At 50.1% G+C, this 55,908-nt stretch carries 64 protein-coding genes and 4 tRNA genes (2 of these 68 running past the window's edge); 34 read left to right on the plus strand and 34 right to left on the minus strand.

What is annotated here, in order from left to right; all coding sequences use genetic code 11:
• The 8 genes from J2T58_RS01930 to J2T58_RS01965 form a co-directional block, all read right to left on the minus strand.
• Window positions 1–7, minus strand: the 5' end (the start) of a protein-coding gene (locus tag J2T58_RS01930) for a hypothetical protein (protein WP_253487019.1). 581 nt of this gene lie to the left of the window's left edge; only the first 7 of its 588 coding nucleotides appear in the window; it begins with the start codon at window positions 5–7; its stop codon lies off the left edge, out of view.
• A 133-nt stretch (window positions 8–140) separates the two neighbouring features.
• Window positions 141–212, minus strand: a tRNA-Arg gene (locus J2T58_RS01935).
• A 51-nt stretch (window positions 213–263) separates the two neighbouring features.
• Window positions 264–848, minus strand: coding sequence for a hypothetical protein (locus J2T58_RS01940; RefSeq protein WP_253487021.1), 585 nt, complete (start codon window positions 846–848; stop codon window positions 264–266).
• A 322-nt stretch (window positions 849–1,170) separates the two neighbouring features.
• Window positions 1,171–1,827 carry a hypothetical protein gene (locus J2T58_RS01945; protein ID WP_253487023.1) on the minus strand — a complete coding sequence of 219 codons (657 nt, stop codon included), beginning with the start codon at window positions 1,825–1,827 and terminating at the stop codon, window positions 1,171–1,173.
• A gap of 61 nt (window positions 1,828–1,888) precedes the next feature.
• Window positions 1,889–3,058 (minus strand): M20 family metallopeptidase, encoded by a 1,170-nt coding sequence (locus tag J2T58_RS01950; protein WP_253487025.1) that lies wholly within the window; start codon window positions 3,056–3,058, stop codon window positions 1,889–1,891.
• An 11-nt stretch (window positions 3,059–3,069) separates the two neighbouring features.
• The gene (locus J2T58_RS01955; protein ID WP_253487027.1) at window positions 3,070–3,579 is read right to left on the minus strand and encodes a hypothetical protein; all 510 of its coding nucleotides are present in this window, start codon (window positions 3,577–3,579) and stop codon (window positions 3,070–3,072) included.
• Window positions 3,580–3,630: 51 nt separating this feature from the next.
• Entirely contained in the window at window positions 3,631–4,512 is an 882-nt protein-coding gene (gene moaA / locus J2T58_RS01960) for a GTP 3',8-cyclase MoaA (RefSeq protein WP_253487279.1), read from the minus strand.
• Window positions 4,496–5,101, minus strand: a complete 606-nt coding sequence (locus J2T58_RS01965; RefSeq protein WP_253487280.1) for an RlmE family RNA methyltransferase — start codon at window positions 5,099–5,101, stop codon at window positions 4,496–4,498. The genes moaA and J2T58_RS01965 overlap by 17 nt, the downstream gene beginning before the upstream one ends.
• Before the next feature lie 107 nt (window positions 5,102–5,208).
• Here J2T58_RS01965 and J2T58_RS01970 point away from each other — a divergent pair, with 107 nt between their 5' ends.
• Entirely contained in the window at window positions 5,209–5,952 is a 744-nt protein-coding gene (locus J2T58_RS01970) for a DNA polymerase sliding clamp (RefSeq protein WP_253487029.1), read from the plus strand.
• Window positions 5,952–6,947 (plus strand): DNA primase large subunit PriL, encoded by a 996-nt coding sequence (locus tag J2T58_RS01975; RefSeq protein ID WP_253487030.1) that lies wholly within the window; start codon window positions 5,952–5,954, stop codon window positions 6,945–6,947. The genes J2T58_RS01970 and J2T58_RS01975 overlap by 1 nt, the downstream gene beginning before the upstream one ends.
• Here the strand turns inward: J2T58_RS01975 and J2T58_RS01980 are convergent, their stop codons facing one another.
• Window positions 6,948–7,124 carry a hypothetical protein gene (locus tag J2T58_RS01980; RefSeq protein WP_253487031.1) on the minus strand — a complete coding sequence of 59 codons (177 nt, stop codon included), beginning with the start codon at window positions 7,122–7,124 and terminating at the stop codon, window positions 6,948–6,950. It lies immediately after the preceding gene.
• Window positions 7,125–7,225: 101 nt separating this feature from the next.
• On the opposite strand from J2T58_RS01980, the gene J2T58_RS01985 reads away from it, so the two are divergent.
• The 9 genes from J2T58_RS01985 (at window position 7,226) to J2T58_RS02025 (ending at window position 12,327) form a co-directional block, all read left to right on the plus strand.
• The gene (locus J2T58_RS01985) at window positions 7,226–7,774 is read left to right on the plus strand and encodes an HDIG domain-containing metalloprotein (RefSeq protein WP_253487032.1); all 549 of its coding nucleotides are present in this window, start codon (window positions 7,226–7,228) and stop codon (window positions 7,772–7,774) included.
• Complete coding sequence (locus J2T58_RS01990; RefSeq protein WP_253487033.1) at window positions 7,767–8,330, plus strand: thiamine-phosphate synthase family protein; 564 nt, start codon at window positions 7,767–7,769, stop codon at window positions 8,328–8,330. Before J2T58_RS01985 ends, J2T58_RS01990 begins: the two co-directional genes overlap by 8 nt.
• 11 nt (window positions 8,331–8,341) lie before the next feature.
• Window positions 8,342–8,533, plus strand: a complete 192-nt coding sequence (locus J2T58_RS01995) for a 30S ribosomal protein S17e (protein WP_253487034.1) — start codon at window positions 8,342–8,344, stop codon at window positions 8,531–8,533.
• A 7-nt stretch (window positions 8,534–8,540) separates the two neighbouring features.
• Window positions 8,541–9,428, plus strand: coding sequence for a 4-hydroxy-tetrahydrodipicolinate synthase (dapA, locus tag J2T58_RS02000; RefSeq protein WP_253487036.1), 888 nt, complete (start codon window positions 8,541–8,543; stop codon window positions 9,426–9,428).
• The gene (gene dapB, locus J2T58_RS02005; RefSeq protein ID WP_253487038.1) at window positions 9,421–10,179 is read left to right on the plus strand and encodes a 4-hydroxy-tetrahydrodipicolinate reductase; all 759 of its coding nucleotides are present in this window, start codon (window positions 9,421–9,423) and stop codon (window positions 10,177–10,179) included. The genes dapA and dapB overlap by 8 nt, the downstream gene beginning before the upstream one ends.
• 66 nt (window positions 10,180–10,245) lie before the next feature.
• Window positions 10,246–10,419, plus strand: a complete 174-nt coding sequence (locus J2T58_RS02010; protein WP_253487041.1) for a ferredoxin family protein — start codon at window positions 10,246–10,248, stop codon at window positions 10,417–10,419.
• 73 nt (window positions 10,420–10,492) lie between these two features.
• The gene (asd, locus tag J2T58_RS02015) at window positions 10,493–11,509 is read left to right on the plus strand and encodes an aspartate-semialdehyde dehydrogenase (RefSeq protein WP_253487044.1); all 1,017 of its coding nucleotides are present in this window, start codon (window positions 10,493–10,495) and stop codon (window positions 11,507–11,509) included.
• A gap of 8 nt (window positions 11,510–11,517) precedes the next feature.
• A complete protein-coding gene (albA, locus tag J2T58_RS02020) occupies window positions 11,518–11,793 on the plus strand; it encodes a DNA-binding protein Alba (protein ID WP_253487046.1) in 276 nt (91 codons plus the stop codon).
• A 69-nt stretch (window positions 11,794–11,862) separates the two neighbouring features.
• The gene (locus J2T58_RS02025; RefSeq protein ID WP_253487049.1) at window positions 11,863–12,327 is read left to right on the plus strand and encodes a hypothetical protein; all 465 of its coding nucleotides are present in this window, start codon (window positions 11,863–11,865) and stop codon (window positions 12,325–12,327) included.
• Between the two features lie 25 nt (window positions 12,328–12,352).
• On the opposite strand, the gene J2T58_RS02030 is transcribed toward J2T58_RS02025, so the two are convergent.
• Window positions 12,353–13,723, minus strand: coding sequence for an RNB domain-containing ribonuclease (locus J2T58_RS02030; RefSeq protein ID WP_366518426.1), 1,371 nt, complete (start codon window positions 13,721–13,723; stop codon window positions 12,353–12,355).
• Between the two features lie 450 nt (window positions 13,724–14,173).
• Here J2T58_RS02030 and J2T58_RS02035 point away from each other — a divergent pair, with 450 nt between their 5' ends.
• Window positions 14,174–14,722: a FecR family protein gene (locus J2T58_RS02035; RefSeq protein ID WP_253487053.1), complete on the plus strand. Its 549-nt coding sequence runs from the start codon at window positions 14,174–14,176 to the stop codon at window positions 14,720–14,722.
• Window positions 14,723–14,766: 44 nt separating this feature from the next.
• Here the strand turns inward: J2T58_RS02035 and J2T58_RS02040 are convergent, their stop codons facing one another.
• Complete coding sequence (locus J2T58_RS02040; protein ID WP_253487054.1) at window positions 14,767–15,714, minus strand: DUF7544 domain-containing protein; 948 nt, start codon at window positions 15,712–15,714, stop codon at window positions 14,767–14,769.
• A 206-nt stretch (window positions 15,715–15,920) separates the two neighbouring features.
• Here J2T58_RS02040 and J2T58_RS02045 point away from each other — a divergent pair, with 206 nt between their 5' ends.
• Entirely contained in the window at window positions 15,921–16,469 is a 549-nt protein-coding gene (locus J2T58_RS02045; protein ID WP_253487055.1) for a hypothetical protein, read from the plus strand.
• Between the two features lie 161 nt (window positions 16,470–16,630).
• Here the strand turns inward: J2T58_RS02045 and J2T58_RS02050 are convergent, their stop codons facing one another.
• The gene (locus J2T58_RS02050) at window positions 16,631–16,828 is read right to left on the minus strand and encodes a hypothetical protein (RefSeq protein WP_253487056.1); all 198 of its coding nucleotides are present in this window, start codon (window positions 16,826–16,828) and stop codon (window positions 16,631–16,633) included.
• Between the two features lie 264 nt (window positions 16,829–17,092).
• Here J2T58_RS02050 and J2T58_RS02055 point away from each other — a divergent pair, with 264 nt between their 5' ends.
• The 6 genes from J2T58_RS02055 (at window position 17,093) to J2T58_RS02075 (ending at window position 18,884) form a co-directional block, all read left to right on the plus strand.
• Window positions 17,093–17,482, plus strand: coding sequence for a carboxymuconolactone decarboxylase family protein (locus tag J2T58_RS02055; RefSeq protein ID WP_253487057.1), 390 nt, complete (start codon window positions 17,093–17,095; stop codon window positions 17,480–17,482).
• A 153-nt stretch (window positions 17,483–17,635) separates the two neighbouring features.
• Entirely contained in the window at window positions 17,636–17,842 is a 207-nt protein-coding gene (locus tag J2T58_RS02060) for a hypothetical protein (protein ID WP_253487058.1), read from the plus strand.
• A complete protein-coding gene (locus J2T58_RS11190; protein WP_366518427.1) occupies window positions 17,843–18,097 on the plus strand; it encodes a type II toxin-antitoxin system RelE family toxin in 255 nt (84 codons plus the stop codon).
• Window positions 18,098–18,290: 193 nt separating this feature from the next.
• Window positions 18,291–18,500, plus strand: coding sequence for a type II toxin-antitoxin system HicA family toxin (locus tag J2T58_RS02065; protein ID WP_253487059.1), 210 nt, complete (start codon window positions 18,291–18,293; stop codon window positions 18,498–18,500).
• Window positions 18,485–18,688 (plus strand): type II toxin-antitoxin system HicB family antitoxin, encoded by a 204-nt coding sequence (locus tag J2T58_RS02070; RefSeq protein ID WP_253487060.1) that lies wholly within the window; start codon window positions 18,485–18,487, stop codon window positions 18,686–18,688. Before J2T58_RS02065 ends, J2T58_RS02070 begins: the two co-directional genes overlap by 16 nt.
• 67 nt (window positions 18,689–18,755) lie before the next feature.
• Window positions 18,756–18,884: a hypothetical protein gene (locus tag J2T58_RS02075; protein ID WP_253487063.1), complete on the plus strand. Its 129-nt coding sequence runs from the start codon at window positions 18,756–18,758 to the stop codon at window positions 18,882–18,884.
• Window positions 18,885–19,492: 608 nt separating this feature from the next.
• Here J2T58_RS02075 and J2T58_RS02080 read toward each other — a convergent pair.
• Window positions 19,493–19,564, minus strand: a tRNA-Thr gene (locus tag J2T58_RS02080).
• Window positions 19,565–19,785: 221 nt separating this feature from the next.
• On the minus strand, window positions 19,786–20,505 hold the full coding sequence (locus tag J2T58_RS02085; RefSeq protein ID WP_253487066.1) for a sugar phosphate isomerase/epimerase family protein: 720 nt from the start codon (window positions 20,503–20,505) through the stop codon (window positions 19,786–19,788).
• Window positions 20,506–20,596: 91 nt separating this feature from the next.
• Here J2T58_RS02085 and J2T58_RS02090 point away from each other — a divergent pair, with 91 nt between their 5' ends.
• From J2T58_RS02090 to carB, 8 genes are all read left to right on the plus strand, one after another.
• Window positions 20,597–21,322 (plus strand): radical SAM protein, encoded by a 726-nt coding sequence (locus J2T58_RS02090; RefSeq protein ID WP_253487068.1) that lies wholly within the window; start codon window positions 20,597–20,599, stop codon window positions 21,320–21,322.
• An 85-nt stretch (window positions 21,323–21,407) separates the two neighbouring features.
• The gene (hypD, locus tag J2T58_RS02095) at window positions 21,408–22,427 is read left to right on the plus strand and encodes a hydrogenase formation protein HypD (RefSeq protein WP_253487070.1); all 1,020 of its coding nucleotides are present in this window, start codon (window positions 21,408–21,410) and stop codon (window positions 22,425–22,427) included.
• A gap of 67 nt (window positions 22,428–22,494) precedes the next feature.
• A tRNA-Arg gene (locus J2T58_RS02100) sits at window positions 22,495–22,566 on the plus strand.
• A 221-nt stretch (window positions 22,567–22,787) separates the two neighbouring features.
• The gene (locus J2T58_RS02105; RefSeq protein ID WP_253487072.1) at window positions 22,788–23,876 is read left to right on the plus strand and encodes a carboxypeptidase-like regulatory domain-containing protein; all 1,089 of its coding nucleotides are present in this window, start codon (window positions 22,788–22,790) and stop codon (window positions 23,874–23,876) included.
• 324 nt (window positions 23,877–24,200) lie between these two features.
• Window positions 24,201–25,073 carry a protein translocase subunit SecF gene (locus J2T58_RS02110; protein ID WP_253487074.1) on the plus strand — a complete coding sequence of 291 codons (873 nt, stop codon included), beginning with the start codon at window positions 24,201–24,203 and terminating at the stop codon, window positions 25,071–25,073.
• Window positions 25,070–26,530 (plus strand): preprotein translocase subunit SecD, encoded by a 1,461-nt coding sequence (locus tag J2T58_RS02115; protein ID WP_253487076.1) that lies wholly within the window; start codon window positions 25,070–25,072, stop codon window positions 26,528–26,530. Before J2T58_RS02110 ends, J2T58_RS02115 begins: the two co-directional genes overlap by 4 nt.
• Window positions 26,531–26,697: 167 nt before the next feature.
• Entirely contained in the window at window positions 26,698–27,759 is a 1,062-nt protein-coding gene (gene carA / locus J2T58_RS02120) for a glutamine-hydrolyzing carbamoyl-phosphate synthase small subunit (RefSeq protein WP_253487078.1), read from the plus strand.
• Window positions 27,752–30,922, plus strand: a complete 3,171-nt coding sequence (gene carB, locus J2T58_RS02125; RefSeq protein ID WP_253487079.1) for a carbamoyl-phosphate synthase large subunit — start codon at window positions 27,752–27,754, stop codon at window positions 30,920–30,922. Before carA ends, carB begins: the two co-directional genes overlap by 8 nt.
• Here carB and J2T58_RS02130 read toward each other — a convergent pair.
• Complete coding sequence (locus J2T58_RS02130) at window positions 30,913–31,860, minus strand: hypothetical protein (protein WP_253487080.1); 948 nt, start codon at window positions 31,858–31,860, stop codon at window positions 30,913–30,915. The two genes, carB and J2T58_RS02130, sit on opposite strands and share 10 nt — an antisense overlap.
• A gap of 248 nt (window positions 31,861–32,108) precedes the next feature.
• The gene (locus tag J2T58_RS02135) at window positions 32,109–32,663 is read right to left on the minus strand and encodes a hypothetical protein (protein WP_253487081.1); all 555 of its coding nucleotides are present in this window, start codon (window positions 32,661–32,663) and stop codon (window positions 32,109–32,111) included.
• Window positions 32,664–32,835: 172 nt separating this feature from the next.
• Here J2T58_RS02135 and J2T58_RS02140 point away from each other — a divergent pair, with 172 nt between their 5' ends.
• Window positions 32,836–34,011, plus strand: coding sequence for an argininosuccinate synthase (locus J2T58_RS02140; protein WP_253487082.1), 1,176 nt, complete (start codon window positions 32,836–32,838; stop codon window positions 34,009–34,011).
• 8 nt (window positions 34,012–34,019) lie between these two features.
• Here the strand turns inward: J2T58_RS02140 and J2T58_RS02145 are convergent, their stop codons facing one another.
• The 3 genes from J2T58_RS02145 to J2T58_RS02155 all read right to left on the minus strand — a co-directional run bounded on the left by J2T58_RS02145 (window position 34,020) and on the right by J2T58_RS02155 (window position 36,619).
• Entirely contained in the window at window positions 34,020–34,424 is a 405-nt protein-coding gene (locus tag J2T58_RS02145) for a pyridoxamine 5'-phosphate oxidase family protein (RefSeq protein WP_253487083.1), read from the minus strand.
• Window positions 34,425–34,496: 72 nt separating this feature from the next.
• Entirely contained in the window at window positions 34,497–36,140 is a 1,644-nt protein-coding gene (ade, locus tag J2T58_RS02150) for an adenine deaminase (protein ID WP_253487085.1), read from the minus strand.
• On the minus strand, window positions 36,137–36,619 hold the full coding sequence (locus J2T58_RS02155; protein ID WP_253487086.1) for a hypothetical protein: 483 nt from the start codon (window positions 36,617–36,619) through the stop codon (window positions 36,137–36,139). Before J2T58_RS02155 ends, ade begins: the two co-directional genes overlap by 4 nt.
• A gap of 26 nt (window positions 36,620–36,645) precedes the next feature.
• Between J2T58_RS02155 and J2T58_RS02160 the strand changes: the two genes are divergently transcribed.
• Window positions 36,646–37,458 (plus strand): CheR family methyltransferase, encoded by an 813-nt coding sequence (locus tag J2T58_RS02160; protein ID WP_253487087.1) that lies wholly within the window; start codon window positions 36,646–36,648, stop codon window positions 37,456–37,458.
• Window positions 37,459–37,464: 6 nt separating this feature from the next.
• On the opposite strand, the gene J2T58_RS02165 is transcribed toward J2T58_RS02160, so the two are convergent.
• A complete protein-coding gene (locus J2T58_RS02165) occupies window positions 37,465–37,719 on the minus strand; it encodes a hypothetical protein (protein ID WP_253487088.1) in 255 nt (84 codons plus the stop codon).
• Window positions 37,720–37,818: 99 nt separating this feature from the next.
• Between J2T58_RS02165 and J2T58_RS02170 the strand changes: the two genes are divergently transcribed.
• Complete coding sequence (locus J2T58_RS02170; protein WP_253487089.1) at window positions 37,819–38,490, plus strand: DUF2937 family protein; 672 nt, start codon at window positions 37,819–37,821, stop codon at window positions 38,488–38,490.
• 13 nt (window positions 38,491–38,503) lie between these two features.
• Here the strand turns inward: J2T58_RS02170 and J2T58_RS02175 are convergent, their stop codons facing one another.
• From J2T58_RS02175 to J2T58_RS02215, 9 genes are all read right to left on the minus strand, one after another.
• Window positions 38,504–38,683 carry a hypothetical protein gene (locus J2T58_RS02175; protein ID WP_253487090.1) on the minus strand — a complete coding sequence of 60 codons (180 nt, stop codon included), beginning with the start codon at window positions 38,681–38,683 and terminating at the stop codon, window positions 38,504–38,506.
• Window positions 38,684–38,712: 29 nt separating this feature from the next.
• Window positions 38,713–38,964 (minus strand): DUF7123 family protein, encoded by a 252-nt coding sequence (locus J2T58_RS02180; RefSeq protein ID WP_211531132.1) that lies wholly within the window; start codon window positions 38,962–38,964, stop codon window positions 38,713–38,715.
• Window positions 38,965–39,041: 77 nt separating this feature from the next.
• Window positions 39,042–40,877: a DHH family phosphoesterase gene (locus J2T58_RS02185; RefSeq protein WP_253487091.1), complete on the minus strand. Its 1,836-nt coding sequence runs from the start codon at window positions 40,875–40,877 to the stop codon at window positions 39,042–39,044.
• Between the two features lie 26 nt (window positions 40,878–40,903).
• Window positions 40,904–42,115, minus strand: a complete 1,212-nt coding sequence (locus J2T58_RS02190; protein ID WP_366518428.1) for a potassium channel family protein — start codon at window positions 42,113–42,115, stop codon at window positions 40,904–40,906.
• 9 nt (window positions 42,116–42,124) lie between these two features.
• Window positions 42,125–43,330, minus strand: a complete 1,206-nt coding sequence (locus tag J2T58_RS02195) for a magnesium transporter (protein WP_253487093.1) — start codon at window positions 43,328–43,330, stop codon at window positions 42,125–42,127.
• A 21-nt stretch (window positions 43,331–43,351) separates the two neighbouring features.
• Window positions 43,352–44,284: a ribonuclease Z gene (rnz, locus tag J2T58_RS02200; protein ID WP_253487283.1), complete on the minus strand. Its 933-nt coding sequence runs from the start codon at window positions 44,282–44,284 to the stop codon at window positions 43,352–43,354.
• The gene (locus J2T58_RS02205) at window positions 44,281–45,054 is read right to left on the minus strand and encodes a sugar phosphate isomerase/epimerase family protein (protein ID WP_253487095.1); all 774 of its coding nucleotides are present in this window, start codon (window positions 45,052–45,054) and stop codon (window positions 44,281–44,283) included. Before J2T58_RS02205 ends, rnz begins: the two co-directional genes overlap by 4 nt.
• A complete protein-coding gene (locus tag J2T58_RS02210; RefSeq protein WP_253487097.1) occupies window positions 45,051–45,599 on the minus strand; it encodes an AAA family ATPase in 549 nt (182 codons plus the stop codon). Before J2T58_RS02210 ends, J2T58_RS02205 begins: the two co-directional genes overlap by 4 nt.
• Window positions 45,553–46,281, minus strand: a complete 729-nt coding sequence (locus J2T58_RS02215; protein ID WP_253487099.1) for an anaerobic ribonucleoside-triphosphate reductase activating protein — start codon at window positions 46,279–46,281, stop codon at window positions 45,553–45,555. Before J2T58_RS02215 ends, J2T58_RS02210 begins: the two co-directional genes overlap by 47 nt.
• A 176-nt stretch (window positions 46,282–46,457) precedes the next feature.
• Between J2T58_RS02215 and thiC the strand changes: the two genes are divergently transcribed.
• The 4 genes from thiC (at window position 46,458) to J2T58_RS02235 (ending at window position 51,706) form a co-directional block, all read left to right on the plus strand.
• A complete protein-coding gene (thiC, locus tag J2T58_RS02220) occupies window positions 46,458–47,735 on the plus strand; it encodes a phosphomethylpyrimidine synthase ThiC (RefSeq protein WP_253487101.1) in 1,278 nt (425 codons plus the stop codon).
• Window positions 47,736–47,890: 155 nt separating this feature from the next.
• A complete protein-coding gene (locus J2T58_RS02225) occupies window positions 47,891–50,284 on the plus strand; it encodes a CDC48 family AAA ATPase (RefSeq protein ID WP_253487103.1) in 2,394 nt (797 codons plus the stop codon).
• Window positions 50,285–50,301: 17 nt separating this feature from the next.
• A complete protein-coding gene (locus J2T58_RS02230; RefSeq protein ID WP_253487105.1) occupies window positions 50,302–50,730 on the plus strand; it encodes an Hsp20/alpha crystallin family protein in 429 nt (142 codons plus the stop codon).
• Window positions 50,731–50,788: 58 nt separating this feature from the next.
• Window positions 50,789–51,706 (plus strand): beta/alpha barrel domain-containing protein, encoded by a 918-nt coding sequence (locus tag J2T58_RS02235; protein ID WP_253487106.1) that lies wholly within the window; start codon window positions 50,789–50,791, stop codon window positions 51,704–51,706.
• A 63-nt stretch (window positions 51,707–51,769) separates the two neighbouring features.
• Here J2T58_RS02235 and J2T58_RS02240 read toward each other — a convergent pair whose 3' ends face one another.
• The 5 genes from J2T58_RS02240 to cfbD all read right to left on the minus strand — a co-directional run.
• On the minus strand, window positions 51,770–53,095 hold the full coding sequence (locus tag J2T58_RS02240) for an ATP-binding protein (RefSeq protein ID WP_253487107.1): 1,326 nt from the start codon (window positions 53,093–53,095) through the stop codon (window positions 51,770–51,772).
• Between the two features lie 152 nt (window positions 53,096–53,247).
• A tRNA-Glu gene (locus J2T58_RS02245) sits at window positions 53,248–53,320 on the minus strand.
• Between the two features lie 61 nt (window positions 53,321–53,381).
• A complete protein-coding gene (ilvE, locus tag J2T58_RS02250; RefSeq protein WP_253487108.1) occupies window positions 53,382–54,245 on the minus strand; it encodes a branched-chain-amino-acid transaminase in 864 nt (287 codons plus the stop codon).
• 29 nt (window positions 54,246–54,274) lie between these two features.
• Entirely contained in the window at window positions 54,275–55,660 is a 1,386-nt protein-coding gene (gene cfbB / locus J2T58_RS02255; protein WP_253487109.1) for a Ni-sirohydrochlorin a,c-diamide synthase, read from the minus strand.
• Window positions 55,660–55,908: the 3' portion of a Ni-sirohydrochlorin a,c-diamide reductive cyclase catalytic subunit gene (cfbD, locus tag J2T58_RS02260; protein ID WP_253487110.1), read on the minus strand. The gene runs 813 nt beyond the window's last position; the window shows 249 of its 1,062 coding nt (coding positions 814–1,062); the start codon falls outside the window, past its right edge; it ends in the stop codon at window positions 55,660–55,662. Before cfbD ends, cfbB begins: the two co-directional genes overlap by 1 nt.

The raw sequence follows: 55,908 nt of genomic DNA on the forward strand, positions 1-55,908 counted from the left end.
TCTTCATAATTCTGACTGTTATATCTTAATGTATAAATATATTTGTATACATGATATTTGCAGCGAAAATTACGCTATTAGAGCTGACTTTATTAATAAGAATTAATTATACTTGTTTGATAAATTTCAAAAAGAGATTACGCCCCGGCCGGGACTTGAACCCGGGTCAAAAGCTCCGCAGGCTTCTAGGATATCCACTACCCTACCGGGACCCGCAAAGGTGCTCTATCCTATATGCGATGTCATCATAAATAACTATGGTTTTATGCCTGAATCAGCCTGGGGTTTGTCATAAGAATATCGGTGCCGACATAGTTTCCATTGAATGTGACAGTGTAATTGCCGGGCCTTCTGATGATGATCTCCCGTCTGCATTCCTGAGAGAATGTACGACCGAATCCATCTCTTGCAACAATAATGCCTGTATCAGCATCCTTCACAGTACATTCAAACCAGACGTTGCTGCCTACATGTTCGATCAGGTATCGATAGTCCTTTTTTTCACCATATATGCTTGTTCCTTCCTTGATCCGGGTTCTGGTTTCCGGTGTTATATCGAGATTAATTATCAATGGGGGGTGGGGTAATTCAACGACCACACTCACCTCATCATAGAGAAAATCCATCTTCTCTGAATAGATGACTTCATGGGGGGATGTCTGCTCTTCTACCATGACAGAATCCATGATTGCTGCAGGAGTAGCCGCAGGGCTAACCGTAGCGGCGGGAATTGGCTCTGCTGATATATTCTGATTGCCTGACATTTCCGAGGGGGGTGCTATACATCCTGCTGAAATGATAATAAATATACATATGATTGCCAGATAACCTACTTCCCGCACTACCATCACCATAATCTCTATGGTGTATACTATATTAATTATTATATTAATATTTCTATTATTTTACTGATCTCATAACACCACATTCTGTCACCATAACGCGGGTAATGGGTCCGGAGATTCGGTTCATAAAAAACCTCCGGCCTTCACCGTATTCGTTTGAAGATGGGCTGAATCAGGGAATTCAGACAGAAAGATGCCTGATCGAAGCTTAAGGATGCGAATGGTGAATTTGAATAAAAAAACTCCCCCCCCCAAATAGCCGATACATAAGACCGGCTCACCATCGGCGCGCTGAGTGAGGGCATAACTATGGTCTAATACCCGATTATTCGGTGCCAGGCTCCTTTGGTATACTCATCTCAATATCGGTAGCGACCATATTTCCACTAAAGGTGACATGGTATATCCCTGGTCTTCTGATGACGATCTCCCGCCTGCTATCATGGGAGAATGTTCGTCCAAAACCATCCCTGACGATGACTGCCCCTGTCTCTGCATCCGCCACAGTGCAGAGAAACCATACATTCCCACTGATATGGTATATCTGATACCGGTAATCCTGCCTCTCTCCATACCTGCTCGTCCCCTCCTTAACCCTGGTTAATCCTTGAGGGGTAATATCCAGATCAATTATCAATGGGGCACGGGGTACATTCACTATCAGGGTGATCTCATTGGAGAGGAATTCGATTCTTTCGGAATAGATACTTTTTCTATCTATTCCAGGTTCTGATCCCAAGTCCTGAACTGGTATTTGGATATCCGGAGGCACAAGGGGGGTGGGTCCTGGAGTTACAATAGTAACGTAATCTGAATGTACTGGCGCGGTCGGTGTGGCTGCTGGTACAGCCGTAACAGTTGGGCTTGTCGGGGTTTGCATCTCCTGTTGCTCAGTAATAACCGGAGGTGGTGCCGTACACCCAGCCGTAATGATCATGATTGTACATAGTATTATCAGCAAGCCCGTATACCGCACTTTCATACTATCTATCGTGTAGATTTTCCTATTATATAACAGGTACATATGACGCCGGACCGTTCTGTCATGACTGATAGGATCGAATAACCTCACGATAGATCTCACTTGCATCTCTCAGATCATCATGAGCAACTCTCTCGTTGACTGCATGCAGCGTCCTGATATCTCCGGGACCATATTCAACCACTCTGAAGCCTTTCTTGCGAAGTGCACGGGCATCACTTGCTGCCCACTGGACGATTGGCTGTGATGCAACATTATGGAGCTGGTTAATTTCATGGGTGATTCGACTGACAATATCAGAATGTGGCGGTGTCAGTGATGGATTCCAAACACTTGAAGGTGTAATGTTTGCGTTCGGAGCCTGGCATCGGATTTCATCAAGAAGCTGATAAGCATCGCATCCCCAGGGGAGACGAAGATCCACTTCAATGTGGCACTTCTGGGCGACGATGTTTGCCTTTTCACCGCCAGAGATGATACCCGGATTATACATAATCCTTGTCAGGACTGAACGCAAACCTTTGGTTTGAAAGATATCCGACAGGATACGCTCGGAGTGACTAATAATACCCGCCATTGAGGGTTCGACAGGGTAATCACGATTATGGAGTTCTTTGATGAAATGAATAAAATTGAATGCCTCCATAACAGCACTCACCCCGACACAAGGGTATAGCGAACTATGGCCTGGAGTTCCGGTAAACTCCACAGAGAACCGACAGAGTCCTTTCTGGCCTATACATGGTGCTATAGCCGGGGTTGGCTCCGCAATGATACAATCAGAAGGGAGTATAAGCTCCTTTGCAAGCAGGTGATGTATTCCATGCGGACCCCCAACCTCTTCATCACAGACGAATGCAAGGCTGACTCCCGGCTCAACACCCTCTTCCACAAGGTTAGAAACTGCTGAAAGGATGGAGGCACACCCTCCTTTCATGTCTGTACTGCCCCTGCCCCATACGAACTCTTCGTCAATAGTTCCTGAATATGGTGGATGGTGCCACCCCTCATCAAGCGCCGGGACGACATCAACATGGCCACAGAGAAGAAGGGGGTGCCCCTGTTCCCGGGTTATCAGGTTACAGTGGCCCGGTGCGTTCTCGATACAATCCGTTGCGATACCGAGTGAATCGAGGATGCCTGCAATATACTCGATCACATCTGTTGTGATACCCGGCGGGTTGTCACTATTGATCCTGATTAACTCAGAGGTTATCCTGACCGGATCCATGATAGCAGCCTTTATACCTTGTATTCTGACTGAAATGTTCCAAAGAGCCTTGAGAGTGAAGCTCCTTTGTACATGCTCTTGAGGAGATCCTTTTTAAAGAATTCATCAATGAATGTATGAAATACGTACGCCGGAATTGGCTTTGGTGATACGGGATCGAGGATAATACGAAAGCTACGGTACTGGGCGGGGTCGTCATCTGCATATATTCCCTGCCAGAGCGCCGGAAGGGATCCAAAGGTATCAGGATGATTCTTCTTCAGCCAGTTAATAAACGGCTTGAATAGGGGGCGATCCCCTTTCTTCTCTTCATCTACCCTCCATCGCATATACTCTCCTGCCATGATGGATCGTGGGGATTCATAACTATACCCTGCCACGCTCAGCGTGTAGTCGATATGGGCGACGGCATCGAGCCAGTGGAACCAGAGAACGGGATCAAAATCTGAGGCTGATTCAAGGACAAGTGATTTTGAGTAGAGATATTCAAGCTCACGCATATACTCATTCTTCTCTATCATAGGTGAGTATGAGAAGGGCAGAGAAAAAAGGGTTGCTATAAAGGCATCTGCTTATTCATAGAATGGGCTGCGGAGGGAGACTGCCTTTTGAATCAGCTCGTCCAGTTCCTGCCCATTTTTACCCCGGATATCTATTTCATTATCTGTCCTGAGCAGGCAGGGTTTTAATCTTCCATCAGAAGTGATCCGAAGCCGGTTACAATGTGCACAGAACTCAGTATTGTGCAAAGGTCTGACAACCTCAACCTCGGCACCATCGACACAGTATTTCTTCCTGTGGTGCATCCGCCGGGTCAGAACTTCTGTCGCCTCAGATGCAATCTGATCTTCGATACCATTGAGTTCTGCATGTGAGTCACAGTTGTTGAAATGCATCAGTTCAATGATCTGGAGGACCAGATCGCGGTTTCCCCGTACAAAATCGAAGAAATCAGGGAGTTCATCCTCGTTCATACCTTTAAGGAGAACGACATTCAGTTTCACCGGGGTCAGGCCGGCATCGAGTGATGCGTCTATCCCGGCCAGGACATCAGATAAAAGGTCCTTTCCTGTTATCGTAATATAACGATCATTTTGGAGCGTATCAAGACTGATATTAACCCTGGAGAGGCCGGCTTTCTTGAGATCATACGCCTGATCTGCAAGGAGCGTTCCGTTTGTCGTCATCGACGACTCTACCCTTGATGGAACAGACCCGATGATCTCAACAAGATCATCGCGCAGTGTTGGTTCACCTCCGGTGAATTTGATGCTCCTGATGGGATAGCGGGTCACTGCCCCGATAATATTGATGATCTCATCAGTTGTCATCAGTCTGCCGGCCTCCTTCTCCCCTTCTGCATGGCAGTATATACAATTGAGATTGCAGGCCGGGGTAAGGGAGATTCTTACGTTCGTGACAGGCCGACCGTAGGGGTCAATCAGTGCTGGCATCATCTCTTCTATGGATATAGTTTTTTGCAACTATATATGTCTCAGTGCTCCCCTTCCTGGTAGCCCTTGTCCGATAGACCCGTACTGAATAGAAGTTATTGCGGACCTCGGTGAGAAAGTCGTTGAATAATTCTCCCTGAAATGTCTTAACAACAAAATTTCCCCCTTGTTTAAGAATTCCCTGTGAAAATTCGAGGGCTTTTTCATTCAGGTCGATGATGCGCGCCTGATCATAGCTCTTCTTCCCTGAAAGTTTTGGTGAGACATCACAGATGACAACACTCACCGGATCGACAATTCTCCTGACCTCTGACTGAATGAGAGGATCAGTGAAGTCCCCGATTATTGTTCTGACACCTTCAAGGGGTGAGATCGGTTGAAGGTCTACCCCGACGATGACGCCCTCGGTCAGGTTACGGAGCACCTGAAGCCAGCTGCCAGGGGCGCACCCGAGATCGACGACATTATCTGTCGGGCGGAGTATGCCAAATTTTGAATTGATATCCAGTAACTTATAGGAGGCTCTGGATCGATACCCCTCCTGTGTAGCATGTTTGTACGTAGAATCGCGTGACCATTGGGAACCCATGATGATATTACTCCTGTACCCGAATGCTTTTATCTGCATGGGTAACGATAATAGAACAATATAATTTATCCGTATTTAGTTCTTAATAAAATAATAAGGGGTTTGTGATGTTAAAAGCAACGATAGATGCAGACATTTTCAGAGAATCAATAGACTCGGTCTCCGCTCTCGTCGGAGAATGTCGTCTTCACATTGATGAAAAAGGGATACGTACAAGAGCGGTTGACACATCAAATGTCGCTATGGTCTCCCTTGAACTTGATGCTGATGCCTTCCAGTCCTATAGCGCAACAGAACTGGATATCGGACTGGATATTGCAAAGATGAAGAATATCCTCGGGATGGTCGGGAAGAGTGATCCAATCGATCTCGAACTTGATGCAGAAGGGAAGAAGCTCTCGATAAGTTTCAGAAGCTATAAGTATTCGATCTCGCTCCTTGACACAAAAACGATCAGAAAGGATCCAAACCCGCCGAATCTTAATCTGCCGGCAGTTGTGACCATCACTGGTGAAGCATTAAATAATGCCATAAAGGCAGCAGGTGTCGTATCGGACAAGATTGCCCTGATGGTAGACCCTGAGCGCTCCGTTTTAGCCATGGTTGCTGAGGGGGACTCTGATAATATCAGGCTTGAGCTTGGACAGGATGAGGTAACTTTTGTTGAGCTTGCAGAGGCTCGTTCCCTCTTCTCGCTCGATTATCTCAAAGATATGGGGAAGGTTATGGGGAGGGCCTCCTCTGTTGACATCCGTCTGGGTATCGATCACCCCGTTCAGTTTGCATTTACAATTGCCTCAGATAAAGGGCGCGTCGGGTATCTCCTCGCACCCCGTATCGAGGCGGACTGATGAAGTTACAGATTGGCCTGCAGGAATTAGCACACTATCCTTTTTTAAAAGAAGCTCAGAGGATCATTGCAGATCGCGGGATCTCTCTCCTGACAATAACGCAGAACCGGGAAAGTCGTCTCTTTCTTGAGGCGGCGGTTCAGCGGATTCGCGATGCAGCCCAAACCAGGGACGCACGGGGTTACAATGAGGCCGAAGAGCCCTTTTCGGCTATTGTCAGCTATGCGCTGGCACGGATTCTTATTTCCTGTATAAAAAATAGGAATGGTATCGGGTTACTATCACGATTTGAAGCAGAACGAGCCCTTTACTTCATACAGATTGAGGAGAATCAAAATCTGAAGAACCATCTCTTCCGGGAACTTGGCATGCCCCTTCCCGGGGGAATACTGCCTTTAACCCAATATATTGAATTATCCTCATCACTTCGTGAAGAGCGGTTTCGTCTTGTGAACCGTGATCTCTGGAAAGGGATGGTCAGGCTCAGCCATGAAGATGAGGAGACCCTCCTCCGTGAACGAATCAGAAGAATTCTCCTTGATCAACTCCCTCTCGATCTCCCAAAGAATGTCTGCACTGATCTTTCGGTGTATGTCACTGAAGTGGAGGGCATCATTTCGGAGAGAATAACCATTGAATACGGAGCTGTGGATGAGGCCGGCTTCCCCCCATGTATCCGTGCGCTGTATGATGCCGCCGGAGAAGGCCGTCCTCTCACACATTCGGGACGGTTTGCGCTAACTACCTTCCTCCACACCATTGGAATGGAGACGACCGGAATCATCAGTCTCTTCTCCGGGGGCAGTGGTTTTGATCTTGAGATGACATCATACCAGGTTAATCACATCATCAGTCAGGGAGATGAGGGGTATACAACCCCCTCCTGTGCAACGATGAGGACCCATGGCATATGTGTAGGAAAGAATAAAAACTGTGAGCAGGTAAATCACCCATTGAACTATTATCGGCGGAGAAAGAAAACAACTAAAAAATAGTTATATTGCCTTTTCTATAACCGTATATCCGGCGCCGATAAGGATAAAGATGAAGCAAAGAAGCGCTGCGAGGTAGGCGTACCCCGGGTCCATGATCATTGGAAGTCCGATAAGCAGAGCTAGAAAGATGAACAGGCTTGTAATGCCGATGGCGATATCCATAAGCCATGACTGCATGAGGATATACTAGAACATCAGGGCTATTATGGTTTTCCAATCATCCGGGAATTCCACTGGCAGACCATAGCATCTATCTCCCCCAGGGTTCATCCCTAACTATGATTCCTTCAGATCCACTTTCGCTCTTACAGGAATATGTAGAATCTGACCCATTAATCGAACACTGTCTGGCAACCGGTGCGATCATGCGGGAGGTTGCCCCCTCTCTGGATGGAGATCCCGATCTCTGGTGGACGATCGGGGTACTGCATGATATCGATTATGAGATCGTCAACGGGGATATGGCAAGGCATGGAGTGGAAGGTGCCACTATCCTCCTCAGCAAAGGTGTATCTGAAGAGATTACTGAGGCGATCCAAAGGCATAACCACCTTCTCTTTACCGACCATTCATCGCCCCTCGATCGTGCCCTTCAGGCCTCAGACAGTATCTCCGGGCTGATAATTGCCTGCGCCCTCGTCAAGGGAGGGGCAATCGGTGATGTTACTGTCAGAACGGTTAAGAAGAAGATGAAGGATAAGGGATTTGCCGCAGGGTGTGATCGTGATCGTATTCGTACCATCGAAGATGTGATGGATCAGGATCTCTTTATCGAAACAGCCATCAAAGGTATTTCGAGGATCTGGAGGTGGCCCAGGGATGAGTGAGAAGATGTCTGATACGGCGAAGGAAGAAGTGATTAATGAGCTTACCATTGCTCTTGAGAAGCTCAGGAGGGGGATGGATGCTCGCCTGATCCCGGAGGTTGGAAGTAATCTGGTGTATGCCCTCCCAGGTGCGCGTGATCCTGGTGATGTTGCCGGAGTAGAGGGGCGGATCGTCCGGCTGCGCGGATCAATTCATCCTGTCGGGGAGGTTGCGTTTGGTGCGAGTGATCATATCGCCCGCATTGTCCTTACTGCGATGAGATTTGACCCTGAGGTGAGATCGGCAGCAAATATCAGGTTCTCTGATACCCTTGCAACACTCCTTGACGAGCTCTCGTTTGATCTCTGCTGGTTTGATCGAACACAAGAGCCTCCGAGTATCAGGACAATGGACTGGGGGGTGGCATCCTGTTGTAAAGATCATGTTCCGGATAGTATCATTGACAGGGGTGCTGTTGGAAAAGAACCAATGATACGTATTCTCGGCCCCGATCCCATGTCGGTAACAAACACAATAGTTATGTTGTCTTCGCGCATTACTAATATGGAAATCTGAGGACGATTTACATGGGAATAAAACCAAGCTACATCAAATCCATTGGAACCGGTCTGCTCGAGAGGCATGAAACATACTTTTCAAACGATTATGACGATAATAAGCATGCCGTCTCAAATCTGACCACTATCGAGAGCAAGGATGTTCGGAACCGGGTGGCTGGGTACATTACGAGAAAGGTAAATACCAGAAGACGAAGATAACTACTTCATGTTTCAGGGAATTATCCCCGCTATTATAACTCCTTTTCAAAGAACCCCTTCAATGGAGATTGATATTGAAGGGCTTCGCTCAAATATCGAACAGCTCCTGACACAGGGTGTTCATGGTATTGTTCCATGTGGTTCCACCGGGGAATCTGCCACCCTGAACTTTCAGGAGCATGAAACGGTAATTGAAGAGGTGGTATCAGCAGTTGGCAGCAGTATCCCTGTTATTGCGGGAACAGGATCAAATAACACCGATGAGGCACTGACGCTCACAAAGGCTGCAAAAAAGATTGGAGCGGATGCAGCCCTTGTTATCAGCCCCTATTATAACAAGCCCAACCGCGCGGGCCTGGTGAAACATTATACTCTCCTTGCTGATACCGGGCTACCGATAATCGTCTATAATGTTCCATCACGTACCGGACAGAACCTTCCGGCAGATCTGATCATTGAGCTTGCAGCCCACCCGAATATTGTCGGAGTCAAGGAAGCAAGCGGCGATCTCGGGCAGATGTCACAGATCATTGAGGGAACCCGGCATCTTGACAGGGAGCATCCCTTCTGTGTCCTCTCAGGCGATGATAATCTGACCCTTCCGTTGATGGCACTTGGCGGAACTGGTGTTATTTCTGTGGCTGCAAACATTGAGGCTGCCAGAATGGTAGCACTGTACACAGCAATACAGGAGGGTTCACTTGAGAGGGCCAGAGAGATCCATTATGAGCTCTCCCCCCTCTTTCGGGCGATGTTCATCGACACAAATCCGGTTCCTGTGAAAAAGGCGATGGATCTTCGAGGACGAGCCGCCGGGCCTTTGAGATTGCCGCTCACTGAGCTTGAAGATGAAGAGACAGATAGATTACAGAAGGTATTGAGTCGATATGATTAAAGTAGCAGTATGTGGCGCGTTTGGTCGGATGGGAACGATCATCGCAAATATGGTACAGGACGATCCCGAACTTGAGTTCATCGGGGGGGTGGATCTCCGCGCCGGAGAGGTGCTTGGCAGACCTGTTGTGGTCTCCGAAGAGCTCGCAGCCTTTCTGGAGGAAAAATCCCCTGATGTTCTGATAGATTTTACCATTGCAGCTGCATCGGTCCAAAATATCGAGATAGCCGCAGCACATGGCGTTGCCCTTGTCATCGGGACAACCGGATTCTCAGAAGAAGAAGAAGAGCGTATCAGAAAAGCGACTGATGGTGTGGTTCCAATCGTGAAAACCACAAACTTCAGTGTCGGCGTGAATACTTTCTGGGAGTTGATCAGGCATGCTGCATCTCTCCTTGGAGATTATGACTGTGAGGTCACGGAAGCACACCACAGATACAAGAAGGATGCGCCAAGTGGTACCGCACGGACGATCATCTCAATCCTTGAGGAGGAGATGGGTGCACGTGAGAAGGTATATGGGCGTGTCGGAATGACGGAGCGGGGTGATGAGATCGGTGTTCATGTCATTCGTGGTGGGGATATTGTCGGTGACCACTCTGTTCTCTTTTCAGGAAATTTTGAAACTATTGAACTTTCTCACCGCGCGTATGATCGCTCGGTCTTCGCCCGTGGCGCGATCCGTGCAGCCAGATGGGTTTCCGGCCAGCCAGCCTCGATGTACACGATGAAAGAGGTTCTTGGGCTCTGAATCAGATGCTCATATCGAAACCTATTTCCCATATTTTTAATAAAAATAGATGTTGGAGGAATCCGATTGGTAGCTATTGTCGATAAAGAGAAATGTACAGGCTGTGAGAATTGTGTTGATATCTGTCCAAGCGCAGCCATCACTATGCAGGATGATCTGGCTGTGGTTGATGCTGATGCCTGCGTTGACTGCGAAAGCTGTGTGGATGAGTGTCCTGTAGAAGCCATCCACATGGAATAGGTTTTTTTTGCCCGGTTTCGGGCGGATTAAAACTCTAACAATTAAATATATTCTCACCCTTACTCTTTTATCCATGATCAATGTCGGAGTTCTCGGTGCTACAGGTGCCGTCGGTCAACGATTCGTTGAGTTACTTGCGGATCACCCATGGTTTCATCTCCAGACACTCACAGCATCAGAGCGGAGTGCAGGTAAACCATATGAAAAGGTTGTCAACTGGAGGCTGGAGACTCCATTCCCTGATGAAATCGGTGATTGCATCGTCAGTCCGACCACAGTCGAGGCTGTTGCAGATCTTGATATTGTCTTCTCTGCCTTACCGTCGGATGTTGCACGACCGCTTGAGGCGGAGCTCGCCGATGCCGGGCTGATTGTATGCAGCAATGCTTCATCCCACCGGATGGATCCAACCGTCCCCCTCCTCATTGCTGAGATCAATCCTGACCACATCGGCCTCATCGATATCCAGCGTGATCATGGCCGTGATGGATGCATAGTGACAAACCCGAACTGCTCAACAATTATGCTCGCATGCTCCCTTGCTCCGCTTCTTCCCTATGATATCCGGGATGTGAAGGTGGCAACACTCCAGGCGATATCAGGAGCAGGATTTGATGGCATTCCCGGAATGGCAATCTGTGACAATGTCATTCCATATATTGGCTCAGAGGAGGAGAAGATGTCCGAGGAGCCGAGAAAGATCCTGGGCAGATTCAATGGTTCTGAGATTGAACCGATAGATTTTCCAATAAGTGCCAGCTGTAACCGTGTTCCTGTCATTGATGGACATATGCTCTCTGTGTTTGTTGAGGCAGGATGCAGTATCGAGGAGGCCAGGAACGCTTTTGATACCTGGCAGGCACCCTTCTCAGGGCTTCCCACACAACCAGAGAAGACGCTGCATGTCTTCTCTCAACCCGACCGACCCCAGACCCGGCTGGATCGAAATCTCGGGGAAGGGATGACAGTCTCCATCGGCAGAATCAGGGAAGGGATACGCTACACGGCTATGGGGCATAACACTATCAGAGGGGCTGCTGGCTCATCTGTACTTAATGCTGAACTTTTAAAGAAGAAAGGATACATCTGAGGGATCATATGCTCATGGATAACACAGTGTTCGTTGGTAACAAACCAGTCATGAATTACGTACTCGCAGTGGTGACACAGTTCAATAATGGCGCAGAAACGGTGGCGATAAAGGCAAGGGGAAAGGCAATCTCCCGGGCCGTTGACACTGCTGAGATCTCCCTGAACCGCTTCCTTGAAGGGGTTGGAAAGAAGGATATTTCCACATCGACCGAAGAGATCGAGACAGATACAGGGAGGACGAATGTATCGAGTATCGAGATCATTCTCAGTAAGGCAATCTGACAATAACTTCCAGGTGGATCATTGTTTCTACCAGAAACACTATATTTTCAAGGAACCATAGAATGAACCATGAAAGCAGGCATTATTCTGGGGGTTCTTATCCTTCTCAGCTTCTGCTGTATGCCTGTTGCCGCATCTGTCGATTCCCGATACAGTTATCTTACCTTTCATTCCGTTGATCTCAGCCTCGAAGAGAGCCGGGCAGTTGTCACTGTCGATTACTCGGTAGACTCAGGGGTTCAGATTCTTGTTCTATTCCTTGGCAATCAGGATTTGAAAAATAAGGTTGAAAGGGTTATGAATTTTGATGGTGCGCGTGTCAGGACTGCCGATCTTAATCGCGCTGTTCTTGTCGTTGACGCGGCATCGTTTGATTATGGTGATGGAAGTTACTGGTTCCCGCATCACGAGTTTCTTGTAACAATCCCTGATGTTACCCTTCGGACCCCGCAGGTAACAAGGGAATATTCCATGGTATCTGTAATCGAGGATGGTATCGGCTATTTTGCGCGATCACAGCAGCAGAGGTCATAAGAGGGATCTCCCCCTCCCCTTTACATCAAACGAACGTCTCCTGAATCCGCTCCAGATCGATGAAGCCTTTCTCGGGATCGGTGTTAAGCAGCCGGACGACAATTTTATTTCCGACTTTGAGTCCTTTTTCATTCTTCACGATGCGGCCTTCAACCGGCGGATCAATGATTCGGGCATAGGTTCCCTTTTCCGCGGCACCGGTGACAATGGCACGGAAGTCTTCCCCAATTCTGTCCTGGAGTAAAACAGCTGCAGCCGCCTTGATCATGAAACGCTCTACTTTTTTTGCCGCCTTTTCAGTGGCTGAGAGGTGTTCGGCGAGCATTTCGAGTTCATCAAACCCGTATGGGGGAGATTTCAAAGCAATTGCGGCTTTGATGAGTCGTTGGATGATAATATCAACATACCGTCGATTTGGTGCTGTGCCATGGGTATAGTCTGTCACAGCGAGGGCAAAGTGGCCGACGGAGTCGTCGTCAGGTGCAGTAGCGATGTACTCCCCGGGGCCCATGAGCTTGACGATTGTCAGGGAGAGGTCCGGAAATGTCTCTGGATCTGCCTTCTTCTGGGAGAGGAGGAAGGCCGCCAGGGCCTGGGAATCCGGCTCTTTTGGTAGTTGGAAATGGCGAGATGCTGCTTCATCGATGATCCCTTCCCAGTTCCCTGGTGTCCGGACGATACGCTGAACCATCGGATAGGACGCCTCCTTCAGCCGGTTTACAAGGGTCCTGTTGGCGGCGATCATAAACTCTTCGATGAGCGAATGTGCCGGGCTCTCCTTCTGGATGACAAGTCCTGTGACATCCCCATCATCCATAACAGGGGAGGCCTCAATCGTCTGAAGGTCGAGAAATCCCTGCTCTGCCCGTTGCTCCTTCATACGTTCTGCAGCTGTATGTTGGAGAAGGATCTGATCGGCGAGTTCTTCTGTCTCAGGATTGTCATAGGGAAACACTCCTCCTTCTTCGAGCCACTCTCCGACCACTTCGTAGACGAGTTTGGCTTTGTTGCAGACGATTGCAGGATAGACATCTCCATGCTTAACAGATCCATCCGGGAGGACAGCATATTCGATGACAATCGCCATCCGGTCATGGTGTGGGTGGAGGGAGGTGATATCTTCTGAGAGCTTAATTGGGAGCATTGGGTAGGTGACAACGCCGGTATAGATGGAGGTTCCATGTTTTGCAGCATGCCGGTCAGTGGGGGAGCCTTTCCTGACGAGATGATCGACATCAGCGATGGCTACTTTTACGCAAATCTCGTTATCAGGTCCTTCTTTACAATGCTGGATCTGATCGATATCCATTGTATCATGGTTGTCGATTGATACCCAGAGGAGTGATCTGAGATCAACAGCATCGTTTATTTCTTCCGCTATTCTCAATTCCTTCATGGTTCTTACTTCACTGAGCACTTTTTTAGGGAATTTTGGGGAAAAACCGTACGTTTCCATGGCTTTGTCGGCGATTAAACGAAGATTTGGATGATTTCTTTTCTTCATAAGAGATGTGTGGACCTCTGAATTAATGAATCTGTTTAACAGGATGCTCAGAAAATACGTGGCAATTGAGTTAATTATTTATTAATTTACCGCCTTTCTCTTTTTATGAACGTTTTTACGAAGATTTGTATGTTGGTCTTAATCACTGCTCTTGTTTGTACCTGCGCTCTGCCCGTGTCAGCCCAGGCCGGATCTCATACGACATTACAGGTCTGGACTGATGAATCGGTTCTTGGACGAGTAGTGTCGATCACACATGCCCCGGATGATTCGAGTGGAGGATACTCAGTTTCTATAACACGGGGCATGAGCGCCCAACCCGCCAAAACTGGTGATAGCATTTTGGAATATAATGTTCTGATTCTTGGTCCGGGATCTTTTGCCACTGTTTCATTGGCTGATAGAGGTGAGACAATGTTTGGTGGTGGTACCGGAGGTACGGCGATAGTGTTTGAACGGGGAGGCAGCTCCCTATTACCAAAACCGACCCCTGAAGCGACCGATGTCCGCCCGAAAGTTCTTGATAGAATTCTTCTACCAGATGGAGGTGATGTTGATGTTGGGAGAATAACCTCCGTTCGAGGGAAAGGGTATATTCAGAGACAGAACCGGGTTATGAGTGCAACCGTTGGGGAGAGATTAATGGCAGGCGATACTGTCTACGCAGATGATGGATCTGAAGTGATCGTTCAATTAGATCACGGGGGTAGGCAGGTTGTTGAGGGGGGAAACAGCTTACATTTAGAGAGGCAGATTGTTGATAAACCGACGAGTGTTCTGGAACCGATCGTATCAATTATTGAAGATACATGGATGAAGGTGAAAGAATTTCTTTCAGGGGAAAGCTTTTCAAGTATGACGCCTTCGGCTATTGCTGGTGTCCGGGGATAAGATTATAAATGGAAGAGGGATCTTCCACTGCTTTTTTTGGAGAATCACGGTAGGAATACATATCTCTCTGATAATCTCCCAAGAACCTTCAACGAGTAGGTCCTGAAGAAGGTGATGAACGGCACTGTGATGAACAGAATTGCCGGAATTGCAAGTATCATGAATGGCATGAGGAGCAGAAGCAGGAATGAGGCAGGAACGACCATGATCAGATAGAGAAGGAACCCGATGATGACGAAGGGAATGGCGATTATGGCAAGAGCGATGAAGGTGATGATGGCCATCACAATTCCGGCACCAATACCGGCGAGTACCCTGACGATCAGATAAACAAGAGCCTGCATCCACTGGTCTGATAACGTCCGGAGAAGGTTCCTCCAACCTTCAATCACCCCACAGTCCTCTTTTATCATAATCGGGACGACAAAATCGATTGTAAAGAGCATGATAATACCGATAAGAAGGGCAAGAGTGATGAGGGCCGGTATCAGAAGGAGAAGCACCATTGTCCGGGGGAGGATAGCCGGATCGATGAATACCAGGATGACCGGGAGCATGATCGCAGCGATCATCAGCATCAGAAGGATTGTTATTCCTGTTTCAAAGAGGAAGAGTCGGAATCCCTTTCCGAGGCGTTCCTTGAAGGGCTCTGTAAGATGGACGTTCCTGGTGCGTATACAGTCAACAAAGACGAACTGGAGGATGGCGCCGATGAGGGTATACACGAGGACAGCGAGGACGACTAATCCGATACCTGCGATGAGGAGTCCGGATATGCCAGGTGATGGTGGCAGGGTCGTGGGGGTGCCGATGCCATTGAAAAAGTCACCATCGAAGTATGAAAAGCCCTGTGGAAATCCACCACCTGCCCCGACGAAGAATGCTATGAGTGCGAGGCGGAGCCATACCCCGGCACGAAAGGGCCAGAGCAGTTCTTTTGAACTCTGGATTGCACGATCAATCTCGGTAAATGCATAATACTTCCCGGTCATATCAGGCTGATAGCGTTCTCTTCCTTATAAAACCATGTCCTGTATCCGGGTACCTCTGAATCGGTATGTTCAAATCTTAATCAAAAAATCTGATTCATAACGGAAAGAGTACCCTGTCCAGAAAATCAATTAATAATTGATATATATGAATCGATTATTCTTGTATTATACTGATAGGTGCAGGTACTGTTTCTGGGGTGAATACTATGGAGAGGCTTGAAGCAATTGGCATCATCTTAATTGTTTTTGGGATATTGGGACTGATAGGTACCGGATACAGTTATACACTCGGGACTGCTTCGGAAATTCAAAGAGTACTTGATGATTCCAGTACCATTCTGGATCGTCATGAGAGCTCGATACGATCAACCGGTGAGACCGTTCAGGGTATTGGCCAGCCATTACAGCTGGTTGGGAAGTCTATGGGGGATGCCGGTACTCTTATCAACATGATTCCATTCGTTTCTGCCGGAGATCCACTTGTTGATGCTGGTGGGATCATGCATACAATTGGATCCGAGATGGATGGTGCCGGATCTGATCTTATTGATACATCAGATGATATGAAGACCCTGGCTGAAAATCTCTCCCTGCTGAGTGATGATATTGTGGTAATCATGAATATGGCGATGATGGGCATTGGGTTGATGTCGATTATGATCATCCTTGTCGGGGTAGGTTTTATGGAGATTGCTTCAGACAGAAGAGAGCGGGTTCAGTTACGACGTGATATAGATGAGCTGAAACGGAGGTAATGTACCGGTTTTCCGAATGGCTCCTAATCATTTTCCATAGAAGAGATCCTCCTGTCGTTCCTTACCCAAATTACTTGTTTATTCAGCCTATTTTGGCCTCTATGAGATTGGTACACCGATCCATACCGGACCTTCCATCAGCCGAAAGGATGACTCAGATGTCAGCCCCCTCTTGGCCCGATTGCGACAAAAACAACAATAAAGAGAGTTAAGAAGAAAGCGACAAAGGTGATCGGCTCCTGAAGGTGCTCAGGGATAAAGGAGTAGAGTATTGGGGCGAGGAGACCGATGAGGAGCAGAACCAGGCCTGTGATGAGATATGTATACACCTCTCTATCCGACATGATCAGATCGTTCATCTGATCTCATACTAGTAAATAATTTGGTGAACGCCCCTGTGCTTGTACAAACAATGATGACCAGTACCTCAGATCATTCTGCGGTAGTACCAAATCCGGTGAGTACAATCTGAACACCATAGAAAATCAATAGCTCTGGGCATTGTCGAATGCATATAGGCTGTCTGGGATATTCATTGCATCATTGTTCGAGGATGCTGCCATAAGAAGGTATCAGAAGATCCGAATATTTTTATCTGTCCACAAGTGGCATTCATCATTCTGATGTCAGAGGAACGATACGACAAAGGCCTTGCCCAACTCGAGAAGATGGGTGGCGAATCGGTGCAGGCGATGCTTCATCAACTGGATGATATGTCACCTGATCTCACCAGAATGACAGTTGCGTTTGCGTATGGTGATGTGCTCTCCCGCCCCGGACTCGATCTCCGAACACGCCAGCTTGCGACTGTTGCCGCTCTTACGGCTCTCGGTACAGCCCCGGTCCAGCTCAGGGCCCATATTGATATGGCACTTGCTGTTGGCTGCACGAGGGACGAGATCCGTGAGGTCATCATACAGATGGCGGTGTATGCAGGATTCCCTGCTGCCCTCAATGGAATGGCGGCGGCAAAGGAGGTTTTCAGGGGTCGGGATGAGGGGGAGACGGGGTGAGGTCCATCCTTTCGCCTATGAATCAATGGCACTATCCCCATCACAGATCAGCCAGTCCTTGAAGCTGCTGTAAGGATACATGCTTTTCCCACAAAGCAAGGTGATACCATATTACAAAAAATTTTACTACTTATAGAGGAATAGTATCCTGATATGAGCTCCGAATCCATCTCCATGGAGGATATGAAAAAAGAGATAGATACTCTGAAAAAGGAGATCAAAAAGATCAAATCTAATATGATCGATCCAGATTCTATCCTAACCGAAGAAGATTATATCTTCCTCCAGAAATACCGGAAGGAAAAGGAAAAAGGGCAGCTGCTCTCTGAATCCGAAGTGAGAAATGGACTGGGTCTCTGAATGTATCTGATCAGGTTCTCCTCACAGTCTTATAATTTTTTGAATGATATCACACATAAAAGCAGAAGCCGGATCTTCGCGAAAATCGAGAAACTCAAAGAGAATCCTGTGCCCCGTGGTGCTATACGAATCAAGGGAACAAAAGAAGAGATCTTCCGCATCAGGGTTGGAGATTACAGAATACTCTATGAAGCAGATACGGAAGTGAAAATTATCGGCATAATAAAGATCGGGAAACGCTCGAATATCTACTGACCACAATGGCAAGAGATGTCTGAGCCAGTCCTCTATATTGTATCATAATTCCCGGCATGTAATCGGAGGAACGCGAGGTTTCACGGTGCAGTAAAGGATCGCAGGTTCGACCTTCACTGCCAATATATTCAGAACCCCCAAAGATCGCAGGTGCCGCCCTGATCCGGCGGGCTGGGATGCGGAGGGAGAAAGTATGAAAGTACGTGAGGTTATACACTTGATAGAAGCACAAGGATGGTATCTTGTATCAACCCGTGTTAGTCACCGGCAATACAAACATCCTGTATTACCTGGCAGGATAACAATCCCAGGTAAACCGTCTGATATACTTTCGCCCGGTACCTTGAATAGCATCTGGAAACAAGCAGGGTTAAAGGAGGGTAAATTATGCACAGATTTCTAATTGTCATTGAGAAGGCTGAGACAAACTACGCTGCATACTCACCGGATCTACCCGGCTGTGTGGCAACTGGAAAGACTCGTGAAGAAGCGGAAGAACAGATGCATGAGGCGATCGCGTTTCATATTCAAGGTTTAAAAGAGGATGGTCTCCCTATCTCTGAAGCCCTTCTTCTGCTTCATGGGTACTAGTATGACCGCTCCCGAAAAGTTACCTAAGTAACGGATCCAGGTGGCCCTGCCGCTGGTGGATATTAATGTGGCATCTGTAAGAGAGATGTCGATCCGGCACGGCCTTCCATCCACCCTGCACCTCTGTGGGCCCGGCGCCGCTGGCAGTGGCATGGGCATTACTCTTTGCACAGCTGGTAAAAGATCCCGGCTATAAACGGAATTTTCAGCGGGGGATGAGCCGAGAGTTTCTGTCGAAATCGAGATCGATATAGTGGCAAAAACAGACACAGAGTTTAATGAGACATTCGAGGATCGTGAAGGAGAATAGCAGTTCGCTAAATTTTAAGGAAGCAGAATTTGAGTGGGGGATTTACTCCCTTTCTTTTTCTCTACAGATTCTTCAGCCAGATCTCTCTCTAGTACAAAGTAAAGTATCGTACAGTACAGTATGATGTATAGGCCATACTGATGATCATACTCACCTTTTTTTCCCATCGACCCCTCCAGCCGGGATCCGGATCCGTTTTTTTGTTGCTATCTCTTTAAAAGGGATCCCGGATCATAGTGCAAGTGCATGCAAGTACAAGAGAAACGGAGTTTTTAAAATGGCTAAAACGGCAAAATGTCCTATTCATAACCGTATTAGAAAACAGATCACGCTAACGATCGATCCGGAAAATCACGCATATCTAAAAAACGCAGGCTTTAAGGCATCCCGATTCTTCGATAGAGCGATTAAAGAGCCTAGAAAAAAAATATGGCACGAAACGATATTAATAGTGGCAATATGGCCCCCGACTCTCAAAAAACGGCCAAAAAGCAAGCCTCGGGCGGGAATCGAACCCGCGACCTCTTCCTTACCAAGGAAGCGCGATACCGCTATGCCACCGAGGCATCCTGTCTGCATAATTGCTGCAATGGTTTATCGCACCAATGAGCGAGCCATTTTCAGGCAGGTCATCAGGCAACCGCTGACAGATTGCATTACATAGTTGGCGAGTTCTCCTTTAATACTTTCCGGAATGCCCTCTCCTCTGCGATACGATTCGAGGACGCTTTTATAAACCCAACCCCTTTCCTTCGCCCTGCTCGCACCCGTGTCATATCCTGCAACCTCACCCTCTGAGCATCGGTCTGAGCGTCTCGATGCTTGAGAGGACGCCTTCCAGCGTCTCGACCTCGATCACAGGCGTGATACCCTCACGGTTTACTGCCCGGCAGACCTCCGTAAAGTCGATGGTTCCGGTCTCGACTGCGGTATGTGCATCATTCACCCCATCATTATCATGGATATGAATATGAACAAACGAGTGTTTGAGAAAACCCGGGAGGCAGGCATTCAGATGGGCATGGCCGATATCAAGGGTGAGAGGGGCGCCCTGCAGCAATGGGATCTCATCAGGTGTCCGGAGAAAGAAGTAATCCCAGTTGCCCATATTCTCAACAGAGAATGTGACACCCCGTTGGAGAGCGGCCTCGGTGATCTCCCTGAGTGATCTGGCAAACTGCTCCTCCGCAGCCCCCCGCTCCGCCACCCATGCAAAATAGCCGGGGTGAATGATAACATCTGCATTCACCTCCGCGGCGATTGCGAAGCAATCATCAATCACTTCAACACTCGCCCGTCGTATCGGTTCAAGGAGTGATGCAATATTTACACCACGGGCAGGCGCATGAATTGAGTAATCGAATGAATATGACTCAAGTATCTCGGAAGAGCTGATATAATGCAGCCCGTCATCCATCAGCTCGATCATATCGGTGATCTCAGAGAGCCTCTCAAGTGCGTAAGAGAGAGGATGTGTATGCAGGCAGTACGTTGAGACCGAGAACATACTCTTCAATCAATAGATTCGGTGATAAAAGTGTGGGATCAGCGATGCCCGGATAGATGTATCAACACCAGCCACCAAGTACCCGTATCAGATGAGATACAAACATCTCTTTGGTCCGGTACAGTCCCGTCGTCTTGGGAGATCTCTTGGGATTGACCTTGTACCAGACAACATCTGCTCCCTTGACTGTGTCTACTGCGAGTGCGGCACCACCCGTCATATCATCAGTACAAGGGGACACTATGTCCCGGTGAGTGAGGTACTTCTGGAACTCGACCACTTCCTTGCCGGAAATCCTCTCCTCGATTATATCACCCTCGGCGGGACAGGCGAGCCGACCCTCCACCTTGGTATCGGAATGATAATCACCCATCTCAAAGAGCATCACCCTGAATACAAAATAGCGGTTCTGACGAACAGCACCCTCCTTGCAGATTCAGAAATCAGGAAGGAGATCATCGCTGCTGATCTCATCCTTCCATCCCTTGATGCCGTCACCACAGATATCTTTGAGATGATCAACCGCCCGGCACCTGGATTCACGCCCGAACAGATGATAGACGGCCTTATTCAGTTGAGAAGAGAGTTTCGCGGCATAATCTGGCTTGAGATATTTCTCGTTCCGGAGATCAATACCGGAAATGATGAACTCCATCTCCTCAGGGATGCCGCACTCCGGATTAATCCGGATCGGATCCATCTAAACAGCCTCCACCGGCAGGGTGCCGAACCATGGGTTAGAGGGATGCCAAAGGACGATCTCCACCGGATATGCCGGTTTTTCAGGGAGTGCTTCAGTGAAACATACATCATCTGAGAATTGTCGGGATCACCACCCCCGCCCCGGATCCCGTCCCACAACCTTTTCTGCCCATCAGTGAGAATACTATGTGAGAGTTTTTATGGCGGTTGGGAGAGAGATCATCAGCGGACTGAAAGACCTGGTCACCTCGGATCTTCGGATCATGCATGTCTGCGGAACACATGAAGCCTCGATTGCAAAACATGGTATCCGGAGCGTCCTGCCTCCGCAGCTGAATGTTGTGATGGGGCCGGGCTGCCCTGTCTGCATCACTCCCCAGGGGGAGATTGATGTTGCTATTGATCTTGCAGCAGAAGGGTGCATCGTCACAACGTATGGTGATCTCCTCAGGGTTCCGGGATCCAAGGGATCACTTGAGTCCGCAGATGGGGATATCAGGATTGTCCAGGGGATTCATAAGGCAGTTGAGATCGCAAAAACCACTGACAAGGATGTTGTCTTCATCTCAGTCGGGTTTGAGACGACAGTCCCGACTGTGGCTGCCACCCTCCTTCAGGAACCACCGGAGAATTTCAGCATCCTCTGCTGCCACCGGCTCGTTCCCCCTGCGATGCAATGGCTCCTTGATCAGGGAGAAGCCGACCTTCATGGTTTTATCCTCCCCGGCCATGTCTGCGCAGTCATGGGATATGAGGAGTATGAAAAGTTCCCGGTCCCCCAGGTCGTCGCAGGCTTTGATGCAGAGGATCTTCTCCTTGGCCTCTACATGCTTGTTGCCCAGATTAATGCAGGCGAAGCGAAGGTTGAGAATGCCTATCCACGCGCAGTGACACGGGAAGGGAACAAAAAGGCAAAAGAGCTGATGTACGAGGTATTCTCTCCCTCAGATATTGCATGGAGAGGCTTCCCGGTCATCCCGGGCTCCGGTCTGGCATTAAAGCCACGATTTGAGGAGTATGATGCATTACAGCGGTTCGAGATGACGATCCCACATATCGAGGATCGCTCCCCCTGCATCTGCGACCGTCTCCTCCGGGGCCTCGCCGAGCCGACCGACTGTCCATTGTATGGAACCGCCTGCACCCCGCGATCCCCGGTCGGGCCATGTATGGTCTCTCATGAGGGTGCCTGCCGGATCTGGCATCAGTATCATAGATAACGATATCCTTATCTGTTTTTACATAGAACTAAGTAGGCGATAACCGGCACTCCCGGTATATCCAGATGTCTCGGTAGGGTAGCGGATATCCTAGAAGCCTCCGGAGCTTTTGACCCGGGTTCAAGTCCCGGCCGGGACGTATTTTGGGGTACAACCCCCCCTTTTAGTAAATAGTTGTTCGCTCGTATTTTTTTTGGTTTTTTCAAACAACTTGAGATTGTTCATATGCATATTGTTCCTTTCAGTTAACGATTGAACTCATCTTCCAAAGAGTAATACAAAATTCATTTCACTGAGCCTTGCAGGGAAAATTATTTAAATTTATAATATATTGTATATTTTATAAAAAAGGTGTATAGCATGAAGCAAGAATGCGTGATTATAGGGGTATTGATTACTCTTATGCTGTTGGCAGTGCCGGTGGCAGGAGCTGATTTCGATCGATTATTGGTTGAAGACTCTCAATCATGGAATGATTATTTTGAGTGCCAGCAAGAGGAGATTAGCTTTTTTACGTTATCTTTCCTTGAAAGCCCTGAAAAGAAAGTGTCTCACAGCATTGTGGGATTGAAGAATCTACACTGTACAGGATGGGGTTCAGCCGGAGTCCGTCTTCCCGGCTTTACAATTGTGCTGGAGGTCTGGAATAACGATACCAAAACGTTCGGAAAAACCAATTATTCCCAAATAACAGATGATAGGGGCTACTACCGGTTTGATGATCTCCCTGTGGGACACTACCGTGTAACCGAGATAGGGCATCCGTACTGGACACTACTCACCGGTGCGGAGGGTGATAATGAAGTTACCATTCCCTGGTACTGTCCATGTGGAAATGGCTGCCCAAAGTTCATCTCCTTACAGAATAAGCCCAAACTCTTCAAAGGCGATGAAACCGCCTGGGCCGCCCAGGAAAATCCTGGTGAAACACGCTTTGTCTCTCAAGGCAACTGGGCAACCTATGTCACCTACGATGTCGGTGAAGGGCCTCAAGAGTACCCGCTCTTTGCCGGGCAGAACCATCTTGCCGGATACCTGAATGTCGATGATGACAACGGAAAACTCTATGTGACCTATGAAGCCCTTGGAACTAATGAAGATCCGGTTATCATGGGGGATTATGCCGTTAAGTGGGGTCTAACGGAGTATCATCTCCATGTAGCAAATTCAGCAGATGACATTCCAAGAACACCCGGCCGTGGCCGGAACGCCGTTCCCGGTAACCCGATTCCCGGGCAGTTCATGTACAAGGATTCCTTTGATCCTGCCACAGGATCATCAGGTGTGATTGAAGTTGATATATCAGAACTAAACGACTCCATCGTCATCGCCGCCCATGCCGTGATGGAGTGGGAGGGTTATTACACCGAAGTTTACAAGTTTGCGATCGGAAAAGGATGGAAGTTTGCCTGGACACCAATTAATGAATTGATATGGGTAACCTATTGATCTCCTGAACGTTGCAAAAAAGAAAAGAACACAAATCTGCTCAGAATGAGATAAGGAAAGGGCAAGTTTCCCCTTGACTTTTTTCTTTTAGAACCACTGTGGGATCATACCATGGGTGGGCGTTCTTCCTGTACTTATTTTTTCGAGCCCTCTGTATTCCATATGTAGCTCAAATACCATTATATCACGACATGGACATACTGCTGCTTCTTTATGAACTGGAGGTCCACAACCCGATCAGACCTGCTATCTTGTGAAACAATCACCCTCCTGGGTGCTCTATAGCCATTATTTTATGCGATTGGATCATATCGTACAGACACTATGGGGTTTGACCTGTACGATCTTGTAAATAAATATCCCCCCAAGCAGATGATGGCGATACCTCTCGCCATATTTGCCATAGCGCTGCTTGTTATAGGCGGGAACTATATGATGACCGGGGTTCCCGTGAACCTCGGTATCGATTTTGCCGGGGGAACCGCAGTTACGGTTCTGACCGACGACTCAGCAGAAGAGATTGAAGCGTACTTTGCAGCATATCCCCTGATCAGTATTGGCGAAGGACTGAACAGGGGCAACTACATCAGGTTTGGCCCGATGGATGACGAACTGTTCCGGTCACTCTCCCGTGATATCGCAGCACGATACCCGGACGCCAAGGTTGATCAGATCGGCGAGTCTTTCGGCCAGACCCTCCAGCAGCAGGCATTAATAGCGCTCCTCTTCTCGTTCATCGGGATGTCGATCATCGTCTTTATTGCCTTCCGATCTGTTATCCCATCAATTGCGGTTGTTTTTGCCGGGCTTGGAGATATTCTGGTAACTGCAGCCATTATGGATATCATCGGCCTTCCACTCTCACTTGGAACAACTGCGGCGCTCCTGATGCTGATCGGGTACTCGGTGGACAGTGACATTCTTCTGACCACAAGAGTACTCAAACGCCAGGGGAAACTTGAGGATAAGCTGAAGAATGCATTCAGAACCGGATTTATTATGACGACGACGACACTCTCGGCTGTCACAGCCCTCCTTGTCGTCTCCTGGATTGGCCAGATCGAGATTATCATGCAGATAGCAACCGTCCTTCTCATCGGTCTCATCGTCGATCTCATAATCACCTGGATGTTTAATGCAGGCCTTCTGAAATGGTATGTTCAGAGCGGGCGTGCAAAGGGGGTGTTGCCACGATGAAGAGAGATGAAATGAAGAAGGTCATGCAGGACTGGCGTGTCATCGTGATGGTTGTTGCCATCGTCCTCGCACTGGCTTCGATCTACCTGATCCCCCCCGCCTTTGACAAAGGGGTACAAGGAAATATTCAGCTTGGCCTTGATCTCGAAGGGGGATCATGGATTCAGCTGGAGTATCAGGCACAGCTGGTGACATTTGAGACGAGGGAGAACCCTGAAACTCTTGTGCAGGGTCTAACGCGGGAGCTGGATGCCGAAGTACATCTGGTTGAGCCGGACCTCGTTGAGATTCGTAAACCATTCACCAGGGAAGAACTGGAACCGGTATTTGCCTCTCTTGGCGCAACGATAACCCGATACGAGGTGGGTGTCTCTGAAGAGACCGCAGACACAGTCAAGCGGATCCTTGAGGAGAAGATCAACAGGCTCGGTACACGGGATGCGAAGGTCAATACCCTGACAACATTCGGTGGAGCGTCTCGTTATATCAGGGTCGAACTTGCGGGCGTTGACATGGTTACCGCCCAGGAGATCGTCGGCCAGCAGGGTCGTTTCGACATCCGTATCCAGACCGTTGGAGATGAGACCGAGCATGTCCTGTATGGGGACAGCATCACCAGTGTCGGGCTTCCGACACAGCAACCCCCGGGGAGCAACCAGTGGGGTGTCTCATTCACCATCAGCCCTGAAGGAGCCCGGGCATTCCGTGAGAGTGCTATCCGGACAGGAGCTACTGATAATCCAGCAGCCCATGAGATCATGATGCTCCTTGATGGTGAGATTGTATACAGTGCCCCTCTCTCACCTGACCTGGCCGCACGGCTGAAGGTTGAGGAGGTCAGAAACCTCTATGCCTCAACCGGAGCCGGAGAGTTCGGCCAGAACCGGGCAAGTGTCCTTGAGATTCATCTGAGAGCCGGCGCACTCCCCGTCGATGTTCAGATCGCCGGTTCAGGCTCGGTATCAGCCGCACTTGGTGAACACTTCAAGATGATGAGCATCATCGCCGGACTGGTTGCTCTCCTCACCGTCGGGCTGGTCGTCTACTACAGGTACCGTGAGCCAAGTATCGTCATCCCGATGCTTGCGATCAATACCGCTGAGATCATCATCCTGCTTGGTATCGCACGGTACTTCACCCAGCTCGACCTTGCTGCCATCGCTGGTCTGATTGCAGTCCTTGGAACGAGTATTGATCAGCTCGTCGTCATCACCGATGAGGTGCTGCATGAAGGAAAGGTTCCCTCACCAAATGTCTATCTTAAGCGGCTCTCGCGAGCACTTGGGATCATCATTGTTGCAGCCATCACAATGATCATAGCGATGCTCCCGCTGGCCCTGATGGACCTCTCCTCACTCCGTGGCTTTGCAATCATCACCATCCTCGGTGTGCTCATCGGTGTCGTGATAACACGGCCCGCCTATGGGAAGATCATCATGGCGATCCTCTCCCGTTAATCATTTTTTTGATCGCGCATAGAGAAAAAAGGCATATCTCTCTTCTTTCATCTAAACGACCATACAATTGCGGAAGGATCGGTACTACACTCATCCCTTGCGAAAAATAACCGTTGATCCTGCAACCACTGTTATATCATATAATAACAGAATGAATATGGTCATTCATGAAGGCGGTTTTAGGGCTTGAAGACGGAAACTTTTTTGTAGGGGAAGGTTTTGGTGCTGAAGGAACAAGCACCGGAGAACTTGTCTTCACCACTCAGATGACGGGATACATGGAGGCGCTGACTGATCCAAGTTATGCCGGCCAGCTCCTCATGTTCACGTATCCGCTGATCGGAAACTATGGTGTCGACTTTCAAAATTTTCAGAACCCTCTTGTTCATGCACGCGGATGCATCACGCGTGAGGTCTGTTCATATCCAAAACATACCCCATCATTAATTTCCTTCTTTGAAGAGCAGGGTTTACAAGGTATTTCAGGGATTGATACCAGGATGCTGACAATCAGAACGAGGCTCCATGGAACCCTGAAATCTGCGCTCATCGTCGGTGATGACGATGGTGAGCAGGCTGTGGCACTGGCACGCGGGATGCCGGATATCTCTGCCATGGACCTGATCGAAAAGGTCACGTGCAAAGCACCATACAGGGTCCAGGGACGGGGAAAAAGAATCGCCATACTGGATCTCGGTGTCAAGAAAAATATCGTCGTCAGCCTCAGAAGGAGGGATGCCGATGTGTATATCTTCCCCTATTCTGCTACAAAAGAGGAGATTGATGCTTGCAGGCCTCAGGCACTCTTCATCAGTAACGGTCCGGGAGACCCAAAGAGAGCGACCGCGGCAATAGAAACCGTCCGCTCCTACATCGGGGAACTCCCAATCTATGGCATATGTATGGGGAACCAGATCCTCGCACTTGCATTAGGTGGTGAAACCTATAAGCTGAAGTTCGGACACCGGGGATCAAATCAGCCGGTACGTGGACCCGATGGTCCGGTCTCAATCACCACCCAGAACCATGGATATGTTGTCGATGCAGAGAGCCTTCCTGAGGGCAGTAGCGTGACATACAGGAATGTCAACGATAACACCCTTGAGGGATTTGCTGACCCTTATCTGAACATCTTCTGTGTCCAGTTCCATCCTGAAGCCCATGGCGGCCCGCAGGATCTGGAAAAATCAATATTTGACAAGATTTACAGGAGTATCCCGGATGCCTAAATTACCGCATATCAAAAAAGTAATCCTCATCGGATCAGGGCCGATACAGATCGGACAGGCAGCGGAATTTGACTTCTCTGGTACACAGGCCTGCCGTGCCCTCCGTGAAGAGGGGATATCTGTTGTCCTTGTAAACTCAAATCCGGCGACAATTCAGACCGATCCCGAGACCGCCGATGTCGTCTATGTTGAGCCGCTGAAGGCTGAGATTATCGCTGATATCATCAAAAAGGAGCGGCCCGATGGTATCCTGAGTGGTCTTGGCGGACAGACCGGATTGAATCTCACGGCGGAACTTGCGGAGATTGGAGCACTTGAGGGTGTCGAGATTCTTGGAACACCTCTTGAGGCTATCTACCTGGGTGAGGATCGGGAAAAGTTCCGTGACCTGATGAGGCGCATTGGGGAACCTGTTCCAAAGTCGATGATCGTCAACAGGCTCGATCAGGTCGAAGAGGCATTAAAGGAAGTCGGGCTCCCTGCAATAATTCGTCCAGCGTACACACTCGGGGGATCAGGTGGCGGTGTCGCGACCACTGAAGCCGAACTCAGACGGATCGTCGAGATGGGACTCTCGAAATCGAGGATTCGGCAGGTTCTTGTTGAAGAGAGTGTCAAGGGCTGGAACGAGGTGGAGTTTGAAGTGATGCGTGATGCAGAGGATACCTGTATCATCATCTGCGGGATGGAGAACGTCGATCCGATGGGCGTTCATACGGGTGAGAGTGTTGTCGTTGCACCGATCCTCACACTCCGCGACGACCAGTTCCAGATGCTCAGAACAGCGTCAATTAAGATAATCAGGGCTCTTGGTGTTCAGGGCGGCTGTAATGTTCAGTTTGCCTTCAAAGATGGAGATTATCGTATTATTGAGGTAAATCCCCGCGTCTCTCGCTCATCAGCACTTGCTTCCAAGGCGACAGGATACCCGATTGCCAGGGTGAGTGCAAAGATCGCCATCGGTTTACGGCTCGATGAGATTACAAACAGTGTTACCGGCTGCACTCCCGCATCCTTTGAACCTGCCATCGACTATGTTGTGGTGAAGGTACCACGGTGGCCCTTTGATAAATTCAAGACCGCAGATCGCTCGCTCACCACTGCTATGAAGAGTACTGGCGAGATAATGGCCATCGGGAGAAATGTTGAAGAGGGCTTCAAAAAAGCACTCAGGTCCATTGATACTGACGTTACAACACACCGCAACCCTGACGAAATCCGGATGATCCTCTCACGTCCGACCGATGAGCGGTTCCCAACACTCTTTGATGCGTTCAGGATAGGACTTACCCTTGAAGAGATACATGATCTCACCTCAATCGAGCCGTACTTCCTTGAAAAGATCCGCCATATCGTCGAGATCGAAACCAGCCTCTCTCCCTCCTCCTCCGATGATGCGATCCGATCCGCCAAGGTTTATGGGTTCTCCAACACAGAGATTGCCGGGCTGACTGGAAAAACAATTCCGGTCATCGAAGAGATTGCTGGCGAACCAACCTATAAAATGGTCGATACCTGTGCTGCCGAGTTTCCGGCGAGCACCCCCTACTATTACTCCACATGGGAGGATGAGTGTGAGATCGTCAATGAGCCCGGAAAGAAGGTGCTCATTCTTGGTTCAGGGCCGATCCGCATCGGTCAGGGGATTGAGTTTGACTACTGCACGGTTCATGCCATCCAGTCCCTCAGGGAGCAGGGTGTATCGGTTCATGTCGTCAATAATAATCCAGAGACCGTATCAACCGACTTTGACACATCTGACCGTCTCTTCTTCGAGCCGATGCAGCTTGAGGATATCATGAACATCCTGAAGAAGGATGATTACTATGGCGTCATGGTTCAGTTTGGAGGACAGAACTCTGTCAATCTGACCATTCCGATCTATGAGGATATCCAGCGTCTCGGTCTGTCAACAAAAATTCTCGGAACATCCCCTGATGCAATGGATGTTGCCGAGGATCGTGACAGGTTCAGCCTGCTCCTCGAGGAGCTCGGGATTCCAAGCCCTGCGAACGGCTCTGCATATTCTGAAGAAGAAGCTATCCAGATTGCGACCAGAATAGGATACCCCGTCCTTGTCCGGCCATCATATGTTCTTGGAGGCAGGGCAATGGAGCTGATCCATGACGAGATCGAACTGAAGACCTATATCACCGAGGCCGTTCGTGTCAGCAGGAAGCATCCGGTACTCATTGACCGTTTCCTCCATAATGCCGTCGAGCTTGATGTCGATGCCGTCTGTGATGGAAAAGATGTCCTCATCGGTGGAATTATGGAGCATATCGAGGAAGCCGGTGTCCACTCCGGAGATTCAGCATGTGTCATCCCTACCCAGTCACTTGATGCTGAAACGATCCAGACTGTTCGTGAGTATACACGGCGACTTGCTGTCGGTCTCGGCGTCGTTGGGATGATCAATATTCAGTATGCGATCCAGGATGGAACCGTGTATGTCCTCGAAGCAAATCCACGTGCAAGCCGGACTGTGCCTTTTGTTTCAAAAGCAACAGGTATCCCGCTTGCAAAGATTGCGGCCCGAATCATGCTTGGGGAGACAATCAAGGATATCGGGTACATCGAACGCGACATACATCATGTGGCAGTAAAAGAGGTTCTGCTCCCATTCAATAAACTCCCGGGCGTAGATGCCATCCTTGGCCCGGAGATGAAGAGCACTGGTGAAGTGATGGGGATTGACTATGACTTCGGCCGGGCATTCTATAAGGCGAGCCTTGCCGCAGACAATACCCTCCCTCTTCAGGGGCGTGTCTTCATCTCTGTCAACGATGACCAGAAAGAGGTCAGCGTTCCGATTGCCCGAAAGCTCCATGATCTTGGACTTGAGTTATATGGTACAGCCGGGACCGTTCAGTTCCTCTCTCAGGCAGGGATAAAGGTTCATCTCGTCCGAAAAGTCCAGGAGGGATCACCAAACGTCATTGATATGATGAGAAAAGGTGAGATTCAACTTATTATCAATACCCCGTCAGGGAAAAACTCCCGGCATGATCACTATCAGATTATGCGTATCGCTGTGGACTACAGCATCCCCTATATAACCACAATATCTGCCGCACATGCCGCCGCCATGGCAATTGAGGCATACAAAAAGAATGAGACGACGATAGAACCACTCGGCTTCTATCTCAAAAATCAGGTGTAAAAAACCTGACCCGGATATTTCTTTTCAGATATCCCCGGTCCGGCCACCGTAACGATCATCTCAGCCTCTGCATTGCGCGGGGCTCTGACGGTCCCCTCAACGAGTCGCATCTCCCCCTCTGGTATGGTGGAGACGGTCCTGATCTCATCATATCTCCAGGATGATCCATCTGTCGGCCGGGTTGTCATGGTAACCCGGAGATCATTGGCAGGCCCGGTTCCTGTGCTTGTTATCGTACAATACACCTGATAGTAGGCATATGCCTGATCAGTATAGATAAGGCGTGCATGGTACTGAAGTGTTATATCCGGAGTTCTGGCCGGGACATGAATGGTCGGCCGGCTCATGGCCCGGTGGTACTGAACCGGTAATCTACCAATAGAGATACCCGGATGGTTCGATTCGATGACAGTATAACCTTCTGGACTGATGACCCAGTCTCTCGTTTCGCGTTGCGCTTCCAGCTCAATAAGGCCGACCATATAATGATCCCGGGTCTCAATCAGAACTGCCTGGTGGCCAAGGAGCCTTAGAAGTGAAGCGAGCAGTATTGCTGTATCCTGGCTGTCCCCCCCACCATGATAGAGTGTCTGGATCGGGTATTTTGGATAATTGTCATAGTCGTGAACTGAACCCCCTCTGTTATGCGGGAGGGACTGGACGAAGGCAATGACAAAATCTCTTCTTTGGACCTCACTGAAGCCCTGTTTGCTGGAGAGGGAGGTGAGTTCTGAAACCACACCCTGGAGTTCCTGCCGTCCGCGATCGGACATCACATAGTCGGCCGGGTGCGGTTTGTCCCTTGGGAGGGTGGCAAAGTAATTGTATTGGTCTGCGGGGATATACATCGTCCATGAATAATACGAGCCCCCATAGAACCATCGATAGACCTCGGCTGTATCCGAGTTTCTTAATGCTATCTTCTTCTCCGTATCCATCTGTTCGTCTTCAGCAGGGAGCTGGGAGATAAACCATGTAACATCTGATGGGGAGGCAACTTCGGCGTTCCCAGAATCAGGAAGGTGATAGTCCGTCTCATCCTTTGTGAAAGGATGTGGTAAATCTTCAGATCCCAGACACCCGGCCAATGAGGTCAATACAAGTAAGAGGCTGATCAGCGGGATCACGTTGAAGTTTCTCTTTGAACCGGTTTGTCGTACTGCAGACATCTCCCGCCTCACAGGTTTCATAGCTTCTGGTGAAGTCTGCTCTCAAGAACTGTACCCTGATGAGCGATCTCCATCATTTCTCTTTGTGACTGCTCAAGAGCGGGATGCAGTTGCTTCGGAAGTGCATCTCGTTGGATTGTATCCATCATATATGCAGCTTCTATGGACTTCTCTATCATCCGGGAGACCTGATTCTTTGCCTTCATTATCTCATCCCTCCAGCCGATATAGTTAAAATCCTCGTATAATCGGTCAGCCTGGCGGAGGTGTGACTGGTATATCATGTAGTCCTCCTTGAATACCTGACTCATCAATCCAAACGCATCATTCCATGTCCGGTATGCCTGATACTGTGCTGCAAGATCCGGTTCATCCTCAGGAATCTCCTCAATCTCCGATAATATCTGGTTTATCATCCAGATCTCATCATCCAGCACAAAGGTGTTCACCCTTCCTTCGATGAGATCAAGATCCGAGAGTGCCTCTGTTGCAGCGATTATATGTGGTGGAACCTGATTGAGCTGGCCGGACCCAAAAATACATCCTGAAACAAGAACCGCAGCTACTATCATGAGAAAGATTGGAATAACACCTTTACGCACCGGAATCACCATGGCTATTATATATATAACAGAACATCATGATAGCCTTTTGCTTCGTAGCCTGCCATCTGTTCATCTCTCAACCTTTCAATAGACTCATTGCTCTTGAGAGATCATATTTATCAGAAGACCGGTGTTTATCATGTCAGAGAAGACCGTTGTACTATCATTTTCGGGAGGACTGGATACCTCCATCTGTGTTCCGCTTTTAAAGGAGCGATACGGGTTTGATCGCGTCGTCACCGTCGCCGTCGATGTCGGCCAGCCACAAGCAGAAGTCACAATGGCAACAGAGAAGGGAAAGCTCATCGCTGATACGCATTATACCATCGATGCAACCCGGAAATTTGTTGCAAACCACATATTCCCTGCCATTAAGGCAAACGGGGCATATGAGGGCTATCCGATGGGAACAGCACTTGCACGCCCACTGATAGCCGAAGAGACTGTCGCCATCGCAAAAAAGGAAGGCGCAACCGCCATCGCTCACGGATGTACGGGAAAGGGGAATGATCAGCTCAGGTTCGACTTCATCTTCAGGATGCATGGATATGAGATTATCGCACCGATGCGTGAGATGAATCTCACCCGGGAGTGGGAGATTGAGTATGCACAGAAACACAACATACCTGTTCCTGTCGTGAAGGATAAACCCTGGAGTATCGACGAAAATATCTGGAGCCGGAGTATTGAGGGTGGAAAGCTTGAGGATCCCGCCTATCATCCACCTGATGAGATCTTCCACTGGACTATAGCACCTCAGGACGCACCTGATACCCCCGAAGATATCACAATCGAATTTAAAGAAGGAGTCCCCGTCGCCTTAAATGGTGAGGAGATGGATGGTGTCTCGCTCATCATTCGTCTGAATGAGATAGCAGGCAGACATGGTATCGGAAGAAACGATATGGTGGAGGATCGGATCCTTGGGCTGAAAGCAAGGGAGAACTACGAACACCCTGCCGCGACGGTGATCCTCACTGCCCATAAAGATCTCGAACGGCTTGTCCTGACCCGGCAGGAACTTGCATTCAAGCATGGTGTCGATGATAAGTGGTCTGAGCTTGCCTATATGGGTCTTGTCCATGAGCCACTGTACCATGCGTTAAACGCCTTTATCGATACAACACAGATGCGTGTCAATGGATCAGTTGATCTCCGGCTCTATAAAGGCGGGGTTCATATACGAGGACGGTCATCACCTGATGCCATCTACTCTGATGATCTGGTGTCCTTTGACAGTACAACGCTTGATCAGTCTCATGCGGTTGGCTATTCGGTATTCTTCGGCCTCCAGGCCCGGATGATGAAGAAATAAAAAAAGGGTTAACCGAGGAGTTCCCCTGCCTTCGGGCCCGGGGCACACTCATATATCTCTTTTACCTTCAGAATAAGGAGCGATTTCCCTGAGAGGTTTGGTTTCTTCTCATGGAGAATTGCCCGCATTTTCCCGACATTCTCACCACTCTGTTCAACAGTGACATCACACTTGATCTGGACACAGCCTCCAACACTCTGGCTCCAGACATAAAGTGCCGCATGTGGGTTCTCAAGGACATTCTCAAGAGTCTTCTTCATAAAATTATCTGCAATCCAGATGGTCTCTTCATCAATGACCCATATGCTTCCCATGGGGACAACATTTGGAATTCCATCTCTGGATGCTGTTGCGAGAGGAAGAATCTTCACCTCTGCAATTGCGTCCTTCAGCTTCTGATCAATCTGTACCATTTTTATTCAGTCCTCTTTCTGGAACTGTTCATCCATACTGGGAAATAAGTGTTGTGCTTGTTCCCGGGGAATTCAGGTATTCAGGAAGAGATCAATATCCGAGAAGATCCTCTGATCAAAAAGGCCCCGCTCCGTCAGCCGCAGTTCAGGAATAACCGTCAGTGCAAGGAATGAGAGGTACATAAAGGGATTTTCAATGGCACCAGATGATTCAGCCTCTCTCTCCAGTTCCCTGAGCTTTGTAATCACCTCGGGATAGGGGGCATCCGACATGATACCACCATAGGGAAGAGGGAGGACGGTCTTCTTTTCCCCCGCCACAACGGCCATCGCACCGTTATGGGTGGCAACAACCCTGATTGCAGATATGATATCCGCATCATCTGCACCGACCGCTACAATATTATGGGAGTCATGTGAGACACTGATAGCGAGGGCACCGGATGTGAGCCCGAATCCACGGACAAGCCCAAGCCCGAAACCCTGCCGGAGATATCGATCACAGACGACAGCCTTGAGAATATCATTATGGGCATCCGGAAGATTTTCACCGATGATATCATGGATCTCCTCACTGGTTGTAATCTGTCCGGGGATGATGGCGATGACACGTGCAGGTCCTGTTCCGTGGATAGTCAGATCCGGCTTCTCAGGCAGGGTGCAGGAGAACTCGGTCCTGAATGGAGCCGGTGGTGTATAGGTACTACCCCTGATCTCTTTCCCTCGTTTGAATACTCTTCCCACCTGAAAGACCGGAGTCGGATCCAAAACAACAAAATCCGCAATCCGGCCTGGTGCAAGAGCGCCCCGATCATGCAGTCCGAATCGTTCTGCCGGGGTCAGTGTCGCCATTCTGAGTGCCACCTCCTCATCCATACCGCTATCCATTGCGATTCGGATGCAGTCATCGATTGATCCGGCATCCATCAGCATATCGGCATGACGGTCATCGGTTGCAAATGCGCATCTGGGTGCTGTCCTGCAGTTTGCTATTGGTGCCAGATCCCGGAGGTTCCGTGCAGCTGCGCCTTCCCTCATGAAGATATACATACCTTTCCGAAGCTTCTCTTCTGCCTCCCGGGATGTGATGCATTCATGATCGCTCTGGATACCCGATCTGATATACTGGTCAAGCGAAGCCCCTTGGAGCAGGGGGGCATGCCCATCAACAATGGTTGAGAGGGCAATCTTCTTGAGGACCTCCGGATCTCCACAGAGGACGCCCGGTACATTCATCATCTCACCAAGGCCGATCACCCGTCTATCTGATCGAAGGGGTGAAAGATCGTCTGCGCTGAGTACAGCGCCTGAGGAGTCGAGGGGTGTCGCTGGAACGCAGGAGGGGAGCATGAAGAAGATATCAAGGGGTGTCCTCTCCGCATCATCCATCATTGCCCGGATTCCCCGGATGCCTGCAACATTTGCGATCTCATGGGGATCAGCGACCACCGTGGTTGTACCATGAGAAAGTACAAGACGGCCAAACTCCGCAGGTGTAAGGAGTGAACTCTCGATATGGACATGGGCATCAATCAGCCCGGGCACGATTCTTGCACCCCCAAGATCCATCTCTTCCGATCCTGTATATTCGGATCCATGCCCGAGGACAACGCCATCGCGAACTGCCAGTGTCTCGTCATCCCATTCGCAGGTGAAGGGGTTGAAGATCCGGGCATTGTGTATGACAAGATCTGCCTGTAACGGGTCTTCGATCATGGCTGCTCCGTACTATCCACTTGAAAGTTTGTTATATATCCATGCAACCGTTTTCCATCCTGAAAGAGTATAATATGCGCTTTATAGAAACCATCAGGGAGTGGCGTATCGATTGTAACAGTATCCTCTCCAGGAATGTGTTTGAGGGGTGTGTAGATTATCTCCTCTTCCTCCTGGAACAGACCGTCAATCCGTTGAATGATGATCAGAGCCATCAGGTCATCAGGTATACCTGATTCACGTATCTGAAAGACGAAGGCGGAATCCTCATAGGCTACCGATTCGACGCCCATAGTGGTCAGACACCCTGCGGTGATAATAGCCGGGATGATTGCCATAAGAACGAGAAGAATCCATTTTCTCATTATCATGACTAGCAGAGCAATAAATATAAAGATTCCTATTATTATAATCCTGAGTCGTCGGGGAAGGGATATCGAAGAGAAATATAATAAAAAGATGTCTGTGACTGCAATCATCTATAAGACCTTGAACAAGGAATATAATGATGATAGAAATCATGGATGATCTAAAACAGATAAAAAATTTAATAGAAAAGACCATCGGGGTACGATGCTCAAATTATAAAGAAGAGTATATCAAAAGGCGGCTCCTCTCCCGCATGCGGACGACCGGAACCGGTACTTATGACGATTATACCCGTTACCTCAATAATAATCCTGATGAATGGGAGCTCCTCAGAAATGCATTAACAATTAATGTTACCGAGTTTTTCAGGGATGCTGAAGTATTTGAGATTATCAGAAAAGAGATCATACCAAAGATTCTCAACGATCATGGTCGCATACGTATCTGGTGTGCCGGGTGTTCCTCAGGTGAGGAGCCATACTCCCTTGCGATGATCCTCTCTGAGCTGACAACAAGGAAGGGGGGCGTCAGTGGTACGATTTATGCAACCGATATTGACGAGAAGATCCTCCAGAAAGCAAAGGATGGAATATATGAAGCTAAATCAATGGATAAACTCGGATCCGCTGCTATTCGCCGTCACTTTACCGAGCTCCCCGATGGACGGTTTCAGGTGAAGCAGCATCTCAAGGATATGATTCATTTCCGCAAACATGATCTCATGAGTGGAATCCCGGGCGCACGGTATGTGGATATGGTTACCTGCAGGAATGTTACCATCTATTTTACTGAACAACAGAAGAACGATCTCGCACGTACCTTTCATACCGCACTGAATAGCGGGGGGTATTATGTTATGGGAAAGACTGAGTATCTGGGCCGTGAGGTTGAAGGGCTCTTCTCCCAGTATAATACCCTCCAGAAGATCCTCATAAAAAATGATGTTTAGCGAGGATCACCAGAGTTTCTTTTGATTAAGGTTATACTCAGGATCATCCACCTGGGCAATATTTTTCAGCCTGGTATGTCTCTGCCCTCGTCTTTTTATCTCAATAAAGATTGTAAAGAAGTTTACTCCAATAAGAACGAGGACCAGGAAGAGACTTATCCAGAGGAGGACACCCTGTGACGTCAGGAAGAGGGCAAAGAGCAGAACCACAAAGGATATGAGATAGAAAATGACCCATGTCCTAAGTACCGGGATATCCATGAATTTATTACTTCATTCATACAAAAGAATCTTTCGATGTCGTGATCCTGTCTCTGTCTGTATCACAAACAATTTTACCATATAGATCGGATTATCTGTATGAAAAAAGATGATCTTATCATCTTCGCTGCAGGACTCATCGTTGTTCTGATCATCAGCATTCTGGCGAACCAGCCTGGCATTCAGATACCCGGATTTGTCGATCATTCAGGAGAGAAGGATGAAAGTCAAATCTCCCCATTGATTTTTCAGGAGTTTGCACAACAAGAACCAAAGCCTCCGGTTTATGAAACCTTTTCAATCCAGCTGGTAGAAAATCCATTTCATTATCCACGCATCTATCTTCCACAGCAGTCTGATCGCTGGAGGGAGGGATCGTTTACGAGAACTGAAGGAGATGGCAGTTCAATTCTCCCGCTCTTTGGAACTGCGCCTTACGGTACTGCACGCTTTGCTGATGACCGGGTATCCGAATGGATCACCATAGGAACCCTGGAGCAGAGGCGGGGTGGAATATCAACAGTATTTACCGTACCGACAGATCAGGCATGGAGGATCCGTATTGAGGTGACAGCTGAACGCTTTTCGGATCGTGCCACCTTCAGATATGCACTCTGTGACGCCGAATCCGGTGCAATACTTGATGGTGGAGTGATAACGGGACCTGGAGAGCGGACAAGTGTTGTCTTTACAACCGGAAGGGAGATGTACTTCATCATCAACCAGCAGAACGTCGATCTCTACAGGATATACCTTGATATCCAAAAATAATCTGGAGCAGATATTATATCCGCTCAATAGTGATTTTTATTCTGTCCCCGGCCTGCAGTCCATGTCCCTTCTCAATATCAATATTAAACCAGAGCGACTCAGGGGGGTCCTGCGACATGAGACAGTCCTTCTTCTCATCAATATTCGCAACAAACTCAATCGTACCTGTAATCTCAGCAACCTTATCTGACATATCCAAAAATGGGTGTTGATAGAATAAAATTATATGGCTCGCGGCGTGACCATCCAGGTTGTACTGTTTGAATAACTCCAGCGTTTAATCTCCAGATCATCACAGATCTCCGAGAGGATGGCAAGGTTGGTTCCCACTTCCTTTGAAGAGAGACCGAGATCATGTGCGATATACTTGGATTTGAAAAAGTGTCGGCCTTTCTGGACGCCCCCACGCAGATATTTCAGAATCCTGTCCTGCGTATCATTATACCTGTCACGGATGCTTTCTGGTACAGTCATCTGATTACCTCTGGTGTTACATTTTCTTCATGCAAGTATAAAATATTTGCGTTCGTACTGAACGCTTCGGGATCTTTTCAGGCGACCGGGGCTTCCGATATCTTTGCGATCAACGCTTCGATGACAGTCGCCCGCATGCCCTCCACAAACTTGATGCTGCCGACGACAAGGTGTCCTCCACCGTTTACCCCCCCGCCGGAGATCTCATCACGCAGCTCCCGAACCATCCTTGGGATATTCATCATCACGCCGCGTGAACGGAGGACTGCAAAGTCTGGTCCAAGGCCAAGGGTGACGACAGGCTCTCCTTCATGTTTTTTACAGAGGATATCATGTATCTCTCCTGATGTCTTCCCCGGTGGGGGGAAGGTGAACCGGTGTGCATACATCTCAACATCAGCGATGAACAGATTGGCTCCCGATGCGAGCTGCCGTGCTTCAACATGAGGCATAAGGGTTCTGACCTGCTCTTCGATTGCAGCTGTTGCCTCCTCGACGAGGAGGGAGATAAGCCTTTTATGCCGCATTGGATTGTTATTCAGATTCAGAATATCCCTGACGATCTCACGCCCGTCATTAAACCTGAGCCAGAACTGCTGATAATCAAGAGCGAGTGCAATCTTTTTACAATCCTCAACAGAATAGTTTTCTTCAACAAGTGCGAGATACTGTGGAAGTTCGGTGGACTCACTCCTGTCCCCGACACCAGCAATGGCCGGAAGATGGCGGATGCGATCTTCAATGTCCGGATTGATCATTCTTGCCAGCTCGGTGCCGATCATTCCTGCTGTTAATCCAAAGTCTCCGTTGGCATGGTACGGGTTGACATGGGCCTTTAGGAACTGATCGACGATCTCATCAGGGTGGTGATGATCAGCAACAACGATATCAAGGTCATATACCTGTGCAATCTTATATGCAGGCATATCCTCTTCGGTTGAACCATTATCCATCAGGAAGATGAGGGGGAGTTTCTGGCCAAATCGGACCGCATCTTTTAGCATAAAGTCGAGATCTCTTGTGATATCCTCAATCTCGTAGAACGGTGCCTTTGAAGGTGAGCGTTTAAAGAGATAGAACTCGGCATCTGAGTCATTGCCATGCTCACGAAGGAGGGAGACGACCGCAGTCTCAATTGCTGATGCGGCACAGATACCGTCAGCATCAGCATGGTGTCGCAGAATGATCGGCTGCTGAGTAAATACTGCCCGCCTGATGATCTTTGCAAGCTTGCGCATCTCCGGTCTGAGCCTGGTGAGCACCTCACTCTCAACGAGGAATGAATTGTCCGCAGGTTCGGAACGGATGCTCAGTGCTTCTTCGATTCGACCCTTCACAATCTCTGCAGCCTCGCCTTTCAGAACCTCAAGGCTTGAGACCTCAATCTGAAGCTGGTTGTTCCTCTTCATCACCTCTCCGGAGACGCGGACGATGTCACCTGTATTAGCCTCAGGGTATGCACGAACACCGGCCTCGATGAAGGCAGCCGCGCTCTCACTTCCGGTTTCATCGATGATGGTAAAGATGGTGGGGCCACTCGTCTGCTTAACCTGGCCAAGCTCGCCTTCGATGGTGACACGCCGGCCGATCCGCCCCTTCAGATCAGTCAGCTGTGTTGTTTTTACCTGTCTGCTTACAAGCTCTGTCGTGTATTCCTCAAGAAGAACTTCACGGAGATCGATATTTCCATTTGGGCGGACCTGTACAACCATCACGAGGATATCAGCCCGCTCGTTGTGTTGTGTCAGCGCATTACTTTTATGGATCAACCCTTTGATGGAGTTATTCAACTGGACGAAGGTTCCAAAGTTTGCAAAACCCTGGACTTTTCCAAGGTAAATGTTCCCCTCCTGTACATCCTCAACCTCACATCCAGGGCCGAGTTTATAAACAATTTCTCTATTATTTGCCATATTACTACCAGATTTCTCGTATAATCTCACTGCTCTGCCTTGGAGAGGTCAAACAAACGACACTCTCCATCACGGCGTCCTTTGGCGATGATGGTATCGCCCTCATACAACCGTGCATTCTTTTTTGGTCGATAGATCCATTGTTCCCCGCGTTTGATCGCAAGGACGATCATGCCTGTTACTGCGCCAAGGGAAGCTTCCTTCAGGGTTTTACCATCAAGGAATGAATCTGCCTGAACATCAATCCGGGAGATTATCTCATCTGATTCCCGAATAATCTTCTTGAAGATCGGAGGAATCTCAATATCACGTCTGATGACATCAACAATAGATGAAGCTGCACTGCAGATTGCATCAGCAAACGCGGCCATATGCAGGAGGCCCCGGAGACTCTCGATGGGCTCAATCTTCTTTGCCTCCTCCAGAACCCAGAGCTCAAGGGAGAGGCGCATCGAATCCATCCGTTCATTGAGCCAGAACACCTCCTCTGCAATATCCCTGCTATCGAAGAGGAGTGCAGTATATGCAAGCCCGACCGCAAGCTCACTGATATTCTTCATCTCGACGATCAGAAGTACGGCACGATCAAGGTTGTCAACCGGCTGGCCAATACCTGAATCTATCTCCGGGAGGGCATTTCCTGCCAGTCGCCAGAGGGGATCGATTCCATCCTCAGGCCCTTTGGCGATCAGGACATCCCCCCGCTCAAGGCGTGTATTCTTATCCGGATCATAGATCCAGAGACGCCCGCGTCGAATTGCGATAATCCGCATTCCGGTTGTGCTCTGAAGGCGGATATCTCCCAGAAGGGCAGCGGTAAGGTCGCTGCTTTCCAAAACCTCGATCCGGACGGTGACCTCTTCTGCTTCCGGGAGGGCACGGCGCATTCTGATTGGGATCTGAATACCCTTCAGTATGACGTTTGCAATGTCTGAGGCGGCATTGGATATCCGCTCAGCACCTTCTGCAATCTGAAGGAGACCGCTCATCGACTCGGCCTCCTCCATCCTCCTGGCTCCAAGAATACTTGTTATTCTGGCCTGGTAGAGAAGCCGGTTCATCGATTCCTCAAGGTTGACAACTTCACGGGCTATCTCCTTACTCTCAAAGAGGATAGCCGAATATGCCAGATCGACCATCAACTCAGAGACATCCTTCATCTCAATGAGGACATCCTTGAAATTGACAGGCTGACGATCAAGGTCGAACATATCTTCATTATCTACTGTATCTGGCACTACTTATCACTATAGCACCAGGTGGATCATCATGATCAGCACAGTCGCCCCGATGAGGTCGATACTGCTTGTCACCACCGGGATGCCGAAGTTATCAGGATCATACCCGAGGGTAAAGGAGATACTGGCTGTCATATAGGCGAGGAGGTTCATCCCGGTGACGACAATGAGGCCCGACCCGGTTGCAATGGCAACCATGAGCAGCAGTCCGGGTGAGTCAAGTCCGATCAGGAGGGCCGAATAATGAGCGATGGACCCCATCAGCGGGAGTATTGTTAACGTATAGATGTAATTGGTTCCAAATCCTGAGAATACCTCCCGGCCAGGTATCAGCTTCGGCTCAATCGAACCCATATGCATCCCGGTCGCAAGGCGGGAGCAGATGATCCCTCCGATGGCTCCACACCCGTTCATAAAAGGAGGGATCAGTATAAGAAGAGCTGCTGTCGCAACAAGGTCCTCCAGCCCCTCAGTGTAAACAACACCGGCGATGGTTCCAAGGATGCAGAGGGGTGCCAGAAGTGGCAGACCTTCCCTGATGATCGACTGTACAGTATCTGTCCCTTTCAGCGTTCCAATTATGCTGAGGATGAGGAGAAGAACAACGACTCCCAGCAGGAGATACCTGACAGACGGGGGAAGCCCGACGACGAGGACGGCAGTAATAACAAGGAGCGGGAGGGTGATGACATCCCCCGCTGTGGTGACGGTTGGCGCTCCGATCATATCCAGATCGACTGAGTACCTGTAGGTTGCAAGGGAGACGATGAGTGTGATGAGGGTGACGATCACCCCTGCGAGACAGCCGGATATGACGGAGATGAGGATCATATCCATCACAGGGATGATATCAAGGCCGGCTGCAATACCGATGATATACCCAAGCAGACCGACGATTGCAGCGATGAGGACAGTAAGGATGAAGGTTGCCCTGAGGTTATCACCAAGGACAGAGCCTTCTTTATAGTCAATATCAAAAGCACCGATATGCATCGCAGATGCCAGCCTGGATGCAAGGATACCGGCGATCGCCCCACGCATGTTAATGGACGAGGGGACGAGGATCATCAGTCCCGGTATGAGAATGAGTATCTCATTGACAGAACCAAGATAGATTCCTGCTATTGAGGCGAAGACGGTCGTCAGGAGAAGTGCAACGAGACCCGCCAGGAAGTTCTGATGCCTGCGAAGGAGGCCGGCTATCATTTGGTTCATCAATAATGTCCTCCATCTTCATCAATCCCGGTATGGTATCTCGATCATCGAACAATCCTGTGGAAGCAGGACTTCTCCTGTATACTGTCGTTCTGCATCCTGTATATGACTAACCGTTGATGTGTAGCGTGAACTGATGTGTACGAGTGCCAGACGGCCCGCTCGGATCAGAGCCGCAGCCCGACCCGCTCCCCCGGCCGTCGAATGGTAGACCTCGGCAGATCGTTTCTCCTCTGCATCATCAAAGGTAGCATCATGGATGAGAAGGTCGGCATCATCTGCGGCTTTCGGCCAGCGGGCGAGAGGGCGTGTATCGCTGGTATAGACGACCACCCTGCCGGGGCGTGACGTACCCATCACCTGATCCGGCCGGATGGTGGTTGCTCTACCATCGACAGTAACAGTAACCTCTTCCCCTCGCTGAAGCCTCCCGAAGAGTGGACCCGGCGGAATACCCAGTCTGATTGCTTCTTCCCGATCGAACCGGCCCGGGCGATCATCCTCCCTGAGGATAAAGCCGTAGCTTTCACACCCATGCCGGGTTGCAAATGCAATCACCCGGTAGCCGTCAAACTGAATCTCCTCCCCATCCGAGAGCTCCCCCGCCTCTATTGGAAAAGAGATGGTCTGGTTCATCTGCCTGATGATCGAGAGGAACTCAAAGATACGGCGGGGTCCATAGAGCCTGAGAGGCTCTGTCCGCCCATTGAATCCCATCGTTTCGATAAGCCCGAAGAGCCCGAGATAGTGGTCCGCGTGCCAGTGGGAGATGAAGATGGCATCAACGGTGAAGCCCGTCCTGGCACGCATCATCTGCTGCTGGGCACCCTCGCCGCAGTCGAAGAGGAGGGTATCTGAGCCCCGTCTGATCATGATGCAGGACGGGTTCCTCTGTGGTGTCGGCAGGGCGCCCGCAGTACCGAGGAAGTGAACATGAAGTGTCTCTCCCGCTATAATGACCAACCCCTGATGACGGCGAGGCTCTCTCTGGCTTCATCGAGATCTCTCCCCTCAATCACGATGACTCCGCTATATGAATCACGTACAGCAGCTGCTACCTTCTCCCAGTTGATGGTGCCGCGCCTCAGGGCAAGATGTTCATCCGAGCTGCCATGATTGTCGTGGAGATGGAGGTGATCTGCATCCCCGATATGTGTGAGGAACTCCTGTACGGTTCCGGTTGTATTGGCATGGCCAATATCAAATGTCATCCCGATTCCGGGGATATCTTCCACCATCCCGAAGAGCTCCAGGGGATCGCGACAGAGAAATTCTTTGATGGATATCATATTCTCGAGGCAGGCGAGGAGCCCATACTCTTCTGCAACCGCACCGATCTCCCGGAGTGCATCTTTCTGGAGTCCCCAGGCACGCCCGGGATCGAGTTTGGCTATCGGGGAGAGGTAGCCGGGATGTATCGTCACACGGCTGGTGAGATCGGCAGCATGTTCAATGCAGAGGCAGGTCTGGCGGATTGACTCACGCCATATCGGATAGTTAAAGGATGCAAGATTCAGGTCACCATAGGGGGCGTGGACGGTTATTCCAAGATCCGTACTCCCGATGATGTCGAAAATTATTCTTCTCTTTTCGGGATCATCAAGCCGGTACCGCCCGTCTGCAGAAATCTCCCATCCATCATATCCTGCATCTTCGATTCCAAAGACCCATTCCGGGTCGTCCCATACCTTGGAGGAGGATGAAAAGTAGATGCCGTTCTTCATGGCTGATCCCGTAGCTCCTGTAACACTCTTCTCACTTCTTCACAAAATGATTGCAGGCTGCCGGTATTGGATATCCGTCTGTCCGCACTATTCATCGCCTCACCGAGGCCGAAACTGCACTCCCGGTCATCCCGGGATCGAAGATCCGCCTCACTGAGGGTATCATCTGAGCGGCCCCGTTCCTGAAGACGGGAGAGCCTGAGATGGAACGGGCAGTCTATTGCGATCAGTGTGAAGTCATCAAATTTTGATCTGAAATACTGTACTTCAGCCACACCCCGTATCCCGTCGATGAGGAGGATGGGGGCATGATGCTCTTTGACAGCGGGGACCGTCAGTTCGGCCAGAGCTGCCATTCCCCTCTCCTCCCTCAGACGGCGGGCAATCGTTCCAAGGTGCTGATCGGTCGCCTCAACCCCCTCATCCTGTGCATACGCCCTGATAATATCACCCATGATAACCACAGGGATGCCAAGCTCCCCGGCTATGGAGGAGCATTCACCTTTGCCGCTCGCCGGAAGACCGACCAATCCTATTACCTTCATATCGTATCTCTCCTTCTTCCCGCGTTCTGATGATGACAGGACGCCCGATTCCGTCTGCTATCTGCCTGAGTTCGTCTGGTGAGAGGGGGCGTACCCGTCCGTATATCCCCTGCTGGAGGACGAGATCAACCCCTTCAGCCTCGGATGAGATATACCTGACCTCATCCTCATATCCCCGGAAGAGGGTAACCACAACCTGGAACTCCGGGAGTTTTCCTTGTATAAATGCTCTTTTGCAGACCTTGAGTGTTTCCTGTACAGCAAGGGCATACTTCTCCCGAAGGAGATTGTCATATCTGTTCCATCGTGCCTTGATATCGAGGGCTATCCGATCGACTGATCTCTCTGCTATCAGATCTGAAATGACAGCAGGATAGACGCCATTTGTATGAAGTCCGACGAGGAACCCTTCACCTTTAGCCCGTCGGGCAAGTTCAATAAGTGCCTCTCCCTGCTGTGTCGGTTCACCGCCGGAGAAGACAACCCCCGAGACCGCTATTCTGGTGGAGCGGATCAGATCGATGATCTCATCAGCCGGGCGGTAATCTTCGCCATTCTGGAGGTTCCTGTTATGGCAGTAGTCACACCTGACCGGACACCCTCTGAGGAAGACGGTGCATACAGCACGCCCCGGCCAGTCGACAGTACTGATAGGAATAAAGCCACCAAAATTAACGCGCAAAAAATCACCGGCAGGATACATCTTTGGCCTGAATTTGCTTTAAGGTATCTTCATCTGCACCTCAGCAATTTTTTATGATGTAGGTAAAGCAATATTTATTGCCTGCAAAGAAAGTAATATTGCCTTTATTTTGTAAAATAAAAGGCTTTATCTGCTCATTTGACCTCTTCATAAGTATGACGTTACTTGAGGATGCACGCCGTGGCATCATCACAGAAGAGATGAAGGTCGTCGCACAGGCTGAAGGTGTGACTGAGGATTTTATCAGAAGAAGTGTCGCCGGGGGGCATATCGTCATCCCGATCAGCCCGTACAGGGATGTAAAGATCTGCGGTATCGGTGAGGGGCTTCGGACAAAAGTGAATGCCTCAATCGGGACATCTTCTGATATCGTTGATATTGATGAAGAGGTTGAGAAGGCACGTCAGGCTGAGCTTGCCGGTGCCGATACCCTTATGGAGCTCTCGACCGGCGGCGACTTCCTTGATATCCGGCGTCGGGTCATTGAGAATACAACACTCTCCGTCGGATCTGTTCCACTCTACCAGGCATTCATCGAGGCGGCACGAAAGAAGGGGGCAGTCATCCATATGGATGAAGATGATCTCTTCAAGGCGACAGAGGATCAGGCAAAGCTTGGAACGAACTTCATGGCGATTCACACCGGTATCAACTGGGAGACGATGAAACGCCTGAAGAACCAGGGGCGTCACGGGGGACTCGTCTCACGGGGTGGTGCATTTATGACCGCCTGGATGCTGCATAACGAGATGGAGAACCCGTTATACCGCCGCTATGACTATCTCCTCGAGATTATGAAGGAGCATGAGGTCACGCTCTCATTTGGAAACGGGATGCGGGCCGGTGCGGTGCATGATGCAACCGACCGGGCGCAGATCCAGGAGCTTCTCATCAACGCCGAGCTCGCTGATCAGGCGAACGCCTTCGGTGTCCAGACCATCGTCGAAGGTCCCGGCCATATCCCGATTGACGAGATCGCAACCAACGTCCAGCTCCAGAAGCGGGTGACGAACAATAAGCCATTCTATATGCTCGGTCCTCTCGTCACCGATATCGCACCAGGGTACGATGATCGGGTAGCTGCAATCGGAGCAGCCCTCTCCTCATCAGCAGGTGCCGACTTCATCTGTTACGTGACGCCGGCGGAGCACCTCGCCCTTCCAACCCCTGAGGAGGTCTATGAAGGTGTCATATCGTCCCGAATTGCCGCACATGCCGGTGATATGGTGAAACTGAAGAAGACACGGGCGCTTGATCTCGAGATGGGACATGCACGCCGTGATCTCGACTGGGAGCGGCAGTTTGCTGTCGCCATGAACCCTGAGCGTGCCCGTCATATCCGGGACAGCCGTGCACCGGCGGATACTGACGCCTGCACGATGTGCGGTGACTTCTGCGCTCTGAAGATCGTTGGGAAACACTTCAACTTCTAATTTTTTGGGCCAATCTGCCCATTTCATCGTAACCTTTTTCTCTTTTAGGAGTCTCCGGACTCTTTACTCCATGTACCGATGGTGGCAAAAGGGCGTCTGTAGGAATATTTATATACTAATTAAGACTAACGTATGGTAAATCACAGGTGTTCATTATGACAGGTACAAAAGATTCAATGGATCTGATCGTCAAGGAGGCGGCTCATGGCGATGCCGGACGGGGTATTGCCCGCCTCTCCATTGATGTTATGAAACAGCTTGGCCTGGTCTCAGGCGATGTCATCGAGATCTCAGGCCGGAAGAAGGCAGCGGCTATCGTCTGGCCGGGTTTTCCTGAGGATACGGGACGGGCTGTCATCAGGATTGACGGGAACGTCAGGAGCAATGCCGGGGCCGGGATAGACGACAGGGTCAGGATCAAAAAGCTTGAGGCGGGGTATGCAACAAAGATCACCATTCAGCCGACTCAGCCGATCCGGCTCGTCGGTGGAGAGCAGTACCTCAAGAGGATGCTCCATGGCCGTTCCGTCTCATCAGGTCAGACCGTCCGGGTCAATGTCCTTGGAAACCCGCTCACCTTCGTCATCGCAAAGGTGAGCCCGAAAGGGATAGCAATCGTCACCGAAGATACCGAGGTGGAGCTGAAGGAGACCCCGTATGAAGGGGAGAAGGGGAAGGAGGGCATCTCTGATATTCACTATGAGGATATCGGGGGCCTCGGCAGAGAGTTGCAGATGGTCAGGGAGATGATCGAACTTCCTCTCCGCCAGCCCGAGCTCTTTGAGAGGCTTGGGATCGAGCCGCCGAAGGGTGTTCTGCTCTACGGACCTCCGGGAACCGGCAAGACGCTCATTGCACGGGCTGTTGCAAGTGAGGTGGATGCCCACTTCATCACCCTCTCCGGTCCCGAGATTATGAGCAAGTACTACGGAGAGTCGGAAGGAAAGCTCCGTGAGGTCTTCGAAGAGGCGCAGGAGAATGCCCCGACGATCATCTTCATCGATGAGATCGACTCGATCGCACCGAAACGTGAGGATACCAAAGGCGAGGTCGAGCGGCGGGTTGTCGCCCAGCTCCTCTCACTGATGGACGGGCTGAAGAGCCGTGGCCAGGTGATCGTCATCGCTGCAACCAACATCCCCGATGCCATCGATCCTGCACTCCGGCGTGGAGGGCGGTTCGACCGTGAGATCGAGATCGGCATCCCGGATAAGAAGGGGCGGCTCGATGTGCTGCAGATTCACAGCCGGGGAGTGCCCCTTGGGGAAGATGTTGATCTCTCACAGTTCGCAGATATCACACACGGCTTCGTCGGTGCGGATCTTGCCCTCCTGGTGAAGGAAGCGGCGATGCATGCTCTCCGGAAGATCATCCCGAAGATCAATATCGATGAGGACATCCCAAGCGAGTTCCTCGATGAGCTGAAGGTCACCCGTGAGGACTTTGACGAGGCTCTGAAGCATGTTGAACCGAGTGCGATGCGTGAGGTGCTTGTCGAGGTTCCGGACGTCCACTGGGCGGATGTCGGCGGCTTGAATGATGTGAAGGATGAACTGAGGGAGGCGGTGGAGTGGCCGCTGAGGTTCCCGGATATCTTCCACCGGCTCAACACCCAGCCACCAAAAGGGATTCTCCTCTTCGGACCACCCGGAACCGGCAAAACACTCCTCGCCAAGGCGGTTGCAAACGAGAGCGAATGTAATTTCATCTCGATCAAAGGCCCCGAACTCCTCTCAAAATGGGTTGGTGAATCGGAGAAGGGTGTCCGGGAGATCTTCAGAAAGGCCCGCCAGGCATCCCCTTCGATCATCTTCTTCGATGAGGTTGATGCTCTGGTTCCGCGCCGTGGCACCTATGCGGGATCATCCCATGTCACCGAGAGTGTCGTCTCGCAGATCCTGACGGAACTCGATGGTCTTGAGGAGCTGAAGAATGTGGTAGTGATCGGAGCGACCAACCGGCCGGATATGATGGATCCCGCCCTGATGCGGCCGGGCCGTCTTGAGCGTCATATCTTTGTTCCACCACCCGATGCCGAAGGGCGAAGGCAGATCTTCGAGGTCTATCTCAGGGATGAGACGGGAGTCCTCGCAAAGGATATCGATATCGACGGGCTGGTTGCAGAGACGAAAGGCTATGTCGGGGCTGATATTGAGGCGCTCGTCCGAGAGGCGAAGCTCCACGCAATCCGCGACTTCATCGCAAGGATGCATGGGAAGAGTGAGCAGGAGATACAGGATGCCATGGCAAATGTCCGTGTCACCAAAGAGCATGTCCAGCTCGCCAGACAGAAGGTGAAGCCATCACTTGACCGGGATGCCATTGAGGCGTCTGAACGGCAGTCCTGGGAGTTCCTCTATAATGAGGACCAGCGACGTCTGCTTGAGAAGGCCATGAATGTTGCAAAACGTGCTGAACTTGCAGAGAAGAGTGAACAGATAACCTCGGATGCAGCCGGGCTCCGCGATCTCGTCACCTCAGGCAGGAAGCAGTTTGAAGAGATAGGAACGCGAACCAAGGAACTGGAAAAAGCATTGAGTGAAGGATAAACAGGTGTGAATGAGAGATGAGTGAGAAACCATCTGATGCTTATAAAGAACTGGTTGATGCAGTCCGGAAGATCATGGCCGAATCGATGGCGATTGAGGGCCCGTTCCCACGGGTCCTCGGTTTCCGGGTTGTGATCAACGGTATGCCCATGAATGTCCATGACGATCCGTTTGAGGAGAAGGAGCATCCGGTCGAGGTCTATGAGATCAATGACGATCTGATGATCGTGACTGATGTCTCCGGTTATGATCCCGAGGAGATCCGGATATTCTTTGAGGGTGGGCGGCTGCATATCGTCTCGCATGAACGGCAGACCCCGATCGCAGTCGTGGATCTCCCGCAGGTGGATACCGGGGATGTGACGATGAGCTGTATCCATGGTGTCCTTGAGATCACCTGCAGGAAACGTTCTGACAGGGGCCATAAGGTCATCCATATCGAATAACCTTTTTTTCATCTCCGCATCGTAAGCATTAATCAGCCAGCGGATGATATGCTTGAGCATGAGCTCAGAAGAACTCTTCTCTATTCCACTTGACGTTCCGTATGCGGCATGTGATACGTTTATAGCAAATTATCAGCGGATCACCCGTGGTACCGGCCGGCTGATGCTCTTTGCCGGAGATCAGAAGGTCGAGCATCTCAATGACGACTTTTATGGGGAGGATATTCACCCGGATGACTGCGACCCTATCCATCTCTTCAGGGTTGCTGCCGAAGGGAAGGTGGGCGTCTTTGCGACCCAGTTTGGATTGATCGCACGGTACGGGATGGACTTTGCCGATGTCCCCTATCTTGTGAAACTCAATTCCAAGACACACCTTGTCAAGACCGGGCAGCGGGATCCGGTCAGCCCGCTCCTCGTCTCTGTTCAGGATGTTGTCGATCTCCGTGACCGGACCGGGCTTGCGATAACCTCCGTCGGCTATACCATCTATATCGGATCAGAGTTTGAGGCCGATATGCTTCGTGAGGCACAGCAGGTGATCCTTGATGCGCACCGGAACGGGCTCCTCGTCGTCCTCTGGATCTATCCACGCGGTGCGGCTGTGAAGGATGAGAAGGATCCCCATCTCATCGCCGGTGCCGCTGGTGTTGCCGCCGCCCTTGGTGCAGATTATGTGAAGGTGAATGCCCCGAAGAAGGAAGGGTCAACCCCGGCAGAACTCCTGAAGGAGGCTGTCCTTGCCGCCGGAAGGACGAGGGTCGTCTGTGCCGGTGGTTCTTCAACAGATGAGAGGAAGTTCCTTTCCGAACTGTATGATCAGATCCATACCGGTGGAGCCGGAGGGAATGCAACAGGAAGAAACATCCACCAGAAGGGGCACGATGCCGCGGTCCGGTTCTGCAACGCCATCTTCGCGATCACGGTCGAGGGTGCCGATGTCGAGACGGCATGGAAGATTTATACAGGCGAATGAAGAGGGTTTGGTCCCTCACTTTCTCATCTATTTTATATAAGTCCAAAAGGATTGATGTCTCCATTATCGCTTCCCTGGTTCGTCCTGTGTGAGCAGCCAGTACCAGAGTGGCCGATAGCGGATGGTTTTACCGGATACCGTCTCCTCCTCAAAGAGGTCTGATGTCAGGATGAGTCCCTCGGAGACTCCAAAGTGTGCCATGGCAGAGAGAAGCCCTTTCATCTCCCTTTCACGCGTCTTTGGATCTGAGATATCCATCGACACCTGGATTACCTCAAAGGATTTCAGCCCCGTTTTTATAACAAAATCCACTTCCCGGCCTCTTTCGTCCTGCCAGTAATAGATCTCATGGCCGGTCCGGTGAAGCTGGATACATACCAGGTTCTCAAAGAGCCGTCCGGTGTCTTCAGAGAAACGGAATGATACCGCATTCATCATGCCGGGATCAATACAATAGAGTTTCCTCGGTTTATTCATCTGCTTTTTGAGAGAGTCATCATAATGCCTGATTGAAATGAGGAGAAATGCATCCTCAAGATAGGAGAGATAGCGAATTATTGCATCAGTACTGATCGTCTCAAATCCGGAGAAGAGCTTTCTGAGCGAATTATAGGTGTGGGGTTTGGCAATATTGGATATACAGAAGATAGCAAGATCCTTGAAAAGAGCGGGATTTCTCACCCCATGTCTGGTCACGATGTCCCTGAAGATGATATCATCAAAGTACGACTGGAGAAGGACGGTTACATCGGCCGAAGGGTAGAGAATGACCTCCGGGAATCCACCGCGATGGAGGAATTCATTCAAAAGACGCTTAATCTCAAATCTCCTCTCTGAGTATGGCAGGGTCCTGAGATCGATCGGGATTTCATGGTGCACGATATACTCTCTGAAACTGAATGGATACAGGATGGTTGTAATGTGCCTCCCGGTGAGACGATTGGCCACCTCTTCAGAGAGAAGTGATGCATTCGATCCGCTGATAACGATCTTCAGGTTCTTCTTCCTGTCATAGATGCCTTTGATCCACAGCTCCCATCCTGGGAAGTTCTGGATCTCATCGAGGAAGAGGTACAGTCTCTCATCATCACGTACAGGATAGAGTTCCCTGAAGGTATCGAGTAGTCGGTCAAGTTCATCTCCATTCAGAGGCTGCAATCTGTCGTCATCAATATTGAGATAGAGGATCTGCGACTTTGGGATACCTGCCCTGATCAGCTCTTCAATCTGCTGAAACATACAATAGGTCTTTCCGCATCGCCGTACACCAATAATGTCATTGATATGCGGGAGCTCGAGCTGTATGCTGAATTGCCGGGGATAGATCGTCGGAAGATCCCGCTCCTGCCACTCGACTATGGCAGCCTTGAGTTTGGCCACAGTATCCATGATCAATGACGGGCATCCTGATTCATATACTTATCGTCCATAAACGATAAAATAGCTTCATTTTATCGTATGGAAACGATAGCAAAAGTGAAGAGGTGTGAATGATTGTACTTCCATAAACGAAGAAGAAATATCGATTGAAAAGGAAAGGATGCTGATATGGGGATTCGAACCCCAGTCGTCGGCGTGAAAGGCCGACATGATTGGCCACTACACTATATCAGCAGTGCAACTGAATTGCTATAAAAGGTAGACCTTGAAAAATAAAAAGGTATCCATTCGATCCTTAGATCGGGGTACCTTCCTTCTCGGTGATCGTCTTAAAGGCGGCCATGATCTGTTTTGTGATCGGGCCGGGCCGGCCGCTTCCGATGGCTCGTCCGTCGACCTTGACGATCGGGGCAACCTCAGCAGCAGTTCCTGTGACGATGACCTCATCTGCCGTATAGAGATCAAAGAATCCAAGCTCAACGATCTTCACCTGGATACCGAGGCTCTCTGCGATCTCGATAAGAACGTCCCGGGTGATTCCTTTAAGGTTTGTCAGGGTGTGCGGGGTGTGGATGATCCCGTTCTTGACGATGAAGATGTTATCCCCGGATCCCTCGGATATACGCCCCTGTGCGTCAAGGAAGATCGCCTCGTCCCCGCCCTTGTAGTTCGCCTCTATCTTGGCGAGGATATTATTGAGGTAGTTCATGCTCTTGACATTTGGCGGAAGTGCATCCGGCGCGTTCCTCCTGACCGCGACGGTGACAGCGGTGAGTCCCTTCTCATAGAGGTCACCATACATCGCCCCCCACTCAATGGCGATACAGATGATCGTCGGTTTTGGGCAGTGTGTCGGATCAAGCCCCATCGTTCCGCTTCCCCGGGTGACGATCGGACGGATATAGGCGTTATTGAGGTTATTTCTCCGGACCGTCTCAAGGATGATCTCTGAAAACTCCTCCTTTGAGATCGGGATCTCCATATCGATCGTCTTCGCCGAATCATACAGGCGGTCAACGTGCTCTTTAAGGCGGAATATCTTCCCGTTATAGCCCCGTATCCCTTCAAAGACCCCATCCCCATAGAGGAAACCGTGGTCAAAGACCGAGACCTTCGCCTCCTCCTGTGGAACGAATGCTCCATCAATATAGACTTCCATGATCAGGTATTGGAGAGAGGATCAATGTATTAGTTTTGCTTCGTACTTTGATCCCGGCAGGTTGAGATGAAGGATCGGATCATTCCGCTGCCTGCAACAGGATGGAGATGTGCATAGCTTCCGATGGCATTCTTCAGAAGAATCCCGTCATTGCCATCCGCGATGCCTTTTCCCCGTGTCAGGGAAAAAGCGTATCTGACGTCTGGATCCATCCGGATCTCGCTGTAATGGAACTCATGGCCACGAAATGCAGCCATCCCCATCGGTCCGGCACATGATCTTCCCTCGACATAGCCGAGAACCCGGGATGATGGCATAAGGGTATCTCCGGGGAAGACCCTGCACATTGTATGCGTCTCTGCCTTCTCCAAACCCTGGAATCCTGCCTTTCTGGTGATCGACCGGGTGAGGTACATCAGCCCGCCGCACTCGGCATAGACCGGAGTATTGTTCTGCACCACCTCAGCAATCGCCTGGCGCATTGCATCATTCCTCTCCAGTTCAGCAGAATAGAGTTCGGGGTAGCCCCCGCCGAGGATGTATCCGTCGGCATCGGGGAGGCGATCGTGGATCGGGCTGAAGAAGACCGGCTCTGCTCCGCCTGCGCGGAGGAGATCGAAGAGATCGGCATAGTAGAAGTTGAATGCCTCATCATGGGCAACGCCGATCCTCAGATCAATCGGATGATCCGGGTCGAATGCGGGGTGAGGGGTGCCGGGATGTGCAGGTTCAGTTGCAATTGAGAGGAGCGCCTCGATATCGATATACTCCCCGATCACCCTTGTGATGGTCTCAATTCTGTCTCTGAACTCATCCTGTTCGCTCCCCTCGCGGTATGGCACAAGGCCGAGGTGCCGCATCGCAAGTTCCATCTGCGGGGTGTGCGGAACCGCACCGATGACCGGGATCCCGCAGAAGTGCTCGATTGCACCCTTCGCCTTCTCCAGATGGCGGCCGCCGGAGACATTATTGAGGATCACACCCCGGATTCGTACCCCGGGATCAAATGCCATGAACCCCTTGACGATAGCCGCCGCACTCCGGGTGATGCTCTTTGCATTGATGACGAGGATGACATTGACGCCGAGTGCCTTTGCAACAGATGCGGTACTCCCGGTGTCTCCGAGAACATCAGCCCCTTCGTAGAGGCCCCGAACACCCTCGATGATCCCGATCTCTGCACCCGCTGATGCATGGGCATAGACGCCCCGGAGCCCCTCATCATCGAGGACATAGCTGTCGAGGTTCCGGCAGGGCCTCCCGGTCACGCCGGTGAGGTAGGATGGATCGATATAATCCATCCCGACCTTATAGGTCTGCACCGGCATCCTCTTTGCAAGGATAGCCGAGATGGCAAGCGTGATGCTCGTCTTTCCGCAGCCGGACCGGTCCCCGGTGATAAGGAGGGTCTGCATCAGAGGCTCCTGAGGACTGCTCCAAACTCGCTCTCAACGATGGACCGGACACCGAGGGTCTTTGGATGGAGATCAATCTCGACCAGCACATGCTGGTGGCCCAGTTCGCGGAGGGGGGCGACCTGCCTCGGACCATTTGTGATCGAGAAGACCTCGATCCCCTCGGTATACTGCGCCTCAACCGCATGGGGGACACCGACGATCAGGAGATAGTCGGGAGCCCGCTCGCGGATAGCCTCGCCGATAGT

Origin of the sequence: Methanocalculus alkaliphilus (genome assembly GCF_024170505.1) — an archaeon.
Classification (GTDB): domain Archaea; phylum Halobacteriota; class Methanomicrobia; order Methanomicrobiales; family Methanocorpusculaceae; genus Methanocalculus; species Methanocalculus alkaliphilus.

Excerpts from the sequence above, each read along its gene's own strand:
- J2T58_RS01940 (WP_253487021.1), bottom strand. The coding sequence starts at position 848 with ATGGTAGTGCGGGAAGTAGGTTATCTGGCAATCATATGTATATTTATT.
- J2T58_RS01945 (WP_253487023.1), bottom strand. The coding sequence starts at position 1,827 with ATGAAAGTGCGGTATACGGGCTTGCTGATAATACTATGTACAATCATG.
- J2T58_RS01950 (WP_253487025.1), bottom strand. The coding sequence starts at position 3,058 with ATGGATCCGGTCAGGATAACCTCTGAGTTAATCAGGATCAATAGTGAC.
- J2T58_RS01955 (WP_253487027.1), bottom strand. The coding sequence starts at position 3,579 with ATGATAGAGAAGAATGAGTATATGCGTGAGCTTGAATATCTCTACTCA.
- moaA (WP_253487279.1), bottom strand. The coding sequence starts at position 4,512 with ATGCCAGCACTGATTGACCCCTACGGTCGGCCTGTCACGAACGTAAGA.
- J2T58_RS01965 (WP_253487280.1), bottom strand. The coding sequence starts at position 5,101 with ATGGGTTCCCAATGGTCACGCGATTCTACGTACAAACATGCTACACAG.
- J2T58_RS01970 (WP_253487029.1), top strand. The coding sequence starts at position 5,209 with ATGTTAAAAGCAACGATAGATGCAGACATTTTCAGAGAATCAATAGAC.
- J2T58_RS01975 (WP_253487030.1), top strand. The coding sequence starts at position 5,952 with ATGAAGTTACAGATTGGCCTGCAGGAATTAGCACACTATCCTTTTTTA.
- J2T58_RS01980 (WP_253487031.1), bottom strand. The coding sequence starts at position 7,124 with ATGCAGTCATGGCTTATGGATATCGCCATCGGCATTACAAGCCTGTTC.
- J2T58_RS01985 (WP_253487032.1), top strand. The coding sequence starts at position 7,226 with ATGATTCCTTCAGATCCACTTTCGCTCTTACAGGAATATGTAGAATCT.
- J2T58_RS01990 (WP_253487033.1), top strand. The coding sequence starts at position 7,767 with ATGAGTGAGAAGATGTCTGATACGGCGAAGGAAGAAGTGATTAATGAG.
- J2T58_RS01995 (WP_253487034.1), top strand. The coding sequence starts at position 8,342 with ATGGGAATAAAACCAAGCTACATCAAATCCATTGGAACCGGTCTGCTC.
- dapA (WP_253487036.1), top strand. The coding sequence starts at position 8,541 with ATGTTTCAGGGAATTATCCCCGCTATTATAACTCCTTTTCAAAGAACC.
- dapB (WP_253487038.1), top strand. The coding sequence starts at position 9,421 with ATGATTAAAGTAGCAGTATGTGGCGCGTTTGGTCGGATGGGAACGATC.
- asd (WP_253487044.1), top strand. The coding sequence starts at position 10,493 with ATGATCAATGTCGGAGTTCTCGGTGCTACAGGTGCCGTCGGTCAACGA.
- albA (WP_253487046.1), top strand. The coding sequence starts at position 11,518 with ATGCTCATGGATAACACAGTGTTCGTTGGTAACAAACCAGTCATGAAT.
- J2T58_RS02025 (WP_253487049.1), top strand. The coding sequence starts at position 11,863 with ATGAAAGCAGGCATTATTCTGGGGGTTCTTATCCTTCTCAGCTTCTGC.
- J2T58_RS02030 (WP_366518426.1), bottom strand. The coding sequence starts at position 13,723 with ATGAAGGAATTGAGAATAGCGGAAGAAATAAACGATGCTGTTGATCTC.
- J2T58_RS02040 (WP_253487054.1), bottom strand. The coding sequence starts at position 15,714 with ATGACCGGGAAGTATTATGCATTTACCGAGATTGATCGTGCAATCCAG.
- J2T58_RS02045 (WP_253487055.1), top strand. The coding sequence starts at position 15,921 with ATGGAGAGGCTTGAAGCAATTGGCATCATCTTAATTGTTTTTGGGATA.
- J2T58_RS02050 (WP_253487056.1), bottom strand. The coding sequence starts at position 16,828 with ATGAACGATCTGATCATGTCGGATAGAGAGGTGTATACATATCTCATC.
- J2T58_RS02055 (WP_253487057.1), top strand. The coding sequence starts at position 17,093 with ATGTCAGAGGAACGATACGACAAAGGCCTTGCCCAACTCGAGAAGATG.
- J2T58_RS02060 (WP_253487058.1), top strand. The coding sequence starts at position 17,636 with ATGAGCTCCGAATCCATCTCCATGGAGGATATGAAAAAAGAGATAGAT.
- J2T58_RS11190 (WP_366518427.1), top strand. The coding sequence starts at position 17,843 with ATGTATCTGATCAGGTTCTCCTCACAGTCTTATAATTTTTTGAATGAT.
- J2T58_RS02065 (WP_253487059.1), top strand. The coding sequence starts at position 18,291 with ATGAAAGTACGTGAGGTTATACACTTGATAGAAGCACAAGGATGGTAT.
- J2T58_RS02070 (WP_253487060.1), top strand. The coding sequence starts at position 18,485 with ATGCACAGATTTCTAATTGTCATTGAGAAGGCTGAGACAAACTACGCT.
- J2T58_RS02085 (WP_253487066.1), bottom strand. The coding sequence starts at position 20,505 with ATGTTCTCGGTCTCAACGTACTGCCTGCATACACATCCTCTCTCTTAC.
- J2T58_RS02090 (WP_253487068.1), top strand. The coding sequence starts at position 20,597 with ATGAGATACAAACATCTCTTTGGTCCGGTACAGTCCCGTCGTCTTGGG.
- hypD (WP_253487070.1), top strand. The coding sequence starts at position 21,408 with ATGGCGGTTGGGAGAGAGATCATCAGCGGACTGAAAGACCTGGTCACC.
- J2T58_RS02105 (WP_253487072.1), top strand. The coding sequence starts at position 22,788 with ATGAAGCAAGAATGCGTGATTATAGGGGTATTGATTACTCTTATGCTG.
- J2T58_RS02110 (WP_253487074.1), top strand. The coding sequence starts at position 24,201 with ATGGGGTTTGACCTGTACGATCTTGTAAATAAATATCCCCCCAAGCAG.
- J2T58_RS02115 (WP_253487076.1), top strand. The coding sequence starts at position 25,070 with ATGAAGAGAGATGAAATGAAGAAGGTCATGCAGGACTGGCGTGTCATC.
- carA (WP_253487078.1), top strand. The coding sequence starts at position 26,698 with ATGAAGGCGGTTTTAGGGCTTGAAGACGGAAACTTTTTTGTAGGGGAA.
- carB (WP_253487079.1), top strand. The coding sequence starts at position 27,752 with ATGCCTAAATTACCGCATATCAAAAAAGTAATCCTCATCGGATCAGGG.
- J2T58_RS02130 (WP_253487080.1), bottom strand. The coding sequence starts at position 31,860 with ATGGATACGGAGAAGAAGATAGCATTAAGAAACTCGGATACAGCCGAG.
- J2T58_RS02135 (WP_253487081.1), bottom strand. The coding sequence starts at position 32,663 with ATGATAGTAGCTGCGGTTCTTGTTTCAGGATGTATTTTTGGGTCCGGC.
- J2T58_RS02140 (WP_253487082.1), top strand. The coding sequence starts at position 32,836 with ATGTCAGAGAAGACCGTTGTACTATCATTTTCGGGAGGACTGGATACC.
- J2T58_RS02145 (WP_253487083.1), bottom strand. The coding sequence starts at position 34,424 with ATGGTACAGATTGATCAGAAGCTGAAGGACGCAATTGCAGAGGTGAAG.
- ade (WP_253487085.1), bottom strand. The coding sequence starts at position 36,140 with ATGATCGAAGACCCGTTACAGGCAGATCTTGTCATACACAATGCCCGG.
- J2T58_RS02155 (WP_253487086.1), bottom strand. The coding sequence starts at position 36,619 with ATGATTGCAGTCACAGACATCTTTTTATTATATTTCTCTTCGATATCC.
- J2T58_RS02160 (WP_253487087.1), top strand. The coding sequence starts at position 36,646 with ATGATGATAGAAATCATGGATGATCTAAAACAGATAAAAAATTTAATA.
- J2T58_RS02165 (WP_253487088.1), bottom strand. The coding sequence starts at position 37,719 with ATGGATATCCCGGTACTTAGGACATGGGTCATTTTCTATCTCATATCC.
- J2T58_RS02170 (WP_253487089.1), top strand. The coding sequence starts at position 37,819 with ATGAAAAAAGATGATCTTATCATCTTCGCTGCAGGACTCATCGTTGTT.
- J2T58_RS02175 (WP_253487090.1), bottom strand. The coding sequence starts at position 38,683 with ATGTCAGATAAGGTTGCTGAGATTACAGGTACGATTGAGTTTGTTGCG.
- J2T58_RS02180 (WP_211531132.1), bottom strand. The coding sequence starts at position 38,964 with ATGACTGTACCAGAAAGCATCCGTGACAGGTATAATGATACGCAGGAC.
- J2T58_RS02185 (WP_253487091.1), bottom strand. The coding sequence starts at position 40,877 with ATGGCAAATAATAGAGAAATTGTTTATAAACTCGGCCCTGGATGTGAG.
- J2T58_RS02195 (WP_253487093.1), bottom strand. The coding sequence starts at position 43,330 with ATGAACCAAATGATAGCCGGCCTCCTTCGCAGGCATCAGAACTTCCTG.
- J2T58_RS02205 (WP_253487095.1), bottom strand. The coding sequence starts at position 45,054 with ATGAAGAACGGCATCTACTTTTCATCCTCCTCCAAGGTATGGGACGAC.
- J2T58_RS02210 (WP_253487097.1), bottom strand. The coding sequence starts at position 45,599 with ATGAAGGTAATAGGATTGGTCGGTCTTCCGGCGAGCGGCAAAGGTGAA.
- thiC (WP_253487101.1), top strand. The coding sequence starts at position 46,458 with ATGACGTTACTTGAGGATGCACGCCGTGGCATCATCACAGAAGAGATG.
- J2T58_RS02225 (WP_253487103.1), top strand. The coding sequence starts at position 47,891 with ATGACAGGTACAAAAGATTCAATGGATCTGATCGTCAAGGAGGCGGCT.
- J2T58_RS02230 (WP_253487105.1), top strand. The coding sequence starts at position 50,302 with ATGAGTGAGAAACCATCTGATGCTTATAAAGAACTGGTTGATGCAGTC.
- J2T58_RS02235 (WP_253487106.1), top strand. The coding sequence starts at position 50,789 with ATGAGCTCAGAAGAACTCTTCTCTATTCCACTTGACGTTCCGTATGCG.
- J2T58_RS02240 (WP_253487107.1), bottom strand. The coding sequence starts at position 53,095 with ATGGATACTGTGGCCAAACTCAAGGCTGCCATAGTCGAGTGGCAGGAG.
- ilvE (WP_253487108.1), bottom strand. The coding sequence starts at position 54,245 with ATGGAAGTCTATATTGATGGAGCATTCGTTCCACAGGAGGAGGCGAAG.
- cfbB (WP_253487109.1), bottom strand. The coding sequence starts at position 55,660 with ATGCAGACCCTCCTTATCACCGGGGACCGGTCCGGCTGCGGAAAGACG.